Origin of the sequence: uncultured Coprobacter sp., assembly GCF_947855755.1 — a bacterium.
Lineage (GTDB): Bacteria > Bacteroidota > Bacteroidia > Bacteroidales > Coprobacteraceae > Coprobacter.
Genome location: NZ_CANUAR010000021.1, coordinates 1 through 57,671 on the forward strand (window position 1 = coordinate 1; position 57,671 = coordinate 57,671).

Consider the following 57,671-nt stretch of genomic DNA (forward strand, 5'->3'; position numbering starts at 1 on the left):
AGAAGAAGTCGAGAAACTGATGAGCGGTGATGCTTCGGGTAGAGTGTCGAGATAAAATGCGATTACTTAAAACCTGTCTAAATTTTCCGATAAAAGATTATCTAAACAGGTTTCTATTTTTATAATATAGAGAAGTCCTTTACCAAATCACTTCTCAATTATTATTTCGTTTTATACAAAAATAATATGGCAAGATTTTCAAAAATAGAGGTACTCAACGCTATGACCTCTACAGGTATGGTACCTGTGTTCTACAATAAAGACGTTGAGATTGCAAAAAGTGTAGTAAAAGCATGTTATGAAGGTGGAGTAAGAGCTTTCGAATTTACCAATCGCGGAGACTTCGCCCAAGATGTTTTTGCGGAATTAGTAAAATTTGCGGCAAAAGAATGTCCTGAAATGATCTTAGGAATCGGCTCTATCGTCGATCCGGGAACAGCATCTCTCTATATACAGTTGGGAGCAAACTTTGTTGTCGGTCCTTTATTTAATCCTGAAATAGCAAAAGTTTGTAACCGCCGCCTTATCCCTTATACTCCGGGATGCGGATCGGTATCTGAAATCGGATTTGCACAGGAAGTCGGCTGCGACCTCTGTAAAGTATTCCCCGCCGGAAACGTCGGAGGCCCGTCATTCGTAAAAAATGTAAAAGCTCCGATGCCTTGGTCTATGCTTATGGTTACCGGAGCTGTAGAACCTACCGAAGAAAATCTTTCGGCATGGGTCAAAGCCGGAGTTACATGTGTAGGTATGGGATCGAACCTCTTCCCTGCAGACATCATAAAAGCTAAAGACTGGGCTGCCATTACAAATAAATGCAAAGAGGCACTGGCAATCATTAAGAAATACAGATAAACACATATAAAAATACTTTTCCGGTTCTTTTATCGGGAAAGTATTTTTTTCATTTGAAAAACACAAAAACAGAACAAATAATGAGTAGATTACAAGAAAATGCCGCGAAAATGACAAATTACAGATGGGCGATCTGCGCCATGTTATTTTTCGCAACAACAGTCAATTATCTCGACAGACAAGTATTATCATTAACGTGGGATGAGTTCATAAAACCCGAATTCCATTGGGATGAATCACACTACGGAACTATCACATCCGTATTTTCAATCGTATATGCGATATGTATGTTATTCGCAGGTCGATTTATCGATTGGATGGGAACAAAAAAAGGATACTTATGGTCTATCGGTGTATGGTCGGCCGGAGCATGTCTCCATGCAGTATGCGGTATCATAACAGAATCATACGTAGGATTGCATAGTGCCGCCGAGCTAATGAGCGCAACCGGAGATGTCGCGGTCATTATTGCAACGATAAGTATGTACTGCTTCCTTGCCGCCAGATGTGTACTGGCATTAGGTGAAGCCGGGAACTTCCCTGCAGCGATTAAAGTAACAGCAGAATATTTCCCTAAAAAAGACCGTGCTTATGCAACATCTATTTTTAATGCAGGTGCTTCGATCGGAGCATTGATTGCACCGCTAAGCATTCCCGTATTGGCGAAAATCTGGGGATGGGAAATGTCTTTTATCATCATCGGTGCTCTCGGTTTTATCTGGATGGGATTCTGGGTATTTATGTACAGTGCTCCTTCTAAAAACAGATTTGTAAACAAAGCAGAATTAGAATATATCGAACAAGATAAAGATCAAGATGTAACTCCTGTCGAAGAACTTAAAGAAGCCCGCAAAATGAGCTTTTTGGAATGTTTTTCTTATAAACAGACATGGGCTTTTGCTTTCGGAAAATTCATGACAGACGGAGTTTGGTGGTTTTTCCTTTTCTGGACACCATCTTATTTAAATACTCAATTCGGAATTAAAACATCCGAAGGATTAGGGATGGCTTTGATTTTTACTCTTTATGCCATCACGATGTTATCTATTTACGGCGGTAAATTACCGACCATATTTATCAATAAAACCGGGATGAATCCTTATGCTGCCCGTATGAAAGCTATGCTCATTTTTGCATTTTTCCCGTTACTCGTATTATTAGCCCAACCTTTAGGCACAATTTCTCCTTGGTTTCCTGTAATTATGATCGGAATCGGAGGTGCAGCGCATCAGTCATGGTCTGCCAATATCTTCTCCACCGTAGGCGATATGTTCCCTAAAAGTGCAATTGCTACTATTACCGGTATCGGTGGTATGGCTGGAGGTGTAGGATCTATGATCTTACAGAAATGTGCGGGAAACCTCTTTGTATATGCAGACGAAGTACAAATGGAATTCATGGGATTTATAGGCAAACCGGCAGGGTATTTCATTATTTTCTGTATCTGTGCCGTAGCATATTTGATCGGGTGGATCGTTATGAAAACTCTTGTACCGAAATACAAACCGATCGAATTATAAAAATATACAAGGTTTTTACTCGATAAAAAATCCCGGTATCTTCCGGGATTTTTTATTTATAATATTCCTCTATGTATTTATTTGATATTTATTACCATATACTTACAAACAAATATCCTCAAACAGATGTTTTAATTGCACAGAAGAATAAAAACTAAAAAATATCAGGAATATGGTAAAAATAGATTTAAGTAAATACGGAATTACGAATGTAGAAGAAATCATTTACAATCCCTCATACGATGAACTTTTCAAAGCAGAAACCGATCCGTTACTCTCTGGCTATGAAAAAGGCATAGTAACTAACACCGGTGCTGTCGCAGTAAAAACAGGAAAGTTTACAGGAAGATCACCTAAAGACAAATATACGGTTAAAGACAAAACGACAGAAGATACCATGTGGTGGGACGGAAAAATCAATAAGCCGATCTCTACCGAAATATGGAATGAGCTAAAACAACTCGTCATCAAAGAACTATCGGACAAGAAAAAACTATATGTCGTAGACGCATATTGCGGTGCGAATAAAGATACTCGGTTAAAAGTCCGTTTCATTATGGAAGTTGCATGGCAAGCACATTTTGTCAAAAACATGTTTATCCGCCCGACCGAAGAAGAATTAAAGGCATTCGGAGAACCGGATTTTGTCGTACTCAATGGTTCTAAAGTTACCAATCCCAAATGGAAAGAACAGGGATTAAACTCCGAAGCCTTCGTTGTTTTCAATCTGACGGAACGCATGCAGATCATCGGTGGAACATGGTATGGCGGTGAAATGAAAAAAGGAATGTTTAGCATGATGAACTATTACCTGCCGTTAAAAGGAATAGCCTCTATGCATTGCTCTGCAAACGTTGGATTAAACGGTGATGTCGCTCTCTTTTTCGGATTATCCGGTACTGGAAAAACAACCTTGTCAACCGATCCGAAACGTCTATTGATAGGAGATGACGAGCACGGATGGGACGATAACGGAGTGTTCAATTTTGAAGGAGGTTGCTATGCCAAAGTAATCAACCTGAGTCAAGAAAACGAACCGGAAATCTGGAACGCAATACGAAGAGATGCTTTATTGGAAAATGTTACCGTACATGCTGACGGAAGTATCGATTACGCGGATAAGTCGATTACGGAAAATACTCGTGTCAGTTACCCCATTTACCATATAGACAATATCGTAGAGCCATCGAAAGCCGGGCATGCTTCCAAAATTATTTATTTATCGGCAGATGCATACGGTGTATTGCCTCCGGTATCGATACTTGATGAGAAACAGGCACAATATCATTTTATCAGCGGATATACATCAAAACTTGCCGGGACAGAACGAGGTATTACCGAACCAGAGCCCTCTTTTTCTCCTGCATTCGGAGAAGCGTTCCTAACCGTGCATCCAATGATGTACGCTGCTGTATTAGCCAGAAAAATGAAAGATCATCATTGCAAGGCATATCTTGTAAACACCGGTTGGAATGGAACGGGAAAACGAATTTCGATCAAGGAAACCCGTGCTATTATCGATGCTATACTTTCGGGTGATATTGAAAAAGCCCCGACCAAGCATATTCCTATTCTCAATTTGACCATACCGACCGAACTACCGGGTGTAAACTCCGGAATCCTCGATCCGAGAGATACTTACTCTAATGTCGAAGAATGGAGCAAAAAAGCACAATCTTTAGCAAATAAATATGCCGACAACTTTGTGCAATACGCCACAACACCTGAAGCCGAAGCTTTGATAGAGTTCGGTCCTCAACGTGAAAAGAAATAAGAAATTATTTTTTCATATTCCCTGTCAAACGTCTTCTAATCCGGAATCCCGCAAGCAATGTCTAAGTGAGAGAGTTTTCCTCACGGTATCAGGGGTTTCTCATTGGCTGAATCTGACAGGGAATTTTATTGAAAAGTCTGTCCTCTACATTTTCAAGCAATCATTTTTTACAATAAACTCGCCATCGATAAATATATTAAAAAACTAATCTCAATCGTTTTTCCTAAATAATTTATCCATTTTGTCGGCAAAGAATGTGAAATAAAAAAATACTCAATATAGAATACTACTGATCCATTAACAAAATTTAGACAGGCTCTCAATATCACGAACAAAATTTTAAACAAATTACAAGAAACTCATATACAGATAAAAAACTCTTTTATCAAAGAAAAAGTAACAACATCTGAAAATAAAATTTGTCTGAAATAATTTTGAGATTTAAGAATTAGTACTACCTTTGCACAGCATTACAAAAGCAACTCATGCTGTTTAAGGAAGGATGGGTGAGTGGCTGAAACCAACAGTTTGCTAAACTGTCGTACTCGTAAGGGTACCGGGGGTTCGAATCCCCCTCCTTCCGCAATACAAAAGCCTGTAAATTTGAATTTACAGGCTTTTGTATTAAAACAAGATTCGATATTTCTCAACTAAACAAAAAATCAATATTTTTGTAAATAAACTGTCGAAACGATATTGAAAGGTAATACCCAAAACCGGATAGATAAATTCTTAAAAGATATAGGCATTTATGCGATAGGCAATTTAGGATCAAAGCTAATCACATTTATGCTTGTACCGTTATATACTCACTATATTACAAATACAGATGAATTCGGATATTATGATATTTGCCTTACCGTAATCTTTCTTTTTATCCCGTTTGTGACATTGCAATTAAGAGACGGCGCTTTCCGATTCCTTCTTGATTGCAATACAAAACGAGACAAAGCTCAAATAGTATCCTTCGTATATCGCACGCTAATCACATCCATATCGATCTCCACAATAATAGCTTTAATCATTTCATTTTTCCTAAAAGTCGAATATTTATGGTATTCTTTACTATTACTGTGTGTAATGTCTCTTTATGAGGTAATTACTCAAGTAACGCGAGGTTTAGGATACACGAAAGTTTTTGTTACTACCGGTATTATTTCATCCTTTTGCATAGGAATTTTCAGTATCCTATTTGTCGTACTACTCAATATGGGAATCACAGGAATATTTCTTGCCAATATTTTTGCACGTGTGGTAGCCCTTATTTATATAGAACTAAGAATAAAAATTATAGCAAACTACTTTCATTTTAACATAAAAAAATGTGCGCTGAAACATGATATACTGAGATATTCTCTTCCGTTATTACCCGGAGTGATATGCTGGTGACTTACCGGAAGCAGCGACCGTTTTTTTATCGAACACAATAAAATTCTTACTTTTGACCCAAATATTCTCACATACGACAAAATTCAAAATCCCAACCTATGGACTCTTATATCTCTAATCAATTGATTTCCGGAATCAACTTCAATGAAACCCCTCTCTATAACGAATATGAACAATGCATTTTTAAGAATTGCATATTTCATAATTGTGACCTATCCCATAAAATTTTCAGAGAATGCAAATTCGAAAACTGCGACCTCAGCTTAACCAAGATGAACAATACGACTTTAAGCGAAATAGTTTTTCTCGGATGTAAGATTCTGGGAGTTCAATTCAATGAGTGCCGTCGTTTTCTCCTCTCGTTCAGATTCGATAACTGTCTATTGCGACTATCTGTTTTTTATAATCTCAAGTTAAAAGAAGCTTGTTTCAATAAATGCGATTTGCAAGAAGTCGATTTCACCGAAACAGACTTAACCAACGCATCTTTTCAGGAATGCAACTTATACAGAGCAATATTCGATCACACAAATTTGGAAAAAGCCGACTTCCGCACTTCAAATTACTATTCCATCAATCCCGAAACAAACCGATTAAAAGGAGCTCGTTTTTCCCTCAACGGACTTCCCGGGTTATTAGACCGATACGGAATTATAATCGAGTAACCCCGTACCAAATAAGTGTCTTTGTTTAGATTTTATAGATATGTTCTTTTTTCAATCCCACACCGATTATAATAAAATGCTTTTTTGAGTCTCCCCTAGTTATAATCAATTCTCGACTCCTCCGTTTCAATCATCTTTATTTATCTCTGCATAAAATTTTGAACAAACTCTAAAAAAAATCCGGGATTTTATCAAAAGATAAAATCCCGGATTTTTCTTTTATGCAATATCATACTACTCCTTACGCAAGGAATCCCAGCAAAATACCGGCTGCAACAGCAGAACCTATAACACCCGCAACATTGGGTCCCATAGCATGCATCAACAAATAATTAGTCGGATCATATTCCAACCCTACTACCTGAGATATACGTGCCGAATCGGGCACAGCCGATACTCCGGAATTTCCGATCAATGGATTGATCTTATTTCCCTTTTTCAAGAACAGATTAAAAAACTTAACAAATAAAATTCCGGCTGCCGTAGCAATTACAAACGACAGAGCACCTAAAGCGAATATTTTCACCGAGTCCATCGTCAAGAATTGCGACGCCTGAGTCGAAGCACCTACCGTAACACCCAGCAAAATCGTAATGACATCGATCAGCGGTCCACGTGCTGTTTCGGCAAGACGGCGAGTTACTCCACTCTCTTTCAATAAATTTCCGAAGAATAGCATTCCCAATAAAGGAAGACCCGAAGGCACTAAGAAACAAGTCAACAACAAACCTGCGATCGGGAAAATTATCTTCTCCGTCTGAGATACAACACGAGGAGGTTTCATCCGGATAAGTCTTTCCTTCTTAGTCGTCAGCAAACGCATAATAGGAGGCTGTATCACCGGAACTAATGCCATATATGAATAGGCTGAAATGGCGATAGCACCCATAAGATTAGGAGCAAGTTTCGAAGACAAGAAAATCGCGGTAGGTCCGTCAGCACCGCCGATAATACCGATTGCCCCTGCCTGATTGGGCTCAAACCCCATCATCAATGCAATCGCATAAGCACCGAAAATACCGAATTGAGCAGCAGCTCCTATAAGCATTAGTTTCGGATTCGATATTAAGGCCGAAAAGTCGGTCATCGCACCAATCCCCAAGAAAATCAAAGGAGGATACCATCCCTGCACGACTCCTTGATAAAGAATATTCAATACCGAACCTTCCTCATAAATCCCTACCTGCAATCCAGCATCTTTAAAAGGTATATTTCCGATCAAGATACCAAAACCGATAGGAATAAGCAACATCGGCTCAAACTCTTTCGCAATAGCCAGATAGATAAAAAGGACACCGCAAAGAATCATTATCAGGTTTCCCATTTCAAAATTGGCAAACCCGGTATAAGTGAAAAACTCCTGTATGTTTTCACTCAAGAATGTTAAAAATTCCCCACCCATACGCTTATCCTATAATCAGAATATCCGCACCTTCGAGTACAGAATCTCCTTTGTTTACTTTTATTTCGGTCACTTTTCCATCCCGGTCGGCATTAATGACATTCTCCATTTTCATAGCTTCAAGAATAGCCACTTTCTGACCGCGTTTTACCGTATCTCCGACCTTAACCGATATTTCGAGAATAACACCGGGCAGCGGAGTGCGGACAGCACCTGCCGTTGTAGAAGCTGCCGGTCGGCTCACCACCGGCTCTCCGGTAGGAGTCACAGGAGCGGCTTGCGGACGAGTCAACGGTTTTATCTGTTTTTTTGCAGGTTTATCCAATTGCACTTTATAAGGAGTTCCATTTACCTCCACTTCGGCAACAGACTCATCTACACTATTAATACTTACCTTATAAAGATTACCGTTTATTTTATATTTAAAATCTTTCATGTGTATAAAATTTCTGAGTTATTTTTTTGTAGGTAATTCACGCAAACCATAAATCTTAGAGTTCCACGGAGAATAACGACGCGTAACATGTTTCATCGTCAGTATAGTTTCTTCATAATCATGTTCCGCCTCCATATACTCATATAAAGCCAACGATATTACAGCCAAAACCTCTCCCGGAATATCCGCTTCCTCTTTAGCACTCTTCAAATCTCCACCTTTAGCTTTCATCGCCCGCTTGGCGCTCATCCAAACAGCCGTACGACCAATTTGTTTAAACACCAAATACAAAAGTATCAAAGCGAGAAATACGACAGACATCGCCGTCAATGACATAGCAACGCCATCCGGATCTTTTTCTGCAAACTTATCTACTTTCGGATTGCTGTTTTCTACATAGTTTGCCGCATCAGGTGTAGGATGCGGAAGTATTTTCAGTTCCCTACTCCCATCTACCGGAGCACCATAACTCTCATCAGGTCCTAAAGGAGGAACGATGACCTCATCGATCAAATTCTTACCACTTGCATCGAACAGACCGATATAATTTTCTTTATTCGGTTCTAATACAAAATTCGTATGAAATGCTCCATGATGAGTCAGATTATCCGCCCACAAAAGAACGCGCTGGCGAGGTCCTATCTTTGTCTTAAGATCTCCTTTAGAGATCATATATTTCTTAGGGTTATTCTTATCATTGGTAATATAACAACCCGCCATCTGTACCGTTCCGGCAGAAGAATTATAAATCTCAATCCAAGCTCCCCGATTGCCAAAAGGATCGACATAATTACTCACATTATTCGTCAACACCTCATTGATCCGCAGAGCCGAAGTAGATTGCGCCGTTACAGTGCATACAGAAACTAAAGCCAGCAGCAACACCCCTATACTACGTTTTATCATACTTTTCAAATTTTTAAGGGTTACTACAATGGCAAATTATCGTGTTTCTTTGCCGGATTAGTCAACTTTTTCGTCTGCAATTGCTGCAAAGCACGAATAATACGGAAACGGGTATTGCGCGGCTCGATCACATCATCGATATAACCATAACGGGCTGCATTATAAGGGTTAGCAAAAGCTTTTTTATATTCAGCCTCTTTTTCAGCAGCCGTAGCAGCAGGATTCTCCGAAGCCGCCACCTCTTTTGCAAATATCACTTCTACTGCTCCGGACGGACCCATAACGGCAATCTCAGCAGTAGGCCATGCATAATTGACATCTCCCCGCAAATGTTTAGAACTCATCACACAGTAAGCTCCTCCGTAAGATTTACGCAATGTAACGGTCACTTTAGGTACGGTAGCCTCACCATACGCATATAATAACTTAGCACCATGTAAAATTACTCCGCCATACTCCTGTCCTGTCCCCGGCAAAAATCCCGGAACATCTACCAGGGTTACCAAAGGTATATTGAAAGCATCGCAGAAACGTACAAAACGAGCAGCTTTCCGAGAAGCATTTATATCAAGTACTCCGGCCATCTTATTGGGCTGATTAGCAATAATACCTACCGACTGGCCGTTAAAACGGGCAAAACCTACAATAATGTTTTGTGCATAATCTTTATGCACTTCAAGAAATTCGCCATTATCGATAATCGCTCCGATTACTTCATACATATCATAAGCACGATTCGGCTCATCCGGTATAATATCATTTAACGAATCTTCAAGACGGTCTATCGGATCTTCACAATCTACCAACGGCGGCTCTTCCATATTATTCTGAGGCAAGAAACTCATCAAATGCCGGATCAACTTCAATCCGTCTTCTTCCGTATCTACCGCAAAATGTGCCACTCCCGATTTTGTAGCATGCACGCTTGCCCCGCCTAACTGCTCTTGAGTCACATCTTCACCCGTAACAGTCTTTACGACTTTCGGTCCGGTAAGAAACATGTAACTAGTACCACGGGTCATAATATTAAAATCGGTAAGAGCGGGAGAATATACCGATCCCCCGGCACATGGTCCGAATATACCTGAGATTTGAGGAATGACCCCAGATGCCAAAATATTCCGCTGAAATATTTCGGCATATCCGGCCAAAGCATTAACCCCTTCTTGAATACGAGCACCACCGGAATCATTAATCCCGATTACCGGCGCACCCATCTTCATGGCCTGATCCATAATCTTACATATCTTCATAGCAAAAGTTTCGGAAAGAGAACCTCCGAACACGGTAAAGTCCTGTGCAAAAACATACACCAGACGTCCGGCAATCGTTCCTGTTCCGGTCACTACGCCGTCGCCCAAATAACTCTCTTTGTCGATTCCGAAATTTACGCTTCTATGCCGCACAAACATATCTATTTCTTCAAAAGAGCCCTCGTCCAGTAGCATAGAAATACGTTCGCGAGCCGTATATTTACCTTTCTTATGTTGAGATTCGATACGTCTCTCTCCCCCTCCTAAACGAGCCTGTTCCCGCAAAGCGATCAGCTCTTTCACTTTTTCAAGTTGATTACTCATGGTAATGGATTTATCGTTTATTTTTTATTTGGATCTTCACACAATTCGGTCAATACGCTGCAAGTCGATTTCGGATGCAAAAACGCTATATTCAACCCTTCTGCTCCTTTACGAGGAGCTTTATCGATAAGTCTCACACCCTTGCTTTCCACTTCGGCTAAAGCATCGGCTACACCATCTACGGCAAATGCGATATGATGAATGCCCTCTCCCCGTTTCTCGATAAACTTCGCAATCGTACTATCTTCACTGGTAGGCTCTAACAATTCTATCTTAGTCTGACCGACTTTAAAAAAAGCAGTTTTTACTTTCTGATCAGCAACCTCTTCTACCGAATAGCATTTTAAACCTAAAACTCCTTCATAATAGGGAAGAGCTTCTTCAATACTTTTCACAGCAATCCCCAGATGTTCGATATGTGTCAAATTCATAATATAAAAATTTAATTAGTCAATTTAATCAATATAAATAAGAATAAAGAAACCGGGCTTTCAGACCGAAATCCCGGACCATTCCCGACAAATATAAAAGAATAAACCCATATAAAGAAATATTTCCATAAATAAATATGGTTACAAATCTATACAAAACCGACTTTCTCTTATTTTCAACACGTCCAAGGCTTCTTTCCGATTCCACCGACTTCAAAAAGCGTTTATCCGTTAATCTCAATCTCGTGATTTAAAGCATTTCTATATCATTTCCGTCCGACATATCGTAAATGATTTTCACAACAAATACCAAATTAAAAAACAGGCTGTTCCGGTGTAAACTATTTCTTTCCGAATTTGTTAGAAATCTATCCGGTCAACCCTGATGAAAGAAAGAATATAGAATTTATTTTTTACTTAAATTCTGCCAATTCGACAGAAAAATATGACAAATATTTGGTAAAATAGCCGTACAAACTGACAAAAAAATGGAAACATAAACTCATTTTTTCTGGCACATGATTTGATACACTACTTGTGCTACCGTTTAAAAGGTACGGATAAATAAATACTCCGATCAGACAAACGGTACAAATTAAATCAAGAATATAAACAATTAAAAAAATAATTACGATGGGAAAAATTATTGGAATAGACTTAGGAACAACCAACTCTTGTGTTTCCGTTATGGAAGGTTCAGAACCGGTTGTTATTGCGAACAGCGAAGGTCGTAGAACGACTCCTTCTATCGTCGCATTCGTAGACGGAGGAGAACGTAAAGTCGGTGATCCGGCAAAACGTCAGGCGATCACCAACCCTACACGTACGATTTTCTCCATTAAACGTTTCATGGGAGAAACTTATGATCAAGTAGCATCCGAAATAGCTCGTGTTCCTTATAAGGTTGTCAAGAGCGAAAACAATACTCCGAGAATCGATATCGACGGACGTCTTTATTCTCCTCAGGAAATTTCGGCTATGATTCTTCAGAAAATGAAAAAAACAGCCGAAGACTATTTAGGCCAGGAAGTGAACGAAGCTGTTATTACCGTTCCGGCATATTTTAACGATGCTCAACGTCAAGCGACTAAAGAAGCCGGAGAAATCGCCGGATTGAACGTAAGACGTATTGTAAACGAACCGACTGCCGCAGCTTTGGCATACGGGCTCGATAAAGCTAATAAAGACATGAAGATCGCCGTATTCGACTTAGGTGGAGGTACATTCGATATTTCTATCCTCGAATTAGGAGACGGCGTATTCGAAGTAAAATCCACAAACGGTGATACTCACCTTGGGGGTGATGACTTCGACCATGTTATCATCGACTGGCTTGCCGATGAGTTCCAGAAAGAAGAAGGCGTAGATTTACGCAAAGATCCTATGGCTTTACAACGTCTGAAAGAGGCTGCTGAAAAAGCGAAAATCGAACTTTCGAGCACGACTTCTACTGAGATAAACTTGCCGTATATCATGCCGGTGAACGGAGTACCCAAACACTTGGTGAAAACTCTAACCCGTGCTAAATTCGAACAACTGGCAGACAAATTGATTCAGGCGACTATCGAACCTTGTCGTCAAGCTTTGAAAGATGCAGGATTAAGTGCTTCGGACATAAATGAAGTAATCCTTGTCGGTGGTTCTACTCGTATCCCGGCAGTACAGGCTATCGTTGAAAAATTCTTCGGCAAAGCTCCTTCAAAAGGTGTAAATCCCGATGAAGTCGTTGCTGTCGGTGCTGCTATTCAAGGTGCTGTATTGACAGGAGATGTCAAAGATGTATTGTTGTTGGATGTTACCCCGCTTTCTTTAGGTATCGAGACTCTCGGTGGCGTCATGACAAAATTGATTGATGCGAATACGACTATTCCGACACGTAAATCGGAAGTATTCTCTACCGCCGTAGATAATCAGCCTTCTGTAGAAATACACGTATTGCAAGGTGAACGTCCTATGGCAAAAGATAACAAAACAATCGGACGTTTCCATCTCGATGGAATCCCCGCTGCTATGCGTGGTGTTCCCCAAATCGAAGTAACATTCGATATCGATGCCAACGGTATATTGAACGTATCTGCAAAAGATAAAGGAACTGGTAAAGAACAAAGCATCCGTATCGAAGCTTCAAGCGGTTTGACAGAAGAAGAAATCAAACGGATGAAAGAAGAGGCTGCTGCAAATGCCGATGCCGATGCTAAAGAAAAAGAACGTATCGACAAATTGAACCATGCAGATTCTCTGATTTTCCAAACTGAAAAACAGTTGAGTGAAATGGGTGATAAAATACCGGCTGACAAAAAGTCTGCTATCGAAAGTGCTCTTTCTAAATTGAAAGAAGCTCACAAATCTCAAGACATGGTCGGCATAGATTCGGCAACAACCGAATTAAACACTGCCCTTCAATCGGCAGCCCAAGATTTGTATAATGCTCAACAAGGAGGAGCACAGCAACAGGCTGGCGCTCAACAGCAGCAACAATCAGCTCCGAACAATGACAATAACGGTGATCATGTAACCGATGTTGACTTTGAGGAAGTCAAATGATTCCGATAAGGAAACAGATAATAAACAATAAGCAAAAGCGTGCAGCTCAATGAGTTGCACGCTTTTTGCGTTTATGGGGTTCATGGTTGCTATGCCTTTGATACTAATACAGATCCTTATTACTTCTGATGGCTTCATCGACAAACAGTAATATTTCTCCCTCAAAAGTCGTATTTCAAATATAAACAAGATAACAGAATTATAGATATTTCCTATCGATGTTCAAGAAATTTATTAAAGCTATTTTGAAGGATGTAGTAAACGGTGAGATTAGACTTATTGCGACACAATAAAATGCCCTTTTATTGAATTTTATATCTCCCAATTCTCTAAAAAAGATCCATTGTAAATTTCCACATTCAATTAACTGTTTAACAACTATTCCTGCAAATAGGATACGTCAATCAACCGACGACAAGTTTCTAAAAAGCTCTTAAAAAAATCACATTGCAAAATATAAAGCAAATCGGTAATAAAATTGTGTATCTGATCTTTTTACATTACATTTGTCGGAATTTTATAATTCACAGTTCCACAAAAACGAATATTTATTAAGTTAGAATTAATACCGTTTATGAAACAAAAGCTTCGTTACCGTGAACTTTTCCGCTTCATTGTCACCGGTACGATCATTACGGTCATACATTATAGTATTTATTTAGCACTAAGCAATTTTCTCTCTTTAAACATTGCTTATACTACCGGATTCATTATCAGTTTTGTCTGTAACTTCTTATTATCGAACTACTACACATTCAAAACCAAACCTTCGGTTAAAAACGCAATCCGATTTTGCGGAAGCCATGTCATTAACTATCTATTGCAAATATCTTGTTTCAATCTATTCATATTTCTCGGTGTGCCTAAAGCGTACGCTCCCATGCCTGTTTGGATCGTTATTCTTCCGATCAATTTTTTATTGGTACGTACAGCTCTGAAACCGTCCTTCAAATGGATAAAAAAGATTCATCCTCATAAAAACAGATAAACATCTCCAAAAGAATCTTTCAAACCTGACCCAAGTAAAATTTAGGCTCTAAGCAAAAGGATAGGGATATATCCTATTATAAAAAGACTTCCAAAAAGAAGAGACTCCTAAAAGTCGAGCAAAACAACTTTTTAGGAATCTCTTCAAAATCAATTTTAAGAATTGGTCTAAGAGGCTGGCTAAATTTTCCAATAAAAAAATATTATCAGGTCATTTTTGCGCTTTCTTCCGGTCTATTTTCCCGTTTTCCCTCGTCAAATAGCCCGCTATCATCCTCCTGAAAACAGAAAAATATCCTCGAAAGAAACTCTCAAATCTGACCCGAGCAAAATTTAGCCAGCCTCTAAGAGGCTGGCTAAATTTTATATATCCGGTTTTTTCCTCTCGAAATAATAATTAAGGAACTATTACTTTAACAGTATTAACACCGACTTTTACGACATATACACCCGCCGATAAAGAACTACATATCGTACTATTGCTCTTTATCAATTTACCGTTCAGGTCATAAAAAGAAACCGGGCTGTCATCCGATACTTCAACTTGTATAGTACCGGTCTGTACCATAACTTTAAAATTCATCGTGTCGGACTTCGCTTCAGAAATACCTCCGGTATTATGAACCGTATAATAATATGTATGTACATATTGGTCCATATATTCGAACCCGTCAAAAACATCTTCTTTTATAAATGCGATATCGTCATTTTCATTATAGGTAGTGGTTTCTTTCTTTTTCCCTTCCCAATTATTATCAAGTGTGCTCCACTGATAAGTAGTTTTTTCAATTTCCTGATCTTTATCATTAAAAACTTGTACTGATTTTGTAGTACCTTTTCTTGTACCGCTTGAATACGAATAATAAGCCGTCATATTATTACGACCTTTATCATCATATCCATATTCTGTTTCAGAATCGTCCTTCAAATTATCGTCTTCTTCAACAATCCATCTATGAAAATAGATTTTTCGTCCGGCATCATCGTAAGCATACTCCATTTTTACATCAGCTTTCCACTCTCCATTTTCCCACTCATAATCCATACGTTCAGTAGTCACTCCGGCATCATCTAAAATATAATCCTCTTTAGACGAACCTTCCCATGCTTTCGAATCATTATTATAACTCCAATATGTTTTACAATCAAGACTGTCTTGTACACTAAATTCTCGCTCTAATTTACTGGAAGGTATCCACTCTCCATTTTCATAATTTTCATATAACTCAAGAGAAGCATCTTTCAGTCTTTCATTACTATACTCAAAAGTCTTCCGGCAACTCTTTTCCGTCCATTCCCCTGAAGCATTTTTATCAAAACCTTCTTCCAATAACACTCGTCCTTGATCGTCGTAGGTATAAACATACATCAATTTATCCGCATAAGGTTGTGGAGCACCATCTTTATAGCCTCCACTTGCCATCAACTTTGTATGAATACTCCCATTATCATAATAGGTATAGGTATATCCACTATTCGCATACCATTCTCCTTCGGTATCGGCATTCGGTTGAAAATAGCTCCAACTTTTTTCCTTATAAAGTTTCCCATCTGCAGAATATTCATTCTCTTCCCGAGAAGAACCTTTCCATCCGGGATACTTTGAAGTGCGCGGGTATGTCCATTTTTCACGAAAGATCATATTCCCCTGCGTATCATAGCGATAGAAGGTACTATCCTGTTTCAGACTGCTTCCCGTATTATCCCATTTGATATACTTCACAACCTGTTGTTTCTCGTCATAAGTATATTTTTCCGATTTCCACAAATCGTCATACGCATCTCTGGTCATAATGCTGTCCAGAGTCACCACCTGCCCGTCGGCATACAAACTATACGCACAGAGGGCAAACAAAACAATTAGTAAATTCTTTTTCATACACTGCCAATTTTTATGGTCGGACAAAAAAAAATTTTCTGCCCGACCGGATTAATTTTATATTTTTTTACATTCTATATTTATAAAGAATTTTTACAGGTTTATCGACAATTCCTTCGTAACTCTTCACCAAATTTTGGGTTGCAAAATCGTAAATATACAGGCTTCCTTTTTTCCCTGATCTGGCAGGGTTATAAGTACCTACATAGAGATAGTTCTCATCATAGCTGCGTCCCAAAGTCGTTATTTCTTCTCCTGCAGGAGGAGTAATAGCAGGCTTCGAATTTATCGTCGGAATGCGGGATGCATAATCCCAACGATAAACCTTGTTGTCATAATTATAGTACATCTGCGCCGATCTCCGTGTGGTAATCATTACCGAATTTTCATCCATAGCCATAGGTTCTGTTTCAGCATAATCCAACCGTTTGGCATATTGAGTAAAAGTACTAGACATCTTGTGCAATACGATATTGTTATCGGACTTGCGACGAGTAATTACCCATAATTCTCTTGAACCTCTTCTTCTGAAAACCATGTTTACGATTTTGTAATCGGTCAATGACGATCCGTTTGCAACCGATGTACTATCGATCTTAGCATAGCTTGGAGCATAAATTACCGATTCTTTATAGAAGAAATGATAATGATCGTCATCAAATGTACCATAATAGGCTTTTTCGACTCCTAAATTTCTCGAATCCGTACGAAGTGCAACATCATTTGTCAACAGGTCATACCGGTAAATAGCTCCGTCCGTTCCGTTCATCATCGTATATCGACCGCTGGCAGACGAAGAAAATCCGGCAAAATTGAGGCATTTTACACCGGGATAAAGTTCCTCGACCTTTAAAACTTTCTTCAATTCAAAATTCCGAGGATCCATACTGATAATCGAGCCTTTGTCATCGGCCGAAGAAACGACCAGATCGGGATAGTTACCTTCTGAATTCTTATTGGCGATATAAAGATCGACGCCTTTTGTTATTTCAATACCCGGATTTATCATCCCGACAATATCTTCATATATTTCCTGCGCTCCTTCTTCTTCCTCTTCCGGAGTTCGGGTTTTAATGAATGTCAGCAAACTATGATCCTGATCATCGGTATTCAAGATCAAGATTCCTTCGTCCAACCCCGAATTGACATTTAAAGTATAGAACTTGAAGACAATAGACTCGCCGTTATCTATCTTCAACCGCATAATATAATTACCGACACGAGTAAACGTATATCTTATGTTAGGATCTGTCGAGATTACTTTCAGATCACCTTTTATAGGATATACAGCCGAAGAAGACGGGTCAGGAGTGCCATAAGCCCATTCATATTTTACCGTTTGGTCATTTGCACTGGATACCTGAGCATCAAAAACCAATTCGATCCCCAAATCGGCATTAATCACATCGGTAGGATTACCGATTGTCAATTCTGCCAACGGAGTCAGTTCTTGCTCTTCCACACCGTAACATCCTGTCAACAACAGCAGTATCAAAAAACATATATTAATTTTCCGCATAAGAAAAATATTTTACAATTAAATAATATCATCTATACAACGCAACCGGATCACGCCAAAACTCGCCTTGATTGCCGGATTCGGCAAAAGGGCAATCATTCGGAATGGGGTTCGCCTTGTAATGCTCATACAACGGGATCAGAACATACTTAGCCCAGACAGCAGGATTGTCTTTTTGATAAAACCCGGCTGTAATTCCCTCTTTATCCAGATATTTGCCATACTTACTTACAGCTTCTTCATAAAATTCAGGTTGCGTTTCTTCCATATCCCAATAATATTCAAGCATCAGCCTAAATTTCTCCGGGAAAAACTTACCGACATACATTTGCCACCCTTCAATGAGTCCCGTACCTGTACCTCCGTTGTTCCACCATGTCGGAAGAGGCACATCTCCATCGGATATAAAGAACCGATAATAATCTCCGTATAACGGTATAAAATTTTCATTCGTACCGATTTCCATCAACACACTTCGATAGGTATTTTGCATCTCCGGAATACGATGCAATGTAAATACGATTTTTCCCATGATAGAATCTGCGGGTATAATCAAATTTCCCATATCGAAATCTTTTCCCAATTCGGCTGTTTCGACAGGATAGCTGACACCTCCCGCCTTTATCGTAGTCATTGTATCTTGTTTTAATGTCACTACAAATTCCCGGTCATAATTGCAAGGCATCCCCATCAGTTTTACCGGGACTTCATAGGTTATCTCATCCTCAGCTTCAAAAACAAACGAACACACCGGAGCATCGGCCGATGCTGTTTTTACAAAGTACACAGTACCCGGCTGAGAAACATCATACATAAGACCCGTATTCTGACAAGAGCTGAACAGCAAAAGCAACGACAGCAAAAAGCTCCCAACTATTCCTGTTTCATATTTTTTTATTCTGTCCATATCTTTACTCAATATTATAATGAATTTACTCATAATTATCACGCAAATCCTCATCATTCGGGATCAACATTTTATAGTTTTTATCTAAACGACCGTCCAGAATATTCGACTCGCTGATCTGAATATCTTTCTTCAAACGCTTCATATTGAACCACTGCTGTCCTTCTCCATAAAATTCTTTCCGCCGTTCAATATAAATATCGTCTGCTGTAATTCCACCCTCGACACGATCGGCAAATTTGACCATGCCTCGCGATTCGATTACTTTATCAAAATAAGCCGTCGCTTGCTGAGGATCTTTTTCAAGCAACGCCTCTGCCATGATATAATACATCTCCGGAACTCGAATCAAACTTACTCCAAGATATGAATCTCCTGAATATTGTGAATCGGTAGAACCGCTATCAAACATTGAATTGATCATTTTCACACAAGCCGGGCTTACCTCAAGTGTAGAACCGAACCATGCAGACAAACGTAAATCAGAACCTTCCGGTGTAGGTCCTTGTGTATCACTATACCAATTTTCATAATCAGGATTTAACGTTAACATATCCGTACTACCTGTTTTTCCGAATATCGAATAACAATTTGAAGCATAAGTAGGTGCATAAAGTCCGAAAATCGTCTCTTTCATATTCAACACTCCTCTCTCGAATTGAACAAAATCAGAAGATGTCATCAACGGAAATTTTTGACTGTCAATTACTTTCTTGGCATAAATAGCTGCACTATCCATATCCTGTTTCATCCAATATACCCTCGCCAACAATGCCTGAACGGCATAAAGATTCATGTGAATAATCCGACAATCGGTAAAAGAACTGCCGACATTAGTCCGTTCTGCCTGAACTAAATGGTTGTCTTCTTCCAGACAAACTTCAGCATCTTTCAAGTCCTTTATCACTTTATTATATACCTCACCTACCGTATAAAATGGAGTGATATCATAGGAGTAACGCGTGACATAAGGTATAGCTTTATTCCAAGCTTCCCTGTCATTAGCATTATAATCCACGGCAAAGAGTCTCAGCAAGTCAAAATGCAGCATTGCCCGCAGTCCCAAAGCTTCTCCCTTATACAAATTATAATATCTGAACTTTGTCGGACTGATTGCCTCCAAATTCTGTATTATATTATTTACATAACCGATAGCTTGATAAGATTTTTTCCATGTGGCATTACATAAAGAACGCCCAGATGCATTTTCAAAATCGGCATGAGCAAGGTAATCTAAGCCACCACCGCCTTTCGCGGAAAAATTCAAAGACATGGCCTCCGGATAAAGCACGGATATATATTTCCCATAAATTTCATTAGACCGATAAGTCGTATATACTCCATAAAGAGCATCTTCAACACCTTCATCCGTTTCAAAAAGATCTTTATCAAGCACTTCCGCCTTCGGATTAACATCCAAGAAATTTGCACAACTCGCCAACAACAACGGCAATACCGTCATACAAAGCAGGAGTTTGATATATTTTATTGTTTTCATATTCTTTGATAAAATAAATTGACAACACGTTTATCAGAAAGTCGGTCGGAATATAAGATTCAGACTTCGTTGGTAAGGATATGAAGTACCTCTTTCCATTTTTACCGACGAAATTCTGAATACATCGTCGTAAGCAATTCCGACAACTAATCTCTCCAATTTGATTTTTTTCAGAAACGACTTAGGCAACTCATACGTAAAAGTTATGTTCGACAGATAAAATTCATTTTTCTTTTCTACAAACCTTTCAGAACGATAGGTTTCTTTCTTCTCACCCAATCCGAGGAAACGCGTATGGTCTCCCGGTTGTTTCCATCGATCGGTAAAAGCTCGGACGTCAACGTTAAAATAAGGATCAATATTCTCAACAGCATCGGCAATCGTCGAATTGTAAATATCTCCGCCAAACGTATAGCTCGAAGTAAGATTCAATCCGAATCCTTTGTATGCCAATGTCATTCCCCAACTTCCTTTTAATATAGGATTTTCATTTCCCACTGCGACTTTATCATCTTCATTATACTTCAAAGTATAATGTCCGTCTTTGGTAATAAAAATTTCCTGCCCTGTAGCCGGATCGATACCGGCAGAACGCACTGCATATATATCGTACTGAGAACCGCCCTCTTTGTAAAGAAGTTTAGGTTTAGTCCCGGTATCTCCTCCTTGATTGGTTTTTTCCAAGGCATCGCTGATCTTCGTTATTTTATCGAAATTATGAGACCCGTTAATATATGAGCTCAGATACCAATCTTTCGTTTGCAGGATTCTTCCCGACAAATTAAAACTAAGTCCTTTATTCAGCAGCTCTCCCATATTGACTTTTACACTGGATACCCCGACAGAAGGAGGTAAATCGATAGGGACTAACATATCAAAGGTCTTATCTAAATAGAAACTGAAATTAAACGAGAGACGATCTTGAAACATACGAGTATTTATCGCAAATGTATTCTTCAAGGTTTTTTGCCATTTCAATAAGGGATTTCCCATATTTATCGGGGTAGCACCGACTCCTGTATAATAATCATTATCCTGATCATATTGATATCGGGTTACCGCCTGTTTTGCACTAAACCCGGCATTTCCCGTAGATCCCATATTCCAACGGAGGCTCAAATCATTCAACCAACTCTTTCTAAAAAATTTCTCTTCATGGATATTCCAGCGAGCGCCGACCGACCAGAACGGTCCGAAACGCTTATTTGCACCGTTCGAAGAATTTCCCGAGTAAGAAAGGTTTCCGTCTATAATATATCGTTTTAAAACAACAATCGTCGTATTCCCATAAAACCCTACACTCGTACTGATATTCTCGTCTCCGCTCGGCTTTCCATTCTTGGTATATCCCATAGCAAACTTGATATCATTCAAATTATCCTTCATAAATCCGATCCCTTGCGCAGAAAAGTCGCTGGAGTATTTATAAGATATACTTGAACAACCTGCATTAACAGAAAATCCGACATCCTTAAACTGCTTTCTATAACTGGCTGTAAATTTTCCGTCCCATGCCGAATTATTTGTTCCGGAGATCGTATAAGAACCTTTCTCAGCCTGATTTACCGTTGACAGATATTGAGAGTCATCCGGAGAAACATATACATCGGACTGGCTGTAATCTGAAGAATAATTGATTTGCCCGGTAACATAGAATTGGGGTACGATATCCCAACGTATCATTACCGAGTTTTTCATATTCCGGTTCTGATTTTTACTAAAACTCGATAAAGTCGCATTATACAAAGGATTTTCGATCTTTTTTTCTGACCCGGAAGGATCGAAAGGATCGAAATAATATTCTTTGATATATTCCCCGTATTCATCATAAATCGGTTCATACGGATTCATTTTACTATATGTGGAATAATCTCCATAAGGAGAACTCTTACTTCCGCCCAATCCATAACTTCCGGTAAAAGAGATAGTCAACTTATCAGTCAACCGATAACCGAAATTTATATTGAATCCATAATTACGACGATAGTCTCCTTTCATAATACCATAAGTATCTCTAAAGCTAAGCCCCGCCGAATAAGATAAGTTTTGCCCCATACCGGTAAGTGTCAGAGAGTGGGAATGGCTGAAGGCGAACCGCAACGGAGCTTTATACCACTCTGTATTGATTCCTCTCCGAATATTTTCCAATTTATATGCGTATGCCTGATCCAAAGAACCGTCATCGGTATCATAAAGGCCGGCAAGACGTTCAAGTTCCAATTTCTGCTCGGCATTGGTCAAGTTCATCGAAGAAAGATCGGCATAGGCAAATGTCGGAGTAAAACTATAACGTAAACGCACTTTACTATCCTTTGCCCTGACACGTTCTACCAAAATTACACCGTTGGCAGCCCGTTCACCGTAAAGTACCGTAGCCGAAGCATCTTCCAATATCGTAACAGATTCTATTTCATTGATTTCCATATCATAAAGCTCTTCCATAGAAATCTCTACTCCATCCAATATTACCAACGGATTATTAATTCCCTGCTCTCCACTAATAGCCAAAGAGTTAGCACCACGAATTATCAGTTCAGGAACTACATTCGGATTTGATCCCGCTGCATTATTCTCTACAATCTTCATATTAGGGGTCAGTGCCGTAATCGCTTTCAAAACGTTCGTACTGGAAACCTTCAACAAATCATCACGCTGCAATGTCGTAGCCGTCCCCGTAAAGGTTTTCTTATCTTGCGCAAAAAAACCATTTACCACAACCTCGCTTAAAGCGACATTATCTTCTTGTAAGTGAACAATCAATTTTCGTTCAGGCTTTACAACCTTGATAGAGTGCGGCAACATACCTACAAACGAAAAATCGAGAAAGATATCTTTATCCGATTTAGGAATCTGTATGATAAACCGCCCGTCAACATCCGTAGCTACCGCCTGTGTTGTTCCTCTTACTTTCACGACAACCCCCGGTAACGGTTCTTCTTTACTGTCAAGTACCGTACCGATAACCGTAACACGCTGGGTTTTAGGTTGCTCTTTTTTATCTGAAGTTTGTTTATTTTCATTTTTAGGAGGGGTTTGAGCATTTATTAAGCCGGTTACCATTACTAAAACAGATAACAGCAAAACTCTCTTTAACCACCGTCTCAGAACAAAAGTGTAATATAACATATAATTTCTGAGTTTTTATAATCTTTCTCCGTTCGGAGAAAACATATTCGACTATTTTACATAAAATTAGAATCCGGAATCGGTTCAGGTTTCAGTATCCGGAACTATATAACCTACAATCTTATAAATCTTGCATAGTTTAGGAAAAGGTCAGGTTCGGAAGAAAAATAAAAATTTTCTTCCGAACCGTTCAAAACCTATTTATTTAGATCTTGCATCCAAAGCTTCATCGATCAAGTACAACATAGCTTTAAAGTGAGCTTTTGTATCGGTATCGACAGCCCCCATTCGTGACTTCAATAAAGATTGAACACGTAAAAGTTGACCGAATAACAGATCTTTCGAATTATCTATACTTCTCAAATTTACTCTATATTGCCAACCGTAACCGTAACCGATCTCATCTTGAGCCATTTTGCGTGCGACAACACCTGAACCTTCCTTCATTTCCAATTCACGCAGGACATCTTTATAGCGTTCTACAACTCCGCTTTCATCCAGTCCCATAGAAATAATTTCGTCAACAGAAGGAGCATAAGCGGCAGCAACGCTATTTTCGTCGGTCAATCCCATTTTTTGTAAAGGCTTGGTTGTTTTACCTGCTACATACACAGCTCTTTCTAAGAAAAGACGTTGCAACATACGATCCGATTCGGGTACATGATTCTTCTTTATGGCACTTTCCCAAACTAAAGAATAAAGATCATCAAAATATTCTTTGGGAGAATATCCCTCTTTACCGGCAATATGAGACGAGAAAATAACATTGCTGTATGAGTTAAATAATTCAAGTCCAGTATAATATCTCATAATCGGAGCTAATCCGACTCTTAATCCGAAATTCTTTGTCACCTCTTCATTGTCTAACCAGTCGCAATTTTTCAACTCGTTTATCACCCATTTAAGAGCAGCTTTTTGTTTCGATTTTTCTACTGCCCGAACTCTTTCGCCCGGAGTACCAGCTTTCAGATCTGTTAAATAAATCCCCCCGATATTCAACATAACATGGCGGAAATAGCGATCATATTGTTTAGCCAAGTTCTCATAAGTCATTTCTCTGTACGAACCATCCGGATCCATTTCATCTGTTATCCATTCGTTCATGTGAGCAAGAATATATTTCAGATTCTTTACACCATAATCGGATGCCTTGATCGCATCATCGCCAAGATCTTCTTCCACAGCACTCGGATCGTAACGACCTGAAACTTGTTGTCTTCCGTAACGATAAAGCGGATCTCCGGCTTTTGCATCGATCATAGCTTCGAGATACGGAATCTCTTCCATCTCATCTTTTGCCTCAAATATCGGTTTATAAGCATATTCTACTAAATAATAGTCATATACACCCAAATCGGGAGGAGTCAGTTTAACTCCCTTATCTCCCGGTTGCGCAACATAATTGAAACGGGCATAATCCATAATAGAAGGAGTAGTTCCATACTTCTGCGTAAAGCTTGCCGAACGTAAAGAATCGACCGGGAAAGCAGCAGATGCTGCCATATTGTGCATAAATCCGAGACAATGACCGACTTCATGAGCTAAAATATAGGCAATAGATTCGGTAATCATATCCTCATCCATTTTCTTATTTCGTGCTCTTTCATCTACTTGTGCAGTTTGTACAAAACGCCATTGGTTTAACAACTTAACCACATCATGATAAACCAATACCGATGCATTGATAATTTCTCCGGTAGAAGGATCTACCCATGATGGTCCCATAGCATTCATAACTCGTGCCGGAACATAACGAATACAAGAATATTTTAAATTGTCCGGGTCAAAATTAGGATCATCTTTCGGAAAATCGAGAATCTGAATCACATTCTTAAAACCGATTTTTTCGAATGCTTTATTCCAGCGAAGAATACCCATACGCGCACCTTTAGCCCAAGCTGCAGGAAAAGCGTCATCTAAATAAAAAACAATCGGTTTCACCGGCTCTACCAATTCACCACGTAAATAAGCTGCCGTATCTTTAGGTTGCAAATTCCAACGGTGAATCATCGAATAGGTTTTGATAAAATCTTCATTTTTATCGAAATTCAAACGGTTTGTATTAAAAATACCTATTCGTGAATCTGAAACACGAGGACGCATTTTTTGCTCCGGTAAAAGAAGAATCGTACGTGTTACCTGAAATGTCACCGGAACATTCTGTGATAATGTGTACATGCCCATCAATTTTGTTGAAACCGAATAAGACATATACGATTTTATAGAAGCATTGTCTTCGAATGCCTTTATTCCCGTCACAGCCGATGCTTTAGAATTGAAAGTACCCGAGACACTTACTACACCGCCACCATTCGACATAGGAGATAACTGATCGTTCGACCCGGTAAAAAGAGTAGTCATATCGAATACGACAGCAGAACTATCCGGATTATAACAAAAAACAGGCATTGTATTTAAAATAGGGTCTAAAGTACTGATGTCTATCGCTTTCTTCATAGCTGCATCACCCTCATCATATCGAGGAGCGACATTTACTTTCGACATACAGATAAGACTGTCCATCTTGACAAATTTCACATACATCGGCGGTTTAGGTTTGTACCCGATCATCCCGAGATCTGTATCACTCGCACCTGAGATAGTAGAAGCAATCAAAACTTCCCGACCCAGATATTTTACCGGCATTTCAAAATAGATTTTCCCTTTAGTCCAATGTAATGTAAGGAAGTCTCCTTTCGCCGTTTCACAAGCTTTCGTCTTAAAAGTCCGTTTGTACTTGCTACTCTCTTTTTTCACTGAAGAATCTTTCGAGACTTCCGTTTTTTTAGACTTTTTGGATTTCCCCCTTTTGGCATAAACATCGGGAGATCCGAACAATAATACTGCCGACAGCAATATTAATCCAACTTTTCTCATTTGCACTTACCTATAATTTAATTATTAATCCTAAACATGTTCTATGATTTTCATAGTTAAGTTAAACAGCTAAAATACAGAACACGCCTTTCCTCTATTTCCAATTTCTAATATCCAAACAAAGGAGATTCCCCGTAATTCAGCGGGGATCTCCCTGTTTTTTCATATATATTTTTCAACTTTACGGAACTATTACCGAACACCGTTTATTACCGATTTTAACAATATATGAACCCGGTATGACTTTTATAGTTTCTACATTTTCGGACGCCTTACGCATTGTTACCAAAGCTCCATTCAAAGAGAATACCTCGATCATATCATTATTTTCGGTATTCAACACTTTAATCAAGCCGTTTCCGGTAGTTATGATTCTACCGCTTACTGTATTTTCGTTTACTCCTGCAGGAACAGTAATGTGAACATTTGTTGTTTTAAACATATTTGCAGTACCCGTAAATTTAGGATAAGCCGCCGTTGCCATAACGCAATACACACTATCAGCAAGTTCAGTTCCGGTAAATGTGAACACACCGTCTTTTTCTGTATAATCCACATCTTTTTGCAATGCTGTTCCGGCTGTCTTCAAACGCCACGTATATGTCGTAGTCTCTTCTTTATCCGACACCCCGAAAGCCTTCAATTCGGAAGAAAGATCGACAACCGTTCCGGCAGTAATATCTTTCGGCAACACATAAGGTGCTTGAGGTGCATAAGTAAGACGACTTGCTGAAGACATTCCTAAAGTTTTCTCAGGAAGAGTAGAAATTGTCAGTTTATTATTTTTCACATCCAATGTCGTTGTAGGAGCAACCCCTTCACTCGGCATAATTATTTCCTCCAAATTATTGCTACTTAATCGACATGGCCCTAAATCATTACATACCGAAAGATCGATACTTGACAACAGGTTTTCGCTTAAATTCAAATTATATAGATCCGGACAAGCGGTCAAATCTATACTTTCGAGGCTATTCCCATTTGCAGACAACCAAAATAATTTCGGGCAGTGAGTTACATCTAAAACAGATAATTCATTCTCTTCTGCATAGATATAATATAATTCTTCATTGTTCGTAACATCCAATTCTTTCAATTTATTAGTCGGAACTTTAAGAACTCCCAATTGAACAGCTTTCGCCACATCTACAGAAGTAACCTCTTGCTCATCTGCACCGAAAAACAGGGCATCATTGGCATATATCTTTATCATTCCTTTCGAAGTGCCCGTTAACTCAGTCGGTTTCATGGTATTTTGTCCGAAAACCGCAAGAGAGTCATTTATTTCTACAGTTTCTACCGGAATCCCATCTCCCCAATCAATGAACACTTTATGCCCGGTAGCACAACCAAGCTGTAATTCCACTTCTTCGACTTTTGTAGTATTTAATGTAATTGCAGCTTCTGTAGCAACTACCGAAAGATCTGTCTTGTAAGAATTTGCAGTACCTGTAAATTTAGGGAATGCATTAGTTGACATTACACAATAAATCGTATCCGATAACTCTTTATCAAACTTAAAGACACCCGCACTGACTTCAGTATAATCCGTTCCGGATGTTAAAACCGTATTGTCTTCCTTCTTTATCCACCTATAAGTAGTTGTTTCTTCTTTATCGGATAATCCCTGTAATGTCAATTCGGATGAAAGATCTACTGTTCCCCCTAATGCTATTTCTTTAGGCGATGGATACGGATTTTGCGGATAATAAGTATAAGATTTAGCTTTCGTAACAGGCAAAGTAGATAATTTAAAATAATTATCTTTCAACAGAACTTGTGTTAAATTGGCACTCGATGTCGGGAAAATTACCGAATTTGCAGCAGCGAATCTATTCCCTGACAACCGAAGGAATTTTAAACTTTCACACATTGAACAGTCGATATCAGTCAAAAGATTATTCGTTAACGCTAATGACGTCATTTTAGTATTAGCGCTTACATCGATCGTAGTAATTTTATTATCTGCAAGATTTACATTGGTAAGACTGGGACATCCCGTCAGCTTGATCTTGGCTATCGACATACCGCTTGCCAAAAGTTGCGTCAAATTAGGAGCATCTCCCAAAGTAAGGGTTTCAAGTTTATTATCGTCAAGATTCACATATTCTAACTGATTATTTTTCGATAAATCAATTGTCGTAAAACTGTTATCATTAACTTTAATATATCCCAAATTTGTTGCCCCCGTTACATCCAATTCAGTAATCTGTTGATCTGTATCAATAACAAAAAACTTAATATCATCTGCATAAATCTTTATTTTTCCACCATTTACAGGAGTTCCAGTAACAACAGTAGGATGAATTGCTGCAGAAGAAGCTGTCGGATAAACGGTCGCTGAATCGGCAATTTCTACCGTTTCGACAAGTTTTCCATCTCCCCAATCAATATGAATCGTATGAGCTGTTCTACAACCAAATTTCATTTCTATCACATCAGTCTTAGTCGTAGTCAATGTAATAGAAGGCGTAGTAGTTTCTGCATACATATGTGCAATAGAAAAAACACACAATAGAGCAGATAAGAGTAAACATCTTTTCATAAGCCTTAAGTTTTAGTTATTTAAGAATAAAATTAACACTATCAGAATCCTATTAAAACCTTATAATCTACAGATGTCTATATTAACGAACGTTTCTTTGGATTGTGGAAGAAAGATATTGTGTTGGTGAGGAAAAGTGGATATTGTCCTGAAAAGTAATTTCTTAAGTGCTAATGGAAAAAATGTCTTTAATAAAAAAAATCGTCCAGATTAATGTTCAATTAATTGGACGATTCACCTTATATATAATAAAATATTAGCATAAAAATACGCTAACCCGGCATAAACATTCAAGCCTAACGGCTACAAATATAATAAATTTATTTCTTTTCTTATCAAAAACATATTTTTTTGTGTAATATATGCTATACAGCAGCTATTTTATCAAGAAAAATGATAAAATATACACCATTTATGCAGAATTATGTTTTTATTCTTTTATTATTTTAATTGAAAGACTACATTAACCCGAGATTTCGAGTTCGAAAAAATAACACTATTATTTTTATTTACAATAAAGCAAAAAAAATCCCCGTAACCATTACAGTTACAGGGATTTATATATTAGTAATGTATTATATTACTTGCTCAAAGCCTGAGCCACGTCAACCGCGCAAGCCACTGTACATCCTACCATCGGGTTGTTACCGATACCGAGGAAGCCCATCATTTCCACGTGAGCGGGAACTGATGAAGAACCAGCGAACTGAGCGTCTGAGTGCATACGGCCCATAGTGTCGGTCATACCGTAAGATGCAGGACCGGCAGCCATATTATCAGGATGCAAGGTACGCCCCGTACCACCACCTGAAGCAACAGAGAAATAAGGCTTACCTGCCAATACACGTTCTTTTTTATATGTTCCGGCAACCGGATGTTGGAAACGGGTTGGGTTGGTAGAGTTACCTGTGATAGAAACATCTACGCCTTCTTTCCACATAATAGCCACACCTTCACGAACATCGTCAGCACCATAGCATTTTACTTTGGCACGAGGACCATCGGAATATGCAATCTCTTTAACCACCTTCAACTCTCCGGTATAGTAATCGAATTGAGTCTGAACATAGGTAAATCCGTTGATACGAGAGATAATTTGTGCAGCATCTTTACCAAGCCCATTCAAAATACAACGCAAAGGCTCTTTACGTACTTTATCGGCTTTTGCAGCAATTTTGATCGCTCCTTCAGCTGCAGCAAACGATTCGTGGCCGGCCAAAAACGCGAAACATTTAGTTTCTTCTCGCAATAACATTGCAGCCAAATTACCATGTCCGATACCGACTTTACGATCATCGGCAACAGAACCGGGAATACAAAATGCCTGCAACCCGATACCAATGGCTTCTGCTGCCTCTGCCGCGTTTTTACAACCTTTTTTCAGAGCAATAGCAGCACCTACAACATAAGCCCACTTCGCATTTTCAAAACAAATCGGCTGAGTTTCTTCACACGTTTTATAAGGATCGAGACCATAAGATTCGCAGATAGCATTTGCTTCTTCGATATCTTTAATTCCGTTTTCGTTCAATGCAGCAAGAATCTGTTTGATACGACGGTCTTGACTTTCAAATTTTACTTCTCTAATCATTATCTGTTCCTCCTTATATTATTCGTGACGTGGATCAATATGTTTAACTGCACCCTGTTCTTCAGTGAAACGTCCGTAAGTACCAGTTACTTTCTTCAAAGCTTCATTGGCATCCGTACCTTTCTTAATCTCATCCATAAATTTTCCGAGGTGAACAAATTCATATCCGCAAATCTCATCGTTCTTATCGAGAGCGATAGTTTTAATATAACCTTCCGCCATTTCGAGATAACGAGGGCCTTTTGCCAAAGTACCATACAGAGTACCTACCTGACTACGCAGACCCTTACCAAGATCTTCTAAGCCAGCTCCGATCATCAAACCGCCTTCAGAGAAAGCTGACTGAGTGCGTCCGTAAACAATTTGCAAGAAAAGTTCACGCATAGCCGTATTGATAGCGTCACATACAAGGTCGGTATTCAACGCCTCAAGAATAGTCTTTCCGGGAAGAATTTCAGAAGCCATAGCTGCCGAATGAGTCATCCCCGAGCAACCGATAGTTTCTACCAAAGCTTCTTGGATTACACCATCTTTTACATTCAAAGTCAGTTTACACGCACCTTGTTGCGGAGCACACCACCCCACACCATGAGTCAAGCCTGAAATATCAATCACTTCTTTGGCTTTTACCCATCTACCTTCTTCAGGTATAGGAGCCGGACCATGATTAGGTCCTTTTTTTACAACACACATGTGTTCTACTTCGTGTGAATAGATCATAATAATTCGCTCTTTTTATTTATAAAATTTAAAGCCATTAATAAGCACCGCAAAGTTAGAACTTTTCCCGATTTTAACAACATATATACTTGAAGAAAAATCAGAGCAATTGACATCAATTTAATGTCATCATTAAAATTTAAAATAAATGTTATCGAGTAAACACAAAATTTTTCTACATTTGTATTATATTCACATTACTATTCACACACTAACTACATCATGAAAAAATTAATTTCAGTTCTGCTAATTTTCATTCCCGAGATTTTATTCGCAGCGAATAAAGAGTGGAAACCGGGATATGTTGTCACTACTCAAAACGACACAATAGAAGGATATATCGCCTATCGAAAAAGCATGGAAGATCAAGAAAAATGCTTGTTTAAAAAAGAGATGCGATCTCCAGAATTTAACTATACTCCGAACGAATTGATCTCATATCGATACGATGACGGACTATGTTTTCAAAGTAAAAATATAAAAACAGCTCATCTCAACGGAAAATATTTCGTAGAATGTTTATTGGAAGGAATTATCAATTTATATTGCGCACAAATAGATTATTCAAAAGAAATGGATGATCAAAAATCATTCGGGCCTATCGTCTCTGCATTCTTAGCCGAAATCCCGGAAGAAGATAGTTGGGTTGAGATAATCTGTCCGGCTGATATTTTCAACGACCAACTGGAATCGAAACGAAACGACAAGAAATTGACCAGCCTTTTTATAAATCAAATAGAGAAATTGAAAAACGATATACCTAAATCAAGTTATAACCGAGATAAGATGATCGCTCTGTTCAAAAAATACCATGACCTCGTATGTACAGACAAAGATTGTGTTATATATAAAGAACCCCATAAAAGACCTTCTCAATTTTTGACTTGTTTCACAAGTTTCGGATTTCAAAAAAGACGAGCAACAGATATACTCGATCCAGAGCAAGAAAATTTTCTCTGTCCCATGGTACATGTCGGAGTGACATATAGCCATAGCCTCAATAAATTCACAGACAGGCTTCGATTAAATGTCGCACTTGGTCTATTCTATCTGAATGCTAAAAAAAACACCTATTACAACAAAATATTTTATCATCCCGGATATGAATTCACAGATAATGAAGGAAATGTTACAGGACCAAAAACATATCACGATATAGAATACCATTATTTATTCCGTACTTTAGGGATATATAATCAAATCAGTGTAGAAGGCAGATTGATGGCCAAAAAGAAAATACAACCTTTACTTGAAATAGGGTTCTATCAACAAGTATATATTCCGGTAAAAAACAAACTCGACATATCTGTACGAGAGTTAGGACACAATATCAATTCAATGGAATATCCCCACTACATTGTCGGGATAATTGCTTCAGTCGGAATATCCATAAACAAAGAAAAGTATCAAATTCCCATAAAGATAAACACTTATCTCCCATTTACCGAAAGTATAGACAGGCCGATGGAATTACGGACACAATTCAGCCTCTCTATCGGATATACGTTCAGCATCGGAAAAAATAACCGATAAATTTCAACGGCATCTCGTTATATCCATTATTAAAACGGTTACAGATCCATACGATGTGCAATCGATTTCATTTTTATTTTTTGTCAAATTGATAAAAGCTCTTTTTGCATTCTGAAAAAAATTGACGAAATTTGTGTCGCTTTTGTAAGATTGACAGTAGTTTTAATTATTAACACAAATAAATTCTCAATTACAATGAAAAAAAGTGCTCTGCAAATAGCTCGTGCAGCTTATCAACCGAAGTTGCCTAAAGCGCTTAAAGGGTCTCTCAAAATCCAAGAAGGAGCTCCGACCCAGTCTGTAGCTGACCAAGATGCTATTGCGAAATTATTCCCCAATACTTACGGAATGCCGGTATTATCATTCATAGAAAGTAATGAAGTAAAAAATTATCCGGCAATTAATGCAGGAGTTATACTTTCGGGCGGACAAGCTCCCGGCGGTCACAATGTAATTGCCGGCCTTTTCGACGGATTAAAAGCACTGAACAAAGACTCCCGCTTATATGGATTTTTATTAGGACCGGGAGGTCTCGTCGATCACAAATATATCGAACTGACCCAAGATATTATCGATGAATATCGGAATACCGGAGGTTTCGACATTATCGGTTCAGGCCGTACAAAACTCGAAACAGAAGATCAATTCGATAAAGGTTTACAAATTATTAAAGAATTAAATATCAAGGCCCTCGTTATTATTGGAGGGGATGATTCCAATACTAATGCTTGCGTATTGGCAGAATACTACAAAAAAAACAATACGGGTGTACAGGTAATCGGTTGCCCCAAAACAATCGATGGAGACCTCAAAAACGAAATGATCGAAACTTCTTTCGGATTCGATACGGCTTGTAAAGTTTATTCCGAAGTTATCGGAAATATCCAACGTGACTGCAACTCTGCAAAAAAATATTGGCATTTTATTAAATTGATGGGGCGTTCGGCTTCTCATATTGCATTGGAATGTGCATTACAGACTCAACCAAATATCTGCATCATCTCGGAAGAAGTAGAAGCCAAAAACATGTCATTAGACGATGTTGTGACATATATTGCAAAGATCGTTGCCGACCGTGCGGCACAAGGTAATAATTTCGGAACTGTCCTTATCCCAGAAGGATTGATCGAATTTATCCCGGCAATGAAAAGACTTATCGCCGAACTGAACGACTTCCTTGCACACAATAGCAATGAATTTGCTATGATTAAAAAATCCGAACAACGAAATTATATTATCAATCACCTTTCTCCTGAAAATTCGGCTATTTATGCAAGCCTTCCCGAAGGGGTTGCCCGTCAACTGTCTTTAGACCGCGATCCTCACGGAAATGTTCAAGTATCATTGATCGAAACTGAGAAATTGCTTTCAGAAATGGTCGGTAAAAAATTGGCCGAATGGAAAGCGGAAGGCAAATACAGTGGTAAATTCGCTGCTCAACATCATTTCTTCGGATATGAAGGCCGTTGTGCTGCTCCTTCTAACTTCGATGCCGACTATTGCTATTCATTAGGATACACAGCAGCAATGTTGATCGGTGAAGGCAAGACCGGATACATGTCTTCGGTACGTAATACTACCAAACCTGCAGATCAATGGATTGCAGGCGGTGTTCCTGTAACCATGATGATGAATATGGAACGTCGCCACGGAGAAATGAAACCGGTTATACAGAAAGCATTAGTAAAATTGGATGGCGCACCTTTCAAACATTTTGTAGCACAGCGCGAACAATGGGCTAAAGAGACTTGCTATGTTTATCCCGGACCGATCCAATACTTCGGACCGACAGAAGTTTGCGACCAGCCTACAGAAACTTTGAAATTGGAACAAGCATAAAGAATATTATTCTTTGATATGAAACGAGCCTTATTTCAGTTAGAGAAATAAGGCTCGTTTTATATATTAAAAGCCTGTTATTCCATTTCTTTAAACGATCGGTCAGGTCATAAAAAATACGGAGAATAAAAATATCCTCCGCATTTTTCTCAAAACATATACACTTATTTATCTCTTAAACTGTGCTCTTACGAAATCAAGATATTCTGTTCCATAACCATCACCGTAAGCCGGATCGGTAGGCTCTATTGCCGTATTGGTATTCCAATCGTTAAACGAATCGACAAATACGATAGGATGTTTACCTAAATTACGTTTGGCCACATTACATAAAGTCTTAAACGTATCTTTGTTGCGAACAACCAACGGGTACTGAGCATAATTTTGCAGATTCTCTACATACCAATTAAATGCAGGAGAAACTGTCGGAATAAATTCGTGCCCGAAGTTGCTGGACAAGAAACTCTGGAAATAAGCCCAGTTCTGGTCTATCAGTTGCGGGTACATCTGCGAACGGTTATAATTGGTCTGTTTATACATCGTTTCACAACACAACGCATCTACATTACCTACAAAATAATATTGATAACGTCCCGGAGGACTAAAAGCACCCTGACGAGCGACCAAGAACATATCATACCCTCTTTCTTCTTTCACATAAGCCCTCATATCGGCATATAGCTTCTTACTATCTAAAGAATGAGTTTTATCAGCAGCAATAATAACGACCATCGGTTTCCCGTCAACTTTAAAATAATTAGGATCGCTAAAATAATCGGCAATGCGCTTGAAGATATCATTAAAACGCTGAAGCCGTGTTTGATACTTCAAAGGACGAGTAGAAACCACATCTTGCACCTCTTCAACACGCCCTCCTTCTTCAGCTTTTAAAGCTGTCGGTTGATTATTAAAATTATTCATATTCACCGAAATCACGTACTTCAGTCCCTTTAAATCGACAAGAGCACCACAAGCCGGATCATTCGCCGCCTTTCCGGTTACATCACGACGTCCTGTCACCACGTTAACAAATGCAGTATCTCCTAACACATTAGGATATTTACCCATCGAAGTATTGCAATTCGGTAAAATGAAAAAGTCCAGTCCCGCCTGTAATGCCCAATCTACTTGCTGCTGAGCTATAGCGATAAACTCCTCATTATTCGGGTTCATCGGATAAGGAGCATCTGTGGCTTTAGATCCTTCCTCCGGATAATTCACAGAAGACAACATCGGTATGACATTCGCTCCTAAAATAGAGTTGGCATAATCTAAAGGTTGTTTCAACCGCGCATATTTTTCCGCATTAAGACCACCGCTACCCAAATTCATATAATAAGCTCCTAACTGCAGACCGGCAGGCGGCTCAACATCAGGAATTTCATAATTCAGAAAATAATCATCTATACTGGGTCCGTCATCCTTCGCACAAGAAGAAAACATCAATAATCCGGCACAGAGATACAATCCTATTTTACTATTTCGTTTCATTCTATATTGATTTTATGTGTTCTAACTTATACAAATATTATTACCAATAGGGTGTAAACTCAACTTGTTTAATCACCTTCATATCGATATACTTGCCAAATTCCGTAGTATCTTTGATTGCCGGAAATTCTTTCTTTACACCCTCCAAGAAATGATCCCAATCTTTACCATACCATTTTTGAGCAAATTTAGAGCTGTATACAACTGTACCCCTTGCCCATTTTGCATCTCCGGCTGCAGTATCGAATGTTTTTGCAAATTGCAATAAAGTGAAAAAGTTATCTCCCCAATGATAAATAGGTGATGACTGCGGTGAATTGGCTTGCAACAAATCGATAGCCTTATAATATTGCACCTTATTTTTAGTAAGTTCTTCTGTCGGATAAACCAATCGTTCCGGAATATAATCATAAGTCGTTTTCGAACCTTCCGGCAAATTATTAACAGAAGCATAGAAATAAGGAGGATAGTTCATTACCCTTGTACGACGCTCCAAAGTCCACGCAGCATGGCCATTAAAGAAATCAGCCAAATAACGTTGTTTCCATATCTGCTCTAAGTGATTTTCATCACCGCCTTCTCCATTAACTTCAACCTTGTAAATACCCTGATAATCATATATACCTTCTCCGTTCGTATTCCATTTCACTCCATCCTGTTCATAATAATCGGAAGCGCCCGATACTCCCCATTGATCGAACGACGCAATAATACCTGCTTTATAATAATCTTCAGCAGATTTCGCGCCCAATCCATATTTAATTTTAGCCTCGGCAGCAAGAAAGTTAGCATCTGCCGCTGTCAAAATCGGATGAAATGCATCCATTTTAACAAGATCATAAGCGACCTTCGAATAAGTATCTCTACTAACATTGGCACTTGAGAACGGGCTTGGAATTTTATTGACACCGTCATAAGTACCTACTTCCCACGCACCTGTCGTAACCGGAGAATATTCTTCACGAGGACAATACGGAACTTTGTAAGTAACAATCATAGAGTCCATCATCAATTCATGTCCCTCAATTACACTTTGACGAAACAATGTATCCCGTACTTCAAAACGATCTTCAAAATCAAACGTTTTCTGACAATATGCTTCCAAACGCGGGTCATTGAAAGATCTCAGCCAAATAAAGAAGTAGAGGTTGACATTCGGATAAGAATCGATATTATTCGGCTTTGTATCAAGTTCTTTCAAAAAACGAGTATAATACCAAGATACATCGACATCTTTCTGAGTTCCCCATCTCGGACACATATTGTCTTCTACCGTCGACATCAACAGATCTTCCCGTCCCATACTTGCCTGAATAGCCTGAAACGAACGTTCGGGAATTGCACTTTGTGTATTCATCGCCACTTCAAGGCGCAACGTATTGGCGAATTTCAACCAACGAGTCATATCGCTTTCATTTCCAGAAGCATAATATACCGGATCTTTTTCAAAACCGCCTTTATTCAAATCGATTTTACTAATCGCGTCATCGAGCATATTCAGCACTTCTGTATAAATCGAAGCTTCAGAATCATACCGGAACTCATTTAAATCGGCATTCAAAGCATCCTGCATAGGCATAGGACCGAAAGAAGAGGCCATGAAGTAATATACGTATGCTTTCCAGATTTGAGCGATCTGCACTCTATTTATAGCCTCCGGTATATTTTTTTCCTTATCGATACCAATTTGCAGATTTTTCAAAATATCAACATACATTTTAGTAAATGCACCGCTCGTGTTATCTTTATCGCTCGGGCCTCTGAAAGTAAGGAACGAATAGCGGGAAAACCACATAAAGTAGTTATAATTCAGCTCCGCCATACAATCAAGGCTCTTGTAAATCGTCCCCGGAAACACATCCTGCAAGCGAACATTATATATTTTATTAGGATTTGTATTAGCTTCCTCAAAACGGTCTTCACAAGAAGTAATTCCTGTAAAAAGCAAGAGTCCGGCTAATAAATACATTATTTTTTTCATATTCATCTCTATATTTTAGAAAGTTACTTTCAAGTCAAAACCATAAGTTGCAGTAGGCAATGGATAGCCTTGTTCAAAACCTTGACCATTCCCAGTCGTAGAAGTCGCTTCAGGATCAATTCCTTGCGGAGTATTCTGGAAAAGAATAGCAAGATTACGACCGACAGCAGATAAACGCAAACTCTGGAAAGGAGTTTTCCGCAAAAGCTTTTTCGGGAAAGTGTATCCTAAAGCTACTTCGCGCAATTTCACATAGGTAGCATCATAAGTGTTCATCTTGGCATTACGTCCGGATATGTGACAGAACATTACATCCGGTTTCACCCAGTCATTGACAACCGGCTGTCCGCCCAAACCTTCGATACTTGCTTCAAATACACGTCCGGGGAAATATACTCCTTTAGGCCGAGAGCCATCCATGTACGGAACACGATTAGCCTGAGCATCGGCCGGGAAAGGAACATCGGTAGGTCTCAAATAACCGGCACGTTCTTGATCACTTTCATCCAATACCCATTTGGAGAAAAAATATTCATCACGGCCTTCTAAAGACTTTATACTATTACCCATATTATTTGCTTTATAAGCAGTCTCAGAATAGAACAATCCGCCTTTTTTAAAGTCAAATAAGAATGAGAAATCAAAACCTTTATATCTAAACTGGTTTTTCCAGCCCCCTAAGAAATCCGGTTCAACACAACCGATATACACATCTTTCTGTTCAAGCGGTTTACCAGATACATCGGCAATAACATTGCCGGCAGCATCTCGTTGCCAATCCGTACCATACATCTGACCATAGGGTTTACCCACTTCAACATAACTGATACAACCGTCTGCTCCGGCAGCACGCACCTGATAACGATCTACCCCCGGAGTCAGAGAAACGACTTTCGAATTATTTTTCGACCAGTTGAAGATTGTAGTCCATTCAAAATTTTTCGTTTTTACCGGAGTAATAGAAGCCGTTAACTCAGCACCGCGATTTTGAATCTCACCGGCATTCACATAACGTTCTTTATAACCTGACGCAGAAGATACACTCGCCCGCATGATCTGATCTGTCGTACTTTTCCAATAATAAGTAAAATCGACAGAGATCCTATTGTTCCAAAAACGGAAATCAGCTCCTACCTCATAAGATGTGGTCTGTTCGGGTTTCAAATTAGGGTTTTTACGAATATTATCAGTCATATAATAAGGCATCCCCAAGTATGTACTCGAAAGATTCAAACCGTCGTATAATGAATCGAACGGAGCATCATTACCAACCGTAGCGACAGATCCGCGCAATTTTCCGAATGTCAATATCTCTTTAGGAATATCAAAAGCCTGAGTCAATATAAAACTCAATCCTGTTGACCAATAGAAATAAGAATTATTTCCGGGAGACAAAGTAGAAGACCAGTCATTACGTACTGTCCCGTCTAAATAGACCATATCTTTATATCCGACATTGGCCATCGCGAATGCAGAAACCTTCTCTTTACCATCATAACTGTCGTTTCCGACCAAAATAGCTCCATTATTCGCCAAACTCGGCATATCCGGTTGAGAAGTCGTACCTACAGTCAAATTTGTACGCTCATTTCGCCGATTCTGCCATGAATAACCCAACGATGCAGTTAGATTCCAATCTTTCTTAAAACGTTTATTAAAATTCAGCATCGCCTCGATATTGTTATTCTGAGCCATTTGAGAAAACTCTTTGAACTGACCGTCTGTATCGAACTGACTATACATGTTGGTATATTCCCATCCTCTTGCAGTCTGTAAATCAGTAGCAATACGCAATCGGAAATTCAAGAAATTCAAAATACGGTAATTCAATGTGATATTCCCCATAAACCAATGTTTCGTATCATGGTTCGGCAATTCGTATAACAACCAATACGGGTTAGTAAATCCACCATTCAAGTTATATGGCTTTCCTTCTCCGTCTTTCCAAGGAATCAACTCTTCGATCGAAGTATCACGAGGTAAATTTCCCAGTATATATAGCGGATTACGACTCGATGAATTACGATAACCACGATTATCCATAGCATCGTATGTATAACTTGCGTTGACATCGGCTGTCAAACGATCGGTCAACTTAGATTGCGTACGCAAATTGAATGAATGACGAGTGCGTTCGTTCCAATCTTTAACGACATCATTCGCTGTTAGTACAGTATAAGAAAAACGAACTGAAGCTTTATCGGTCACTTTATCGAAAGACAAAGAATTCGTCCAAGCAATACCTGTTTTATAAAGATCCGAAATATTATTTTTATTCGGAGAGTAAGTACGAAGTTCTCCTCCACGTCCGATAATCGGAAAGCCCAACATAGGTAAACCGTAGCTACGGTCACTGGCATCCTGAGAAGTCAAATTAAATATCCCCCAAGGCAGATCCGGATTATAAGTCGTATTCAATCCATTCCGGCCCGTCATGTTCAAAGCGTTCATGTTAATCTCGGCATTCATACCAGAACCGTAAATATTCTGATAAGCCGGATATTGATACAAACGGCTCAACTGGACATTGGAAGAAAATGAGACACCCCATCCTGCACGGGCCTGCGCTTTTTTCGTTGTAATCAAAATAACACCGTTCGCTCCGTCAGATCCATACAAAGCCGATGCATTCGCACCTTTCAGGATTTCTATACTTTCTATATCGTCCGGATTGATATTGGCGGCAGCATTACCATAATCGAGTTCACCATTTTCTCCCATATCATTCATAATAGGAATACCGTCGATCACATAAAGTGGCTGGTTATTACCCGTAATAGAGTTATTACCGCGTATAACTACGCGAGTCGAACTACCCGGACCACCTCCCGATATAATCTGAACCCCCGAAACCTTACCTTGTAACATATTCAACAAGTTCGCGTCACGAGTCTGGGTCATTTCATCATCCATTTTCACGGTTTGACGTCCATAAGTCAAAGATTTAGCATCACGACGAATACCCAAAGCCGTCACAACCGTTTCTTCCAATTCCTGAACTTTCGGTTTCAACGTGACTTTCAAAAAAGTAGTTTTAGAATTAACTGTAATGTTCTGCGGTACACACCCGATATATGTCACATTAATTGTGGCATTCTCAGGAATCTGTATCGTAAACTTACCATCGATGTTAGTCGTAGTTGCCCGTTTCGATGACAAATCCCGTATCGTCGCCCCAATTACTGGCTCCCCCTGCTCATCAAATACTGCACCTTCTAACTTACGATTTTGTGCAGATAATGTTTGGAAAGAGGAAAGAATCAGTACGAAGATCAGAGTAAAAAAACTCATTCGGAACGGACGTCTAACCGTCATCCGATCTTCACATTCTCTGTTGTTTTCCATAATTATAAAATAAATTTAATAAATGTGTGTATATCTCTTTGCCAAAAAAATTTCAGCATAACAAAGATTAAAAAACATAAGTTCAACAGGGATTTTCTTAAAAATCTCAGATATAACAAAATCTATTATTTTTACAAAATCTGACTTCCATGGCATTAAGAAAATCTTAAAATTAGAAAATAAAAGTGTCTGTTTAAATTTCCAGACACTCCTATTTTCCAGCACTCACTAACTATTTTACACTAACTAAAATACTTTTTACTTGATTTCCTACAATAACCTGTACCGCATAAATACCAGAAGACAAGTTTACCGGAACTTCTTGAACAAAGACTCCCGCTTCTATAGATTTAGTAGAGGAAGATAACAATTGAGAAGACATATCATATATATTGACCTTAACAAGCGATGATTCAGAAATACCGTTAACATGAATATTTCCATCTGCATAATATATATTCAAGTCAGAACCGGATACAATACTTTTATCTACAGCCAAAGGATATACTTCCGAATCTTGTTCGATAGCTCCAATTGCACATTTTCCATCTGTAAATTTCCGTTCCAAATTCCGCCCATCTGTTGTTACATCAAACGCCTGCAACAAACGACCTTCTCCAAAAGTCAAACCTTCATTATCGGAAGGTAAAAACAGATATCCTTCATCAATATAATAGTCAAAATTATCCCAAAGTGAAAATCCTGCTTTAAGCTCTCCATTAGAGGAATAGTTCCAGCGATTTTCTTCTTTCAACTTAGCCAATTCTTCTTCTGTAGCAATAGCCGCATCAGCAGAAGTTCCTACTAACGCATATTGACCGCCGAAAGAGATGCGCCCCAACCATGAACGTCTCAAATCCAAATTGGCTACAACATCTTTATTTTTTGAATTCTGGAAATTAACATCTCCATAATAAAGATCGGGACGTCCGTCATTAAGTTGCACTGGATTCGATGCGTGATTGTTCTCAATTATGCTATTCCAAATTCTCTTTCTCATTGCTTGAGGCGACAAGTCTCCGTCTGCATCCAGAGTGCGTATCCCCGCGGCATCATATCCATTACCGTTAAGAGCTCCGCTCATATTCTCGGTTATCGTACAATTTATAATATTCAACTCATTAGTCGACCGACCATATTTACAAAGAATAGCACCTCCTGCACCTTGTGCATAGTTATAAAGAATCGTCGTATTCACCAGATTAAACTTTACAAAAAATCCTTGTATATTAGAAACAGCATTGTGCATATAAATAGCTCCACCGCCCTTTCCACCATCGGCATTTCCATTTCCATTCCAACTCGACATCGCAAAATTATCTGCTATAACACAATTTTCAAACGTGATAGGAGTCTCCGCTCCATTATTGGCAGCTCCTGTTTCTTCAAAATAAATAGCACCACCGGAATCATTAGCTCCGTTATGGACCATACGACAATTTTTCACATGCAATTTATTATTCTTCCCATTGCTTAAAGAAATACCTATTGCACCGCCTTTATTCGCTGCGCCATAACCATCGGGAATTCCCCAAATACCGCCTCCTGCATCATCCGGCACCCAAGTAGCATTATTAGCATAAAAGAGTGTATTTGTAATATTAACAGCACCACCGCCTTGCCAAGCAACAGCACCGCCGAGACCACCAAAATTATAACGGAACTCACAATTATCCATATTGATGTTTGCTGCAATAATCACCATAGCTCCCCCCTGATTACTATTATCATTTCCGCGAGTCAACACTTTATTTCCCGTAAAAAGACAATTTTCAAAATCGACACTTATACTTCTTATGTAGCAAGCACCTCCTGTATCACTAGCCCCTTTACCATTCGTAAAACGCAGGTTTTTAAAAGTATGTTTTCCACCGGTTAAACCTCCGTCAATCCGGAATATACGACTTCTATCACTTCCGGTAAACCCACAAGTCACAGTATCTTTCCCGATGAATGTCATCGGTACATCCAAAAATAATACGCCCATATCTCCACCGTTTGCATTCCATGTGCGATATTCACGCTCCACGCCATCAGGACCTTTTAACAATTCGGGATAACCGGTAGCGTAATCTCCCGCATTACCGATAACATCTCTCCAACCTCCGGATTTTGAAGGTTCTTTAGTAATATCGATAATTCCGTTTACGTAAATTTCCACAGGGGTGTGTCCCATTGTATCCTGAGCTAAAGTCGGACTTTTATAAATTTCAGTGATTATACCACATACTGAGGCCTTAGCTGTAGCTTCTGTCAATCCGTCATTATCATCACTACCTTCGGGTGACAAATAATACTTCTTGGCATCAGCATAAGATGAAGTAAAAAGACCTGCAAACAAAACAGCAAGCGCCATCCTTTTCAGAGTACTTACATTTCTCATGATAATTAAGTTTTAATTCTACAATTAGTTATTAATTTATTTTGATGATTTAAGATCAATTCTTTTATTATTAAAAAACTATTACATTTTTCAAATTCAAAACCAACAGTGTAAATCTTCAGCGAGTTTCATATCGCCTATCATTTCTGAAACAAAAGTATATTTAGAGTATTAATTCACCTCTTTATTTCATATTAATTAGCGATTAAAAAATAATTAAACAAAGAAAAAGATAGAATTATTTTCAGAACCTCAATTCAAATTCAAAGCTATCCAAACAATTAAAATATACGATAAATATGAATTAATTTTATCATAATCAATTAAAATACAAATAAATCAATATCTCAATAATAAGCATATAAGATTTTTTACATCAAGAATAAAACTATTCAATATCTCAAATAATCATCTATCGAATGATTCATTTTTAAAATACTTATCGGCATTCTTATATATTACAAAACTATTAATGGAATAAGACAAAGAAAGGAATAAATCTATAATCACAGTTCATCCAATATCACTTTTAACAGGCTGCTTTCACATGATTTATATAATCATTTTTCTATCCAAACGCTAAAAAAATATTTACCCATATCTTCTCCACAGTATATCTGCACATTAAGAATTTTATTTCTGATATAATCTCATTTCACTGTTAGCAAGCATACAATAGACAAATATTTGTTTTTAACTAAATAATCAAGAGAGAAAAAACATAGTAGCAGTACTACCTATTTAGGACCTGTTTAAATCTTTCAATCAAAAAAAATATTATCAAATCATTGTCACGTTTTCTTCAAGCCTATTTTCCCGCTTTCTCTCGTCAGATAGCCCGCGATATTCCTCGTAAAAGCAATAAAATATCCTCGAAAAAAACTCTAATCCAGACCTGAACAAAATTCAGGCAGGCTCTTAAACAGCTCCTAAAGTTGCAGGAAGTGACAAAAAAATAAGGCGGTCAAAACGACCGCCTTAAAATCTGTTACAAATATATTTCTAAAACCAAATCATTTTATTACATAGGCATCTCCTGTAACCTGACATACTGTACTTTTTACCAACCCTTTCGACTTGGCTTCAGAAGTAGGCGACACTCCCCCTGCATATATTGTTTTCTTACCCGGGAATATAGTTATGACTCCATTCTCATCCGGCAAAGACATATCCTTAGGAGAAATTTCAAAAGAAAGCGTTTTTTCTTCTCCGGCTTTCAAATAAACTCGCTTAAATCCTTTCAACGCCGTAATTGGAGCTTTTTCCATACCTTCATGAGAAAGATATAACTGAACAACTTCATCTCCATCTTTCTGCCCAATATTTTTTACTTTTACCGAAACCTTAATTGATTCACCGACTTTTCCTCCAGATACGATTTGCGGTGCAGAATAATCGAACATCGTATAACTTAATCCAAATCCAAACGGATATAATGCTTCACCTTTGAAATAGCGATAAGTTCTATTTACCATAGAAAATGCACCGAAAGGTGGCAAATCACTATCCGAACGATAAAACGTAACAGGTAATTTACCTGACGGATTATAATCGCCAAATAATACATCGGCAATTGCCTGCCCTGCAAATTGACCACCATACCACGCATTCAGGATAGCAGGAATATTCTGCGATTCCCATTCTATACCTAAAGCACTACCCGTCATCATCACAAAAACAATCGGTAATCCCGCTTCCCTCATTTTTTTCATCAATTCGGTCTGTACTTCAGGTAAAGCAATTGTCGTACGGTCTCCTCCCCGAAATCCCTCGACCGATATCGGTAATTCCTCTCCTTCAAGACGAGGGGATATTCCTCCGATAAAAATCACTTGATCCACACCCTGTAAACGTTTTATCAAAGCGTTTACAGTTTTTTCATCCGAAGGCTTCACGCAATCTATCGCTCTATCATAAATAACTTGCGTACGTTTTCCGACTTTCGAACGTATTGCCTCCAATGGAGTAATAACCTTAGACGGGAAACCATTATAATTTCCCAATACAACAGTGGAATCATCTGCATTCGGACCTATAACCGCAATCTTTTTTAAATTTTTACGTAAAGGCAATACATTATCATTTTTCAACAAAACAACCGATTCTCTGGACATTTTCAAAGCTAATGCCTTGTGTTTGTCACATTCAAGAACAGACAACGGAGTATCGGCATATTTTACACGATCTGCAGGATCAAAAAGTCCCAAACGGAAACGAGTCATAAATAGACGCTTTACAGATTCATCGATCTGAGCTTCGGTAATAAGACCTTGTTTCACGGCATCAACCAACTTTATATATATATTCTGCCCACATTCAAGATCAGTTCCATGCAATACGGCATCAGCCGAAGCATGAGCAGCGTCGGCATGAGTTTTATGTTTTAAGAAATCATCAATAGCTCCGCAATCAGACGTCACATAACCGGTAAACTTCCATTGTTTTCTCAAAATATCCTGCATCAAAAGATCATTTCCACAACACGGCTGACCAGCCAAAGCGTTGTAGGCACACATTACACTCGAAACTTTCGCGTCAACGACCAAATCCCTGAAAGCAGGTAAATATGTATCCCACAAATCATACATACTCACTTCTGTATTGAAAAAATGCCGGGAAATTTCCGGGCCACTATGCACTGCATAATGTTTCGCACACGCCGATGCTTTTAAATATTTAGGATCATCACCCTGCAAACCGTTTACGAAAGCTTTTCCCAAAGTTCCGGTTAAATAAGGATCTTCTCCGTAAGTTTCCTGTCCCCTTCCCCAACGCGGATCTCGAAAAATATTAATGTTCGGAGTCCAATAAGTCAATCCATGATAAATTTCATGAACACCCTTTGATATAGCATCATGATATATGGCACGTCCCTCATCGGCAATAGATGACGCAACCTGTTGAAATAAAGCCTCATCCCACGTAGCAGCCATTCCTATGGCCTGTGGAAATACCGTTACCTTATAGGGAGTACGTCCAACCCCATGTAAACACTCATTCCACCAATCGTATGCCGGAATGCCTAACCGCTCGATAGCCGGAGCTTTATTCAACATCTGTGAAATCTTTTCTTCCAATGTCAACCGAGAGACCAAATCATCTACTCTTTTTTCGAAAGAGAGATCAGGATTTTGAAACGGAAAAGTATTTTGAGCTTTTCCTGTATAGGTACAAAAAACTCCTAAGAGAAATAAAACGCAATAAAAAATTTGATTTTTCATGTATGATAGTGTTTATGTTGATGATTAAAATTCAGAATATGCAAAAATAATATTAATTTGTAATCTCAAAAAATTACATTTACAAAGATCACGATTCTATATTAAAGAAATAAAAACATACCGATTAAATACAGATTAAAAAAAACATAAACCAAAAGATTCGATTCCGAAAAATTTAAGCATTGAGAATACGACAAACAGGATCATAAATTCGAAAAATAAAAAATTCACTCAAAACCAGACAAAAACTTAAAGCCTGTCTCAATTTTACTCGGGTCAGGTTTGAGATTTTCTTTCGTGGATGTTTTTCTTTTTCACGAGGAGGATAGCGAGCTATCTGACAAGGGAAAACGGGAAAAAAGACCGAAAAAAACGCTAAGATGATCTGATAATATTTTCCTTATTGGAAAATTCAAAGAGACTCTTAAAAACAAGCGAATTTTTCATCATGTAATTTTCAAGATTCTCATTTTTTTTATTCCTTTGCATATTAAGACTTATAATCATCACGTTCTCACGACTTAGAACATCATGAAAAAAATAATTGGACTTTTCTTCCTTATATCTATCCAAATATTATCAGCATCAGCTGAAGAGTTGACATCAGGACTATTTTTCAACAGTCATCTGCATGACGGGGATAAACGGACTTCTTTGGTTTTAGATAACGGAAAGCCTATAGAAATACAAGACAAACAACAAATTTCATTCGAAATGAATATCCGGGACGAAATCATATTCGGTTTCGCCACACGCATCATAACAAACAATAACGAAAACATAGACCTTATTTTTTCCATAGACACTCTTCAAAGGAAGCTACCGGCTATTGTGATAAAAAATAAGCGTTTCTTTATCAGCGATACAATAATACGAAATAGATGGATTCCTGTCAGTATTACATTCCTAACCAAACAAAATAAAATAGAATTATCCTATAACTCAATAAAAAGAGTATATGATTATGATTTCAGCCAGATAAAAAACACTCGTATCTATTTCGGGGCTTGCGACCATCCGGATTATAATACCCCGGATGCCGCTCCTATAAACATAAAAAATATTCGTATTTACAACGGAAAAGAGTTATTTCGCCATTGGGAATTAAGCCAGCATGGTAAAGGCGTGTGCTACGATCTTGTCAATCATAGTCCGGCAAAAGCCATAAACCCTCATTGGCTCACAGATGATCATGCAGTATGGAAAAATATATACAGCTACCAATTTAAAAGAAACCCGCAGTATGCATTCGACCCGGAGAAAGAACTGTTCTATATTACGACCGGTGGTCAGGAAATGTTCATCTATAATCCTCTTACAAATCACCAAGATACAATCAGAGGTATCATCGGATATCCGGCAGCTGCAAGCACAAATCAAATGATTTTCAATACAAAGACGAATCGTTTGGAATCTTACAATTTAGATGATCAGACCATATCGATATTTTCTTTCACCGATAAGGCATGGACTCAAACCTCAAAAACAGAAAAAGAAACCGGATTTTGGCATCACACATCGGGCATAGCTCCTGATTCTACCATTATTACTTTTGGAGGATACGGTTCTTTCTTATACAAAAATTCTCTATTTAAAATCAATCCCCAAACAGGAGAATTTACAGAAAAGACTATCCCTGAAATATATCCAAGGTATTCTCCTGCATCGGCAATCATAGATAATACGCTTTATATATTTGGAGGCAAAGGATGTCCTTCTGGACATCAGGAACTATCCCCTCGCGATTTTTCCGATTTATATGCAATCGATCTGAATACTTTCGAAACAAAAAAACTATGGGAAATGTCAAATTTCGACAAGAAGTTCCTTCCGGGCAGCAATATGATTTATAATAAAGATGAATCTTGTTTTTATATTATTACCGGAAATATGGGCGGAGTATTACTGAGAATTTCTATAAATGAACCGGGAATTATTCCTGTATCGGAAATACAACATTTCGATTCGGGTGCAGACTTTTCATTCTCCCAATTATATTATGCTCCCCATTCTCAACATTTATATTGTCTTTATGCGAAGAATTATAAAAACGGACAGCCGTCTCAAATACAGATATACTCGTTATCTTATCCTCCAATGGTATATTCTCAAATTTTACAACAAGACAAAGAAAAGCAAGACCTTTCTTTCCTTTGGTATCTGATTCCTGCAATAGTACTGCTGACAGGAACAGGTATATTCATACGGAAAAGCGGTAAAAATCTGAAAAAGGATAATAAACTTTCTACCGGCAGACCTGAAACAGAATCTTCGATCTTTACCGTTCCGGATAAATCGTATTTCAATCGTGATCGTGCATGTATTTGTTTATTGGGTTCATTCAACGTAAAAAGTAAAACAGGAGAAAATATGACCTCTTCATTTACTCCCATTTTGAAATCCCTACTATTATTAATACTGCTCAACACCGAAAAAGATAACAGAGGAATCACAAGCAAAAAATTGGATGACCTTTTATGGGGAGACAAAAGCGAAAAATCTGCCCGGAATAACCGTAACGTTTCTATCAGCCGCTTACGTTTATTACTCGAAAAGGTCGGCAACATACAAATCGTCAATGACAATAATTTCTGGAAAATAATCTTAGGAGATGATGTATTCTGTGACTACCATACCGCTTTAGATTATATAGACAAAGCAACCAAAACAACAGAACATGATGAAGAATTTTTTAATAAAGTTCTTGAATTACTTCTATACGGGCCGTTATTGCCTAATACAGAAAACGATTATCTCGACAGTTTCAAAAGCCATTATTCAGATATAACAATCGATTTGTTGCATCTATTATTACACAAAGAGGAATTCCAGAACAATGACAAGTTCCGGTTAAAAATAGCAGACTCCATTTTTCAACATGACAGTTTCAACGAAGAAGCTTTACGTATCAAATGTTCTATCTTCTGCCGAAACGACAAAATGGGTATAGCCAAAAGCATATATGATAATTTCTGCAAAGAATATCAAACCCTTTTAGGTGAAAAATACGGACTTTCCTTTAATGATGTAACAAAAGAAGAATAAGTGTACTTGAACAAATTTACCAGGTTGGTATTCTCTGAGTTTTCTTTCACCGAATAGCCAACTTACTCCCGTAAACAAAAGTAAAAAGAGTTGATTCAAAAATTTTGCATCAACTCTTTTTATTAAACTATATATTCAAGCAATAATTATCATTTTCTGGCTGGAAGATCAGAAGAAAAGCCTTTCGGATTTTTCAACATCTTTTTTCCCTGTCCCACCAACCATAAATAATGGTCACTCGACAAGCCCTCCTCAATCGGGACAAAAACAGATTCTCCAATCGGTACTTTTGTCGCACATTTAAATATGGCCGTGCCCTCATCCATTTCATCGAACATAGCTACATAAATCATTTCAGCTCCGGAACTTACGGCATTATACATTTGATCCCATAAAAACTGGCCTCTGTTTCTCGGTGTAGAATGGCTGTTCATGCCTTTCATATTCTTCCATGAAAATCCGGGAAAAACCAAAGGTGCATAATCTATCTTATTGCTTTTACACCAAGCAATATCTTCAGAAACTAAATGCTTGAACTTCTCAAAACTCCGGTCATTATAACGTCCAACGAACCAAGGCATTATAATATCGCTTTTACGAATCAATTCATGAAGTTTCGGATTATTCTCCGTATCAGACCTCAATTCTCTCCAATAAGTAGGAACTCCCAACATTACACTAAAACCTCGTTTTTTGAGTCCATCAACAATCAGCTCGACATCTTCAGTAGTATATCTGCGGCGATCATTAAATCCCACTCCCCAAATCACGACAAGAGGCTTACCGTTATGGAACAAATAAGAAGGATTCTTTTTCCGATTTCCGATATTAAACAAACGGGTGAGTTCATCTATATCATCCAAAACAAACGATGCGTCCGTTCCTTTCATCCCGCTAAGATCATACATGACGCATATTGCACGATCGTATTTATCGGCAGCTTTTGTAGCCGAAGCCAAAACTTTATTAAAATGATTTTTCCCCGAAGGATTTTTCACTTCTCCTACAAATCGTTGCATAAAAACCCCATCTAAACCGTACTCTTTCATCCAACGAAAATGGGTATCTACCGTTGATTCATCGTGAGAACTGAATACTTTAGCAACACTCCCGTCAGCAAAACTAAATGAAGTAGGATACACTTTCTCATATTCGCGGACATCAGGCCACATATCTATACTGCAAGAACCGGGTTTAAATCCCTGCCTTCCGGGATAGTGTCTCCACTTTCGGTCAGCACCGTCATCGGGAGTATTAAACCAACCTTGATACCCGGCCATTACCAATCCCTTATAAGAAGAATACCTCTTTTTGGCCTCAACCCCGACAGAACAAAAAACAAGTATCCCCAATAGGATGCAAAAAGTTTTCTTCATCTATCAATAAAATTAAATATAAAGTATGTGTATATACTATTTTAAAAGCCTGTCTAAAAACTATGTCACGATTCTTTCTTAAAAAATTATCGTGACACAGTTTCAACTAACTATATGTTATCATGTCCTATTTAAGCATGGTACTAACCATATTTGAAAGTAATTTTCCTGCAATAGGATCTGTTGCAGCTTTATCGGTACGCATAGTAGAAACCATAACTTTACCTTGATCTTGAATCATCAACAAGGGGAATCCTTTAATCGTCGATACATATTCAGAACGTTTATGCATATCACCGTTAATATAACCATGAATTTTCATTTGAGCTGCTAAAGGAACGACCTTCTCACTACGTACAGTTTGCATCGAAGCACTGCAAACTGTCGGAATCTCACGTTTATTATTGTTAAAATAACGAAGATCCATTTTTTCTATATTATCGAACACGGGAGATTCAGGAACTTCCATTGTTGCAATATCCCCTTCTGTCGGAACAAGGAATCCGGTAAAATGTTCCGGGTACATTTTCAACATCGCTTTTTCACAATTCAAGAAAAGAGCATTCTTACCACCTTGAACTGATTTTCTCACATTTGACAATTCTTCTGCAGAACAGTTCTTATCATCCAATCCGGCATAAACATAAAGATCGGCTTTTGCTTTCACAGCTTCCGTAACAGTAGCAACTTTAGTATAAGGTATCTGCAATTGGTCAAATACTTTAGCAATATTGTTATTATCTACCAAAACGATCTTCTTATCTTTCAGTTCTTCATTATTACTCCATTCTTGGGTTGCCAAAGTAATATTATAATCATTCTGACTCAACAACACTCCACCTTTATCTTTCAATTCAAGCTTCAACTTAGCATCCACACGGGATTCAGGCAAATCAGAAGGTACATTGATATTGGCAGTCATCCATTGACGACCGTAATGTTTAACAACCGGAACATCTACATTACCTTTAGCCAATACTTGTCCGGCACTTACAAGACTCCAAGTAATCGTAGAAGCCGGTATGGTACTACCGTCTTCCAAATCATTCACGACACAAAAACGGACAGGCAACGTCGATCCGGCATATAAATGGCGTCCCCATAATTCAGCTGAAACCAAAAGAGGATTCAACGAATTCTGCATAGAATAATACGCAGGATAAGGGTCGATGGTATTTGCATCATACACATTTCTAAACCATGTAAGCAATGCAAAATGCAAAATACCCGATGCTTCAGGATTGCTGCGGCGAAGTGCTTCTGCCAACTCGGCGGTAATGAAACGATGAGCCTCGAGAAACGCATTCGGATCGCCATAAGGGTAAGCATCGTCCCCTACCAATACCTGAGGATTCTGATGTACATACGTATAGAAAGTTGTCGGATGTCCGGTCTCATTATTCGGATATCCTGTGGACATCTCCTGACTGATCAAAGGACGACCTTCGCGCTTATTTTTCTGAAATTCACCATTAAACTGCTTAAACACAGTATGATCATACCAATTGATATATGAATGATCATCATCTATATCTCCATCGTCAAACGTTTTGAAGAAATCCTTTCCAAAACGTTTTTCCGGACGTTTATAATTAGAATCGAAACAAATAGGACGAGTAGGATCTATTTCTCGCATTCGTTTTACTACTTTTTCGATAATCTGCATTTTCTTAATCGCACGGTCCTTATCCGGATCATTATCATAGAATTTCATCTCATTATTGATAGTCCAGAAGAAAATAGACGGATGGTTACGATATTTTTTCAACATGCCGACATATTCGTCCGCCCACATATCAATCAAATTCTGGTCAGGCATAGATGACTGAATCATCAACCAAGGCCAAGTCCCTTCATGGCTTATACCGATACCGTTCTCATCGGCAGCAGTAATCCATAACTCATTATAGGGAGTCGTATGAGTACGGGTAGTCTCTATATTACCGCTCTTCATTATTTGATAGAAAGTATCAGCCATACGACGATCATTTGGTGTCAACGCAAAAACAGTATGATTACCGCCTCTCAACCAATAACGCTCGCCATTCAAATATAGGAAACCATCGTCACGTTTTTCGAAAGTACGGAATCCGGAAGTAATAGTTTTACTATCGATCGCACCTTTTTTATTACTCAAAGAAAACTTAAAATTATACAGATTAGGATGCTGAGGTGTCCACAATTTAGGTTGCAAACCTTTCACACTCGCCATAACAGTTCTTTCCTCTCCCGGATTTAATGTTACCCCTTTCTGTAAAAGGACATCGCTCAACTGTACATTGTTCGACTTATCGATAATTTTACCGTTAATATCGAATGACTGTTTTTTCTTACCGTAATTCTTCAAAGTGATTTCATAATCAGCTCCGGTAAGAGAAGGCTTGATAAATACATCCTCTATTTTTACAGGGTCTGTAATTACCATTTGCACAGGTTGCCATATTCCTCCATTATCGATGCAATAGAAACCGTGAGCAATATCTTTTAACATTTTATTGGTTACCGGAACAGTTACAGCAACATCTACGATTTTATCTGCATCCGCTATATTTTTTATAAAATCACGAACTACTTTTACAACAATAAGATTTTTACCCGGTTTCAAATATGGTGTCGCATCGACCGAAAAATCTCCGAACATACCAATATGCGAACCGGCTTCTTTCCCGTTAATAAATACATCTGCAACTTTAGACACAGCATCAAAATGCAATTCAACCTGTTTACCCTCTATCGACTCAGGTAATTCTATCCATTGACGATACCAAGCAGCTTTTACTTTCCCATATTCGAAAGTATAATTTTCACAACGCTCGGTTTCCTGTTGAAAATAGGTATCTGAAACACCTTTGGAATAATGTTCAGGACCAAATGTTTCTCCATGAAGCCAAATTCGAATAGGATTCCAGAAATTAGGTACACTCATCGAATGCCAATCTGTATCTTCTACAGCTGGATTTATAGCTTTTGCTTGATCGCTCAACTGATATTCAGGCATAAAAAGCCATTGACCGTCAAGACTAATTTCTGTACGCCCCGGATTCAGTGTTCCCACTTCAATCGCTTTATAACGACTTCTTTCTTTCTGACGTTTAGCTTCCTTTTCTGCCGGAGTCATAGCATATTTATACTCCTGACGTTTTTTCCCTCGAAAATAATTTTCAGGAAGTTCCTTAATTTCAAGATCATCAAATTCAGTAGTTAACCAACCGCCACCGAGAGCAACTTGACCACTGGGAGCTAAATTTGAGTTTTTATCAGTTACATCTATTCGAGGAATATTCTCATCATTAATATAAACCCGGATACGATCTCCTACTACATCGATTTTAAATTTATACCATTCTCCGGGAATCGGATGAAATCCGAGAGGTTTTACGGCAAAAAACTCATCTGTACCCATATACCCCTGACGAGCAAGTACGATATCATCCTGCAATCCGCCTTTTAATCCGATAATATATCGATCATTACGATTATAGGCACGAAATCCCGCCCATATCTGAACCTGCTCACTGCCTTTAGGAGCTCGAGCTTTAAAGGTTACCGAATAATTTTTCCATTCGGGATTCCCGAAAAGAGCATAAGATTCCCGACTGCTAAAAACGCCATTTTTTACATGACAATCTCCTCTACCGATAGTTTTAAGAGTCATCCCATCGGTTGCGAAATCTTCTTTGAAAACGCCATTTTGGGCACTTAGCTGTCCGAGCCCGAAACTCAAAGCCAATCCCAAACCCAGGGTTCGTAAGTGTGTTTGCATATTAGTTATTATTTATTTGAAGATGTTTATATTTAGTGTTTTCTAAATAATCCGGAATACCCTACAAATCTGAAAAATGATCAAAAACAGATGATGTTTCCCATGCATTACTATAAAATGCAAAGAAAAATGCTCAATCTTAAATTTTGGATTAATAATGCCTTAAATCGGTCTTAATATCACATTAGGACAAAAATTAATCAATAAAAAGTGACATCTAAGAGCCTATTTAATTTTCCGATAAAGAAATTCTTAAAGCAGATCTGAATAAAATCATATACTCGAACTTTTTTTGAATCATTTTTTGCACAGGCTTTTTTTAGAAGTTGTTTTCGCAAACATTTTTTAATTTTTATCAGAACAGAAAAACACAAAAATAATTTGATAATATCTTCTTATCGGAAAATTTAGACAGGCTCAAAGCAGATTATAAATTAAAAACTGCATAAATGATTTTTTAGTTCAAATTTAATCGCGAAAAAGGAGATTACTTAATACTTGCCCTTTTATTTTGTGATCGTTAAATCAAAATAATAAAGTTTTTAATACACACTAACAAAAATAAATCATTATGAAACAACACAGTTTTTGGACTGCATTGTGCTTATTGTTTGTTGCAGCATCTGCAACCGGACAAATAATGAAAAGCAGCATGGAGTTCGCTCCTTCAGAGCATTGGATCAAACCGGTAGAAAAACCTTACCGGGAAGAAATCTGCCTGAACGGGACATGGGCTTTTGCTCCCGTACAATTACCGGCAGGATTTAAAGAAGGCGAAACCGCCGCACCGGCTTTACCCGGAGTAAATGAAGTAACATTCAGCAAAACTCCGATTCGCATTCCATCACCTTGGAATGTCAATAGTTTTGCCGATAAAAACGGATTAGGTGGAGACCATCGTACATATCCGAGTTATCCTAAAGAATGGGAATCAATAAAAATGGGATGGTTACAGAAAAAGTTTACCGTTCCGGCTTCTTGGAAAGGAAAAAGAATACAAATTCACTTTGAAGCTGTCGCCGGGAAAACCGATGTATATGTCAATGGTAAAATTGTCGGTAACAACTTCGACATTTTCATGCCTTTTGACGTAGATATTACCGATGTTGTTAAATTCGGACAAGAAAATGTACTGAACGTAGGGATTCTAAAATCTTCTCTTTTCGATGATAGAAAAAGTCCATTGGGACGAAGAACATATCAAGGCGGATCATTCTGGGGACAACACATTGCCGGTATCTGGCAAGATGTATATCTCGTAGCTCTGCCGCAAACCCGTGTAGCAGATGTATATATTCAACCCATTGTCAATAAAAACACATTAGAGGTTGAAGTAACACTCCGCAACGATGAAAATAAAGCGGTTGAAGTAAGTCTTAGCGCAGCGGCTTACCCATGGATATCAAAAGCCGGAAAAACGACTCTTACGGCTGCAAATCCGAGTTCACAGTTAGGCACTCAAGCTGCATTACAAATTCCGGCTCAAAAAATAACTATACCTGCAGGAAAAGAAATAAAAACAACGTTGAAAACGACTGTTGACAATAAATTGAAATTGTGGTCACCTTCTTCTCCAAACTTATATGGATTAGTAGTAAAAACTGCGGTAAACGGAAAAACGAATGACAGCAAATACACTCGCTTCGGCTGGAGACAAACCGAACTGAAAGACGGACAATTCTGGTTGAACGGAGAACCTTTCGTATTAAAAGGAGACTCATGGCATTTTATGGGTATCCCTCAAATGACACGCCGCTATGCTTGGGCATGGTACACAGCATTACGTGCTGCAAACTGCAATGCCGTACGTTTCCACGCTCAACCTTACCCGACATTTTATCTTGATGTAGCAGATGAAATGGGCATGCTTGTTTTAGACGAGAGTGCCATGTGGGCCAGTGACGGAGGTCAAAAACTGGGCAGTGAAGAATTTTGGAAATGCAGTGAAGAGCACATGAAGCAACTTGTACTGCGTGACCGCAACCACCCATCAGTATTCGGATGGAGCGTTTCCAATGAAATTATGCCGATTATCCGAGGTGTCATGCGTAATGCTCCGGGATTAGAAGACAATTTGGTAAAACATTTTAAAATATGGTCTGATATATGCTTTAAATATGATCCCTCACGTGCATGGGCTTCGGCCGACGGGGAAGACGACGGACGCGGATTATTACCGTTTTACATGGTTCACTACGGTGGAGAAGGTGCTATGAAAAGAGCTTTAGACAGCGGAAAACCTTGGGGTGTCGGTGAAGCTTGTAACGCATATTACGGAACACCCGAACAAGTCTCCAACGCTGCAAAAGATGGTGGACGCGCATACCGTTCATTTGAAGGACGCATGGAAAGCGTTGCTGTAGATGCTTATAACTCTTTAGCAAATCAACGTAAATACAAAGCCAGCTACCGATGTGTATTCAATCTAATTTGGTACGGATTGCAACCCCTCCCAATCGGTTTAAAAGACCAGACAAAAGCTCCTACATTAAACGACGGTATAGCATTCACCTCTTTCGTAGAAGGGAAACCGGGTGTACAGCCAG

Annotated in this window: 32 protein-coding genes and 1 tRNA gene (1 of these 33 running past the window's edge); 12 read left to right on the plus strand and 21 right to left on the minus strand. The window is 38.5% G+C overall.

The window, feature by feature from the left end; all coding sequences use genetic code 11:
- Window positions 1–186 precede the first annotated feature (186 nt).
- From Q0093_RS11055 to Q0093_RS11080, 6 genes are all read left to right on the plus strand, one after another.
- Window positions 187–855, plus strand: coding sequence for a bifunctional 4-hydroxy-2-oxoglutarate aldolase/2-dehydro-3-deoxy-phosphogluconate aldolase (locus tag Q0093_RS11055; RefSeq protein ID WP_297930399.1), 669 nt, complete (start codon window positions 187–189; stop codon window positions 853–855).
- A gap of 80 nt (window positions 856–935) precedes the next feature.
- Complete coding sequence (locus Q0093_RS11060) at window positions 936–2,375, plus strand: MFS transporter (protein WP_294178439.1); 1,440 nt, start codon at window positions 936–938, stop codon at window positions 2,373–2,375.
- Window positions 2,376–2,547: 172 nt separating this feature from the next.
- Window positions 2,548–4,149, plus strand: a complete 1,602-nt coding sequence (gene pckA, locus Q0093_RS11065) for a phosphoenolpyruvate carboxykinase (ATP) (RefSeq protein ID WP_297930402.1) — start codon at window positions 2,548–2,550, stop codon at window positions 4,147–4,149.
- Between the two features lie 496 nt (window positions 4,150–4,645).
- Window positions 4,646–4,732, plus strand: a tRNA-Ser gene (locus tag Q0093_RS11070).
- Window positions 4,733–4,938: 206 nt separating this feature from the next.
- Window positions 4,939–5,538: a hypothetical protein gene (locus tag Q0093_RS11075; protein ID WP_367175062.1), complete on the plus strand. Its 600-nt coding sequence runs from the start codon at window positions 4,939–4,941 to the stop codon at window positions 5,536–5,538.
- A gap of 98 nt (window positions 5,539–5,636) precedes the next feature.
- Complete coding sequence (locus Q0093_RS11080) at window positions 5,637–6,203, plus strand: pentapeptide repeat-containing protein (protein ID WP_294178430.1); 567 nt, start codon at window positions 5,637–5,639, stop codon at window positions 6,201–6,203.
- A gap of 241 nt (window positions 6,204–6,444) precedes the next feature.
- On the opposite strand, the gene Q0093_RS11085 is transcribed toward Q0093_RS11080, so the two are convergent.
- From Q0093_RS11085 to mce, 5 genes are read right to left on the minus strand one after another with little or no spacing between them, the layout of a single operon-like run.
- Window positions 6,445–7,605 carry a sodium ion-translocating decarboxylase subunit beta gene (locus Q0093_RS11085; protein ID WP_294178428.1) on the minus strand — a complete coding sequence of 387 codons (1,161 nt, stop codon included), beginning with the start codon at window positions 7,603–7,605 and terminating at the stop codon, window positions 6,445–6,447.
- A gap of 4 nt (window positions 7,606–7,609) precedes the next feature.
- Window positions 7,610–8,041 (minus strand): biotin/lipoyl-containing protein, encoded by a 432-nt coding sequence (locus Q0093_RS11090; protein ID WP_294178427.1) that lies wholly within the window; start codon window positions 8,039–8,041, stop codon window positions 7,610–7,612.
- Window positions 8,042–8,059: 18 nt separating this feature from the next.
- Window positions 8,060–8,947 carry an OadG family transporter subunit gene (locus Q0093_RS11095; RefSeq protein WP_294178425.1) on the minus strand — a complete coding sequence of 296 codons (888 nt, stop codon included), beginning with the start codon at window positions 8,945–8,947 and terminating at the stop codon, window positions 8,060–8,062.
- A gap of 23 nt (window positions 8,948–8,970) precedes the next feature.
- Entirely contained in the window at window positions 8,971–10,524 is a 1,554-nt protein-coding gene (locus tag Q0093_RS11100) for an acyl-CoA carboxylase subunit beta (RefSeq protein ID WP_009317640.1), read from the minus strand.
- 17 nt (window positions 10,525–10,541) lie between these two features.
- Window positions 10,542–10,955: a methylmalonyl-CoA epimerase gene (gene mce, locus Q0093_RS11105; RefSeq protein WP_009317641.1), complete on the minus strand. Its 414-nt coding sequence runs from the start codon at window positions 10,953–10,955 to the stop codon at window positions 10,542–10,544.
- A 633-nt stretch (window positions 10,956–11,588) separates the two neighbouring features.
- Here mce and dnaK point away from each other — a divergent pair.
- A complete protein-coding gene (dnaK, locus tag Q0093_RS11110; protein WP_009317642.1) occupies window positions 11,589–13,499 on the plus strand; it encodes a molecular chaperone DnaK in 1,911 nt (636 codons plus the stop codon).
- A gap of 574 nt (window positions 13,500–14,073) precedes the next feature.
- Window positions 14,074–14,487 (plus strand): GtrA family protein, encoded by a 414-nt coding sequence (locus Q0093_RS11115; RefSeq protein WP_294178423.1) that lies wholly within the window; start codon window positions 14,074–14,076, stop codon window positions 14,485–14,487.
- A gap of 396 nt (window positions 14,488–14,883) precedes the next feature.
- Here Q0093_RS11115 and Q0093_RS11120 read toward each other — a convergent pair whose 3' ends face one another.
- The 9 genes from Q0093_RS11120 to Q0093_RS11160 form a co-directional block, all read right to left on the minus strand.
- Entirely contained in the window at window positions 14,884–16,365 is a 1,482-nt protein-coding gene (locus Q0093_RS11120) for a T9SS type A sorting domain-containing protein (protein ID WP_297930411.1), read from the minus strand.
- A 67-nt stretch (window positions 16,366–16,432) separates the two neighbouring features.
- Window positions 16,433–17,884: a hypothetical protein gene (locus Q0093_RS11125; RefSeq protein WP_297930413.1), complete on the minus strand. Its 1,452-nt coding sequence runs from the start codon at window positions 17,882–17,884 to the stop codon at window positions 16,433–16,435.
- A 28-nt stretch (window positions 17,885–17,912) separates the two neighbouring features.
- Window positions 17,913–18,791: a hypothetical protein gene (locus Q0093_RS11130; RefSeq protein ID WP_297930416.1), complete on the minus strand. Its 879-nt coding sequence runs from the start codon at window positions 18,789–18,791 to the stop codon at window positions 17,913–17,915.
- Window positions 18,792–18,816: 25 nt separating this feature from the next.
- On the minus strand, window positions 18,817–20,289 hold the full coding sequence (locus Q0093_RS11135) for a RagB/SusD family nutrient uptake outer membrane protein (protein ID WP_297930419.1): 1,473 nt from the start codon (window positions 20,287–20,289) through the stop codon (window positions 18,817–18,819).
- A 33-nt stretch (window positions 20,290–20,322) separates the two neighbouring features.
- The gene (locus Q0093_RS11140) at window positions 20,323–23,415 is read right to left on the minus strand and encodes a SusC/RagA family TonB-linked outer membrane protein (RefSeq protein ID WP_297930422.1); all 3,093 of its coding nucleotides are present in this window, start codon (window positions 23,413–23,415) and stop codon (window positions 20,323–20,325) included.
- A 201-nt stretch (window positions 23,416–23,616) separates the two neighbouring features.
- Window positions 23,617–26,292, minus strand: a complete 2,676-nt coding sequence (locus Q0093_RS11145) for a zinc-dependent metalloprotease (RefSeq protein ID WP_294178416.1) — start codon at window positions 26,290–26,292, stop codon at window positions 23,617–23,619.
- Window positions 26,293–26,473: 181 nt separating this feature from the next.
- Window positions 26,474–28,837, minus strand: a complete 2,364-nt coding sequence (locus Q0093_RS11150) for a hypothetical protein (protein WP_297930426.1) — start codon at window positions 28,835–28,837, stop codon at window positions 26,474–26,476.
- Window positions 28,838–29,417: 580 nt separating this feature from the next.
- Entirely contained in the window at window positions 29,418–30,428 is a 1,011-nt protein-coding gene (locus Q0093_RS11155; protein ID WP_122337708.1) for a GGGtGRT protein, read from the minus strand.
- An 18-nt stretch (window positions 30,429–30,446) separates the two neighbouring features.
- Window positions 30,447–31,148: an iron-sulfur cluster assembly scaffold protein gene (locus Q0093_RS11160; RefSeq protein WP_009317717.1), complete on the minus strand. Its 702-nt coding sequence runs from the start codon at window positions 31,146–31,148 to the stop codon at window positions 30,447–30,449.
- A 222-nt stretch (window positions 31,149–31,370) separates the two neighbouring features.
- Between Q0093_RS11160 and Q0093_RS11165 the strand changes: the two genes are divergently transcribed.
- Window positions 31,371–32,681: a hypothetical protein gene (locus Q0093_RS11165; RefSeq protein ID WP_297930430.1), complete on the plus strand. Its 1,311-nt coding sequence runs from the start codon at window positions 31,371–31,373 to the stop codon at window positions 32,679–32,681.
- Between the two features lie 195 nt (window positions 32,682–32,876).
- Window positions 32,877–34,520, plus strand: coding sequence for a diphosphate--fructose-6-phosphate 1-phosphotransferase (locus tag Q0093_RS11170; RefSeq protein ID WP_294178407.1), 1,644 nt, complete (start codon window positions 32,877–32,879; stop codon window positions 34,518–34,520).
- A gap of 168 nt (window positions 34,521–34,688) precedes the next feature.
- Here the strand turns inward: Q0093_RS11170 and Q0093_RS11175 are convergent, their stop codons facing one another.
- The 5 genes from Q0093_RS11175 to Q0093_RS11195 form a co-directional block, all read right to left on the minus strand.
- The gene (locus Q0093_RS11175) at window positions 34,689–36,011 is read right to left on the minus strand and encodes a glycoside hydrolase family 99-like domain-containing protein (protein WP_297930433.1); all 1,323 of its coding nucleotides are present in this window, start codon (window positions 36,009–36,011) and stop codon (window positions 34,689–34,691) included.
- A gap of 40 nt (window positions 36,012–36,051) precedes the next feature.
- On the minus strand, window positions 36,052–37,992 hold the full coding sequence (locus tag Q0093_RS11180; protein WP_297930435.1) for a SusD/RagB family nutrient-binding outer membrane lipoprotein: 1,941 nt from the start codon (window positions 37,990–37,992) through the stop codon (window positions 36,052–36,054).
- A gap of 15 nt (window positions 37,993–38,007) precedes the next feature.
- Window positions 38,008–41,337, minus strand: coding sequence for a SusC/RagA family TonB-linked outer membrane protein (locus Q0093_RS11185; RefSeq protein ID WP_294178403.1), 3,330 nt, complete (start codon window positions 41,335–41,337; stop codon window positions 38,008–38,010).
- A gap of 232 nt (window positions 41,338–41,569) precedes the next feature.
- Window positions 41,570–43,720: a T9SS type A sorting domain-containing protein gene (locus Q0093_RS11190; protein WP_297930437.1), complete on the minus strand. Its 2,151-nt coding sequence runs from the start codon at window positions 43,718–43,720 to the stop codon at window positions 41,570–41,572.
- 1,013 nt (window positions 43,721–44,733) lie between these two features.
- Window positions 44,734–46,941: a glycoside hydrolase family 3 C-terminal domain-containing protein gene (locus tag Q0093_RS11195; RefSeq protein ID WP_297930439.1), complete on the minus strand. Its 2,208-nt coding sequence runs from the start codon at window positions 46,939–46,941 to the stop codon at window positions 44,734–44,736.
- Between the two features lie 531 nt (window positions 46,942–47,472).
- Between Q0093_RS11195 and Q0093_RS11200 the strand changes: the two genes are divergently transcribed.
- On the plus strand, window positions 47,473–49,986 hold the full coding sequence (locus Q0093_RS11200) for a hypothetical protein (protein ID WP_297930442.1): 2,514 nt from the start codon (window positions 47,473–47,475) through the stop codon (window positions 49,984–49,986).
- A 149-nt stretch (window positions 49,987–50,135) separates the two neighbouring features.
- Here Q0093_RS11200 and Q0093_RS11205 read toward each other — a convergent pair whose 3' ends face one another.
- Window positions 50,136–51,362 carry a glycoside hydrolase family 71/99-like protein gene (locus Q0093_RS11205; protein ID WP_297930445.1) on the minus strand — a complete coding sequence of 409 codons (1,227 nt, stop codon included), beginning with the start codon at window positions 51,360–51,362 and terminating at the stop codon, window positions 50,136–50,138.
- 127 nt (window positions 51,363–51,489) lie between these two features.
- Complete coding sequence (locus Q0093_RS11210; RefSeq protein WP_297930448.1) at window positions 51,490–55,125, minus strand: sugar-binding domain-containing protein; 3,636 nt, start codon at window positions 55,123–55,125, stop codon at window positions 51,490–51,492.
- 571 nt (window positions 55,126–55,696) lie between these two features.
- On the opposite strand from Q0093_RS11210, the gene Q0093_RS11215 reads away from it, so the two are divergent.
- Window positions 55,697–57,671: the 5' portion of a glycoside hydrolase family 2 protein gene (locus tag Q0093_RS11215; RefSeq protein ID WP_297930451.1), read on the plus strand. Its footprint extends 1,382 nt past the window's final position; the window shows 1,975 of its 3,357 coding nt (coding positions 1–1,975); it begins with the start codon at window positions 55,697–55,699; its stop codon lies off the right edge, out of view.

What these genes read in the sequence shown, in the direction of transcription:
- Q0093_RS11085 (WP_294178428.1), bottom strand. Translation starts at nt 7,605, where the DNA reads ATGGGTGGGGAATTTTTAACATTCTTGAGTGAAAACATACAGGAGTTT.
- Q0093_RS11170 (WP_294178407.1), top strand. Translation starts at nt 32,877, where the DNA reads ATGAAAAAAAGTGCTCTGCAAATAGCTCGTGCAGCTTATCAACCGAAG.
- Q0093_RS11175 (WP_297930433.1), bottom strand. Translation starts at nt 36,011, where the DNA reads ATGAAACGAAATAGTAAAATAGGATTGTATCTCTGTGCCGGATTATTG.
- Q0093_RS11055 (WP_297930399.1), top strand. Translation starts at nt 187, where the DNA reads ATGGCAAGATTTTCAAAAATAGAGGTACTCAACGCTATGACCTCTACA.
- Q0093_RS11080 (WP_294178430.1), top strand. Translation starts at nt 5,637, where the DNA reads ATGGACTCTTATATCTCTAATCAATTGATTTCCGGAATCAACTTCAAT.
- Q0093_RS11125 (WP_297930413.1), bottom strand. Translation starts at nt 17,884, where the DNA reads ATGCGGAAAATTAATATATGTTTTTTGATACTGCTGTTGTTGACAGGA.
- mce (WP_009317641.1), bottom strand. Translation starts at nt 10,955, where the DNA reads ATGAATTTGACACATATCGAACATCTGGGGATTGCTGTGAAAAGTATT.
- Q0093_RS11140 (WP_297930422.1), bottom strand. Translation starts at nt 23,415, where the DNA reads ATGTTATATTACACTTTTGTTCTGAGACGGTGGTTAAAGAGAGTTTTG.
- Q0093_RS11115 (WP_294178423.1), top strand. Translation starts at nt 14,074, where the DNA reads ATGAAACAAAAGCTTCGTTACCGTGAACTTTTCCGCTTCATTGTCACC.
- Q0093_RS11150 (WP_297930426.1), bottom strand. Translation starts at nt 28,837, where the DNA reads ATGAAAAGATGTTTACTCTTATCTGCTCTATTGTGTGTTTTTTCTATT.
- Q0093_RS11180 (WP_297930435.1), bottom strand. Translation starts at nt 37,992, where the DNA reads ATGAAAAAAATAATGTATTTATTAGCCGGACTCTTGCTTTTTACAGGA.
- Q0093_RS11185 (WP_294178403.1), bottom strand. Translation starts at nt 41,337, where the DNA reads ATGGAAAACAACAGAGAATGTGAAGATCGGATGACGGTTAGACGTCCG.
- Q0093_RS11090 (WP_294178427.1), bottom strand. Translation starts at nt 8,041, where the DNA reads ATGAAAGATTTTAAATATAAAATAAACGGTAATCTTTATAAGGTAAGT.
- Q0093_RS11200 (WP_297930442.1), top strand. Translation starts at nt 47,473, where the DNA reads ATGAAAAAAATAATTGGACTTTTCTTCCTTATATCTATCCAAATATTA.
- Q0093_RS11135 (WP_297930419.1), bottom strand. Translation starts at nt 20,289, where the DNA reads ATGAAAACAATAAAATATATCAAACTCCTGCTTTGTATGACGGTATTG.
- pckA (WP_297930402.1), top strand. Translation starts at nt 2,548, where the DNA reads ATGGTAAAAATAGATTTAAGTAAATACGGAATTACGAATGTAGAAGAA.
- Q0093_RS11190 (WP_297930437.1), bottom strand. Translation starts at nt 43,720, where the DNA reads ATGAGAAATGTAAGTACTCTGAAAAGGATGGCGCTTGCTGTTTTGTTT.
- dnaK (WP_009317642.1), top strand. Translation starts at nt 11,589, where the DNA reads ATGGGAAAAATTATTGGAATAGACTTAGGAACAACCAACTCTTGTGTT.
- Q0093_RS11165 (WP_297930430.1), top strand. Translation starts at nt 31,371, where the DNA reads ATGAAAAAATTAATTTCAGTTCTGCTAATTTTCATTCCCGAGATTTTA.
- Q0093_RS11210 (WP_297930448.1), bottom strand. Translation starts at nt 55,125, where the DNA reads ATGCAAACACACTTACGAACCCTGGGTTTGGGATTGGCTTTGAGTTTC.
- Q0093_RS11155 (WP_122337708.1), bottom strand. Translation starts at nt 30,428, where the DNA reads ATGATTAGAGAAGTAAAATTTGAAAGTCAAGACCGTCGTATCAAACAG.
- Q0093_RS11160 (WP_009317717.1), bottom strand. Translation starts at nt 31,148, where the DNA reads ATGATCTATTCACACGAAGTAGAACACATGTGTGTTGTAAAAAAAGGA.
- Q0093_RS11130 (WP_297930416.1), bottom strand. Translation starts at nt 18,791, where the DNA reads ATGGACAGAATAAAAAAATATGAAACAGGAATAGTTGGGAGCTTTTTG.
- Q0093_RS11205 (WP_297930445.1), bottom strand. Translation starts at nt 51,362, where the DNA reads ATGAAGAAAACTTTTTGCATCCTATTGGGGATACTTGTTTTTTGTTCT.
- Q0093_RS11075 (WP_367175062.1), top strand. Translation starts at nt 4,939, where the DNA reads ATGCTTGTACCGTTATATACTCACTATATTACAAATACAGATGAATTC.
- Q0093_RS11120 (WP_297930411.1), bottom strand. Translation starts at nt 16,365, where the DNA reads ATGAAAAAGAATTTACTAATTGTTTTGTTTGCCCTCTGTGCGTATAGT.
- Q0093_RS11095 (WP_294178425.1), bottom strand. Translation starts at nt 8,947, where the DNA reads ATGATAAAACGTAGTATAGGGGTGTTGCTGCTGGCTTTAGTTTCTGTA.
- Q0093_RS11060 (WP_294178439.1), top strand. Translation starts at nt 936, where the DNA reads ATGAGTAGATTACAAGAAAATGCCGCGAAAATGACAAATTACAGATGG.
- Q0093_RS11100 (WP_009317640.1), bottom strand. Translation starts at nt 10,524, where the DNA reads ATGAGTAATCAACTTGAAAAAGTGAAAGAGCTGATCGCTTTGCGGGAA.
- Q0093_RS11195 (WP_297930439.1), bottom strand. Translation starts at nt 46,941, where the DNA reads ATGAAAAATCAAATTTTTTATTGCGTTTTATTTCTCTTAGGAGTTTTT.
- Q0093_RS11145 (WP_294178416.1), bottom strand. Translation starts at nt 26,292, where the DNA reads ATGAGAAAAGTTGGATTAATATTGCTGTCGGCAGTATTATTGTTCGGA.